Origin of the sequence: uncultured Fibrobacter sp. (assembly GCF_947305105.1) — a bacterium.
Classification (GTDB): Bacteria; Fibrobacterota; Fibrobacteria; order Fibrobacterales; family Fibrobacteraceae; genus Fibrobacter.
Map to the genome: position 1 here is coordinate 1 of NZ_CAMZCS010000014.1, position 57,671 is coordinate 57,671.

Sequence of the window (57,671 nt, forward strand, 5' to 3'; positions counted from 1 at the left end):
GTGCTAAAGCACTAAGTGGTCAAAGGTAGTCTCTATTTTCTAGCCTCTCGCCTCGTGCCTCATTTTTTTCTATCTTACCTTTTCGTGATTGATTTTGTGAAAATTGCGGGCCTTCTTGTCGGGTTTTGTGCCTGTGTCGCCTTTGCTGAGCCTTCTGCTGCCCCAGAAACGGGTGCTGCCGGTTGCTCTGATGGCGTTGTGGTCTCGTCCATTGAATTCAAGGGGCTTGAACATACGAAGCCGCGCGTCGTGGAACGCGAACTTTTGAACAAGGTGGGGGAGCCGTTCTCTGCCGAAAAGTTCGAAACCGAAAAACTCCGCCTGCAAGACCTCGACCTCTTCACCGAAATCACCGTAACCTGCACCCCCGCAGCCCCCCAGCCCACGAACCTCGAGCCTCGGGCCTCGAGCCTCACCTACTCCTTCAAGGAAATCTTCCGCTGGATTCCCTCTCCGGCAGGCAAGGAGACCGACCGCGACGGGCTTATGCTCGGTCTTGCTCTTGCGAATCTGAACGTACTTGGCGAAGATATCCGTGCTGAAATCCAGTACCGTACATCCACCGACCCGTTCCTAGACAATAACGAGTACGCTTTATATGTGAGTTCCCCTTACTTTTTCGGCCTCCCGCTCGGCTGGAATTTCGAGTTCCTGCGGACCGACAGCTATGACGATATCCGTGGTTACCAGGACGACAGCTGGCTTGTCGATCTAGACCTGGATTATGCGCTTCTTCCTCACTTGTCTCTCCTGGGTACGCTTGCGGGTAGAGTCTTGGAGAATGCGGCGTTCTTGCCTGAATTCGGTTTGGGCTTTGCGTTCGATTACCGCGACAGCAAGCTTGATACGCGCAAGGGTGTGTATTACGAATACATGCTGACTCACGTGGGTGGCACGGACGAAGACAAGGGGGCCGAGAGCATGGGTAGCGAGAACTACTGGGAACTCTTGACGGATGCCCGCGCCTATTTTACCATGAGCCGTTTCGTGACCGGTGCGACCGCCCTAGTGCGCTTCCGCCCGGGTGACGTGAAGTTTTACGACTACTATTACCACGGGGGGCCGAATACATTCCGCGGGCGTGGAGGTACCCCCATCGGTGGCAAAGAAGATGAGGCCGATTCTGTACGCCTTGGGGTGCACGAGGTCTTGCTCACGCTCGAAGAGCGCTTCGTGCTGATGGAACGCCATGCGGCAAGCGTACTGGGTGTCAATTTCTTCTATGGGGTGCAGCTTGTGGCCGGCTTGGACGGAAGCCTCCTGTGGGACAAGGGGCACCCCGGTTGGGATGATTACGAGGGGGCTGTCTATGGCGGCGTCCATCTGGTGATTCCGGCCCTTGACCGGATCCGTTTTGAGGTCGGTTATAGGCCCGATAGGGGAGAACCTGCTTTCTATTTCGGCTTGTTTGACAAGGTTATTTCGTCTCGCTGGCGCAGCCGCTGACGCTCCCTTGACCTTTTTGTAAAATTTTGTTAAATTTGTGTTGCTTTTTTAATATGGAAGATAAATCGGGCTCAATGTGGGCCCTTGGAGAATAAATGGCAATCAATTATCTAGATCTCCCCATTGGTCGCAAGTACCCCTACGAGGTGGAATGCGTGGTGGAAATCGGCAAGGATACAAGCCTCAAGTACGAATATGACGAGCGCCTGCACGTGTTCCGCCTGGACCGTTGCCTCTTGAGCTCCATGAGCTATCCTTGCACTTACGGCTTTATTCCGAGCACCAAGGCCGACGACGGCGACGCGCTCGACATGCTCATTTACAGCCCGGCTTCGATGATGACGGGCACTGTCTGCACCTGCCGCGTCATCGGTGCTCTCGACATGACCGACGGCGGCAAGAAGGACTACAAGGTGTTGGGCGTCCCGGTGTTCAACCCGCGCCCCATCAAGGACATCAGCGACGTAGACCAGATGTTCTTGCGCATCACCAAGAACTTCTTCCAGAACTACAAGGAACTGGAAGGCAAGGACGTGCAGATTGGCGAATGGCAAGACGCTGCGTTCGCCCGCGAAAAGGTGATTGCCGCCCATCGTGCCTATTTCCAGAACCAGGTGCAGATTCCCGATACATTCTATCAGGAACCCGAACACGGCGACCATCTCCCGCCCGAAGAACTGATTTAGGACGGATAGACTCTTTTTTGTGGGCTGTTTTCTGAGGAAAATAGCCCTTTTTTGTGCTTAAACATGTGATTTATTTTGCATCTGGCGAAAAAAAGTAACCTTGGCTATGTGAAAAGCTGTAAAAAGATGTATTTTTGTAAGCAACTAGTTACAATTCTATAGTAGGCTTGCCTACAGGAGTTAAGATGATTCTAAAACGCTTTTCCTTTATGCTGATGGGCTCCGCAGTTCTTTCTACGGCCCTGCTCCTTGGCGCTTGCGGCGACAGCTCTTCTTCGTCGGGCACCAATGAAGATGATGAACTGGGTGAGGTTCAAGTCAAGGCCAAGTCCTCCAGTAGTAGCAAGAAAAAGACTTCCAGTTCCAGTTCCGAAACATCGGCAAATGATGCTGAAGATCCATCCGATCTCAAGGAGTCCAAGACTCTGGAAGCTCCGTCGAATGTGACCCTTTCGAGACTTGCTCCGAGCGTTTGGGAACTGAGCTTCTCGTACGAAGGAAAGGACGCCGAAAGCTTTGTCGTGCAGCGCTATGCTCCTGGGAATAAGTCTTGGGAAGAATATGACAAAATCGATGCCGAAATGACTCATTTCCTTATCGATGGCGCGAAGAACGGCGGCTATTACTATCGCCTCGCCGCGAAGAACGAAGAGACTCGTTCTGCCTATACAAAGGAAGTGTTCGTTTCGGATGAAGTTGAATATGCCGATGGCATCAAGCTCACTCCTCCTACGGCAAAGCCGAACGTTTCTGAAGAAAACGTGTTGGAAATTGTGCTTACCGGGAACTACCCGAGCAAGGCCATCACGAAATCTATTTACAACAAGGACTCAAAGGGCAAGACCGTTGGTAGCGTTTCTTACGAGGCCCGTTTTGTGACGGGGACCGAGAAGAGCGTCGATACCGTGAAGGTGTCCGTGGATCAGTCCTCCATTTCTAAGACATTCAATAGTGTCGAAGAACAGTGCAATGCCTATGCCCAAATTCGCGTGGTTTGGACCGACAAAAACGGCGAGTCCGATTACGGTGAATGGTCTGACCCGATGGGCACGAAGGCCGGTACGAACACCAACCTCATCGATGAGGATAAACGCTGCGAGGCCAAGGCATCTTCTGGCGATGAAGGTGGCGAGGGCGGTGAAGGCTCCGGCTCCGAAAGCTCCGAGAAATCCAAGGTCGCGTTTGCTGTCCCGTCGAACTTGATGGTGAAGAACCAGGATGCAGGCACGTGGATGCTGGAATGGTCGTACAAGCCGGTTGAAGCTCGTCCTGAAAAGGGTTTTGTCATCCAGAAACTCGACCTTGAAAACAGCAAGTGGGAAGATTTCGATACTACCGGTGCCGGTGTCTACCGTGCGATGATTACTGGCCTTACCGACCCGTACAACTATTTCCGCGTTGCTGCTTTCGACGACGACGGCATGTCCGAGTTCTCTACGGATGTCCTGGTTTCGGTGAGTGAAGCGGATGTCGAGGTCACGGTGGTGAATCCGCCTGCAAACCTTGCGATTGCCCGTATTGCTCCGAGTGTGTGGGAACTCAGCTGGCAGTACGATATCGCCAGCGATAATCCGGATAGGAAGTTCATCATCCAGTCTTCTAAACTGAAAGACTTTGAATGGACTGATGTGGAAACCGATATTGAAGGTGATGTTCGCTATTACCGTATTCAGGGTCGCGACAAGATTGAAACTTATTACCGCATGGCCGTCATCGACAAGGAAGATACATCCGCCTTTACGGAAGCAGTCCAGCTGACTCCGGAAATCCCGTATCGCGAATACATGGCGCTCAACGTCCCTGTTCCGACGATGAAATTTATCAAGTATTACACCACTAATTACGAAGTGGACAAGGATACTTCTACGAAGAACGATGTCACATATGTCGATGGTACTGCGACATACACGATTACGGAGAACTTTATCAGCAAGTATATCGCCGAATCGGAATACACGGATACGATGTATTACGAGGCCCGTTGGTTCACTTCTCTGGAGCATTACAACGACTACAAGATCGGTGGATGCGATGGAAAGAAGACTTCTAATGGCTGCGACAGCTGCTACTGGGAAGAACAGTTCCCGTATCAGGAACCCTCCATTAAGAAGGGCTTCTATGAAAGCGATATCTATCTCCCTGGAAAGGATGGAGATAAGGATACGACGGTGTATACGTACTGCAAACTTTCTACTGGATACAGTCCGTCGGAACATTCCAAGATCTATGATCCTGCAACAGACAAGGACGAAAGAGAGGCTCTCATTGCGATAGAAGTTGCGATGTCCAAGTGCTTGCAGCATTATGTCCGTAACATTTGCGGTTACTATGTACAGATCCGTATTGTCTGGACCGACACGAATGGCGAGACGGACTGGAGCGAATGGACGCAGCCCTTCAGCGTAGCGGACATTAGCGGCGCTGACGATATCTGCGCTAGATAAGAACCGTATTGAAACGATTTAAAATGGCCTCCCTTCGGGGAGGCTTTGTTGTATGAGATAGTAGGAAGTAGACAGTAGGAAGTAAGCAGTGGTTGGTGGTTAGTATTTGTCATTCGCAGGCGCATGACTCGTCGGCTCAGCCATGCCGAAACGCAAGCGTTTTGGCGTGGCATTCGCCTTGGTTGTCATTGCGAGGGGTGAAAACCCCGAAGCAATCTCCATCAGAGAATCTAGAGGCTAGGATCTAGAGACTAGGGGAAATGAGGTCGGCACTTCGTGCCTTTGAGGTATGAGGAATGAGGTCAGTAAACAGTGGTTAGTGTTTGGTGGTTAGGGGGTGATTCCCAAGTTCGACTTTTATTGCTTACTAATTACTTGATAAACTCACTGCTCGTGTCTCGAGCCCCGGGCCTCGAGACTCTAAAACGTAAACCCGCCGAAGATGTTGTTGCTCAGGAAGGGGAGCACGCCGAGCAGCACGACGGCTGCGGAAAGCGCTATGATGATTGTCCTCTGTCGTTTGGTCAGGCGAAGCGGGGAGAGATGATCTTCGGGTTCGTCGATCCAAGCGCTCTTGATGAGTTGCAAGTAATAGTACAGCGCGATAACGTTGTTCAAAACGGCGAAACCGACGAGCATGTAGTGGCCCGTGGTGGCCCCGGCAAAGAACAGGTGGAACTTGCCGAAGAACCCTGCCAGAGGCGGAATACCGGCCAAGCTGAACATGGATATGGCGAGCGCAATGGCGAGGGCCGGGTTCTGCTGGCTGAGCCCGCGTAGAGAATAGAATGTTTCTTCGCGGTGGTGGCCGATGATGCCGAAAATGAAGAACGCGAGGTAGTTCGACACGGCGTAGATGAACAAGTAGTAGATGATTGCCGTGCGTGCCATTTCGATGGGCCCGAGGAGTGCAATCATGATATAGCCCGCCTGCGCGATGGAACTGTATGCCATGAAGCGGCGGAGGCGAGTCTGCTTGAGCGCACCCAGGTTACCGACAAAGAGCGTGGTACCGGCGAGCAATGCGATGAACGGTGCCATTTGCTCCTGAACGGGAGAGAGAGGCCCAAAGACGAGCACCACGAGGAAGGCAATTGCGGCTGTCTTGGAGGTTACCGAGAGAACGGCCGTGACCGGGGTCGGTGCGCCTTCGTAGACATCGGGGGCCCAAGTATAGAAGGGGAACAGCGTAAGCTTGAAACCGATGCCGCAGAACAGGAACAGGATGGCAACCCAGAGCAGGGGATTGGATGTTCCGGCCTCGACGGCGGTGCGGATTTCGTTGAAGTAGATGGAACCCGAGAAACCGTAGAGGTAACTGAACCCGAACAGTTCAAAGGCAGTCGCAACAGAACCCATCATGATATACTTGGTGGCCGCTTCGGAACCCATCTGGTCTTTCTTGTTCCAGGCGGTGAGCGCATACATCGGGATAGTGGCGATTTCGAGCCCGAGGAAGAACGTGAGCATGTCGCACGCCGAGACGATGGTGAATCCGCCGAAGGTGGCGAAGGCAATCGCGCCGGTGAATTCTGCAAACTGGTGCATTTGCGGTTTCCCGTCGGCTCCGTGCTCGAAGTAGTCCTTCGAAAGCCACATGCCGAGCATGGCCGAGAGCATGAGCACTTCGCGGATAAGCACGCCGAAGTCGTCGATTTTCCAGTTGCAGATAAAGAACTTGCCGATGTTATTCGTGAGCGGAATGAAGTTCAGCAAAACGAAAATGACAATGAAACCGATGTTCGCCAAGCGCCAAGGAATCGGCGATCTGTAGCTACAGAAAAGTCGGCTGCCGATGACGAGGAACGGGAACAGCAGCAGGAGCGCGTCGGGAATAATGAAGTTCGGTAGGATAAAGTTCATTTTTTAACCTCCAACCACGGTGGCCGTCGCTGCGGCAATTCTGTTGAATATTGGAGCGATGCTCGTGTCGAGCATGTCGGCTATCCAACCGGGGCAAACACCGATGAAGAGCAGGCAGAGTACCAGGAATGCGATGACAATTTTTTCGCGGATATCCGCATCGGTGAGCGATTCGTATTTTGAGGGCATGTTGCCGTGCAACATGCGGTTCGCCGTCTGCAAGATATAGACGGCTGTCGTCGTGATGCTCAAAATGGCGAGAACCGTCACGAAGCGCGTAATGGTGGAATCTTGCTGGAACGCGCCGATGAAGATGTTGCTCTCGGCGATGAACCCGCTGAATCCCGGCAGGCCGAGGCCTGCGAAGCCCGCGATGACGAACCCTACGCCGAGGAACGGGAGCTTGCGCATGATACCGCCCATCTGGGTGATGTCGCGGGTGTGCGTGCGTTCGTAAATCATGCCGATAGAGGCGAAGAAGAGCCCGGTGAGGAACCCGTGCGAAATCATCTGGAGGCTGGCGCCGCGCAGGCCCACTGGCGTAAGTGCTGCAAGGCCGAGGAATATGAGGCCGAGGTGGCTGATGGAGCTGTAGGCGGTGATGTACTTGAGGTCTTTGTGGCGGATGGCGATGAAGGGGCCAAGGACCACGTTGAAAATCAGGAGCGCAACGACGTAGGGAAGCCAGAATTTGGCTGCTTCGGGCATGAGGAACATGGCGACGCGCAGGCATCCGTAAGCGCCCATCTTCATCATGACGCCTGCCGCGAGCATGGAGACGGCTGTCGGGGCCGCGGAGTGACCGTCCGGGCTCCAGAAATGGAACGGGAACAGGGAACTCGAAACGGCGAATCCCATGAACATGAGGGGGAATGCCCACATCTGGAAATCCATCGGGAGCGAAACCCTGGAAAGTGCCATGATGCTCCAGGTGTCGAGGCCGGACTGGAAATAAATCCCGAACAATGTCGCAAGAATCATCGAGGAGCCGAAGGCGAGCGTCAACGTGAGCTTTTTACCGCCATAGTCCTTTTTCCCGGAACCGTAACCGGCAATCATCAGGTACATGCAGAGCGCTTCCATTTCGTAGAAGGCAAAGAACAGGACGAGGTCCATGCTCATGAACACTCCGTAGACGCTTGTCGCAAGGATCTGGATGAGGGCGAAGAAGATTTTCTGGTTGCCCTTGATGTTCCAGCTGACCAGCATCCCGGTCCAGACAATTGCCGAGGTGAGGAAAAGCAGCAGGATGTTCAGGCCGTCGGCTCCCACGGTGTAATGCGCGTTGATGCTACTGAGCCAAGGAATGTCGGTAAAGAAACGCAACAGGAGCGGGAATGCCTTGGGGTCGGCTGGCTCTGCGCCCATGGTGTAGACCCGGTAGGTCAGGTAACCGATGATTCCCATTACGATGGTGCCGGAAACCGTATGCAGAATCTTGATCAGCTTTATCTTTGAGCTGGGAATGGGCACGCTGATGAACACTGCGAGGAGTGGTATTGCCCAAATAACGTTAAAAAGTAGCGTATCCATAAAAACCTACAGCGGAAGTTGTCCAAAGATTCGCCAGAAAATGACGCCGACGATGAGGGTGCCGAGATAGAAGGGCATGTAGCCCGCCTGCGCGAAGCGTACCAGGTCTCCGAGCTTGTGAATGAACCATACCACGAAGGCGAGGATGCCTTCGATGATGTAGTCCTGGATAAACCTCGATACGCGGGCGACGCCTCCAAAGATGAATTGACGCACCACGGCGTAGTACATCTCGTCGAAATAGAACTTGTGGTAGACGATTTTGTAGAGGCGGGGCCTGTTGGTCTCGTCGAGAGCCTTGCTTATCTTGGCCTTGGGGCTGCAGTAGCATACCCAGGCGATGAAGAGGGCGAGGAGGGCTACGCCGACGGCGATGTAGGGGAGCCACGGGAGTTCTTCGAGCTGGACCAATTGCGGGACGTGCAGTGAACCCGGCTTGAAGTAGTGTTCGAAGAAGCCCTTGGCGATGTAACCGCCGAGGAAACTCGGGATGGCGAGCACGACGATGGGGAGCGTCATGGCGAAGTCTTCCTTGATACGGTGGCCGCGCACGAGATCGCTGCGGGCATCCCCGTGGAATGCGAGGAAGAACATGCGGAACATGTAGAACGTGGTGAGGCCGCTCGTGAGGAGAGCGAGGCCAAAGACGACGTAGTGGTGCCCCTGGAATGCGGCGAGGATGATTTCGTCCTTCGAGAAGAAGCCGGAGAACGGCGGAATTCCCGAAATCGCGAGCACGCAGATGAAGCAGCACCAGTAAGTGAAGGGCATCTTGCTCCAGAGCCCGCCCATCTTTTCGAGGTCGTTCGTGTGGACCACGTGGATGACGGAACCTGCAATGAGGAACAGGCTGCACTTGAAGAAGGCGTGCGTAAAGATGTGGAACGTGGAAGCTGTCCAGCCTGTAGCGACGATGACATCGCCCATGCTGCAGACGCCGAGCGCAAACATCATGTAGCCTAGCTGCGAGAGCGTGGAGTAGGCGAGGATGCGCTTGATGTCTTTTTGCGTGCAGGCGATGACTGCGGCAAATACCATGGTGAATGCGCCCACGACCATGATGAGGGTGAGCGTCCCCTTGCAGATAGCGAAGAAGGGGAAGAGGCGTGCAACGAGGTAGACGCCCGCGACGACCATGGTTGCGCTGTGGATGATGGAAGATACTGGTGTCGGGCCTTCCATGGCGTTCGGGAGCCAGATGTGCATCGGGAACATGGCGGACTTGCCCCAGCCGCCGATAAAGATGAGCACGGCTCCGAGAATGAGCGCATCGGCCTGCGAAATGGTCGTGATGCCGAGGTTGATGGTCGTGTGGTAGAATTCGTGCAAGCTCAAGTCGTTGATGACGGAGAAGTCGAACGAGCCGACGATGTAGCTTACGAGCACGATGCCGCACAGGAAGAAGCTATCGGCGAAGCGGGTGAGAATGAACGCCTGCTTGGATGCGCTGACCGCCGAGGGTTTGTGGTACCAGAAGCCGATGAGCAGGTAGCTGGAAACACCCACCAGTTCCCAGAAGATGAACATCTGGAAGAGGTTTGTTGCAGCGACGAGGCCGAGCATGGAGAAACTGAACAGCGAAAGGAGGCTGAAGAAACGCCCGGCCGAGGGGTCCTTGCGCATGTAGCCAATGCTGTAGATGTTCACCATGAAGCTGATGAAGGTGACGACGACCATCATCATCATGGAAAGCGGGTCGGTAAGTAGGCCGATGTTCGCGTTGAAACCGGCGAAGGGCAGGAAGGTGAATTCGTAAGGAATCACCTTCCCTGGCGCCATCCCTGACGTGAAGTAGTCGACGGCAACGAGGATGGCGCAGGCCGCCGCGATTCCGTTCCCGATGACCGCAATCGCGGCGGCGCCCTTCGCCGAGCGGTTCCCGACGAACAGGCCGTTGATCACGAAGACGAGCAGCGGCAGGAGGAAAATGAAGTAGCTGAGGGTAATTCCGTTAATCATGCAAATCCCTCAACTGGTCGGCGTCAAGGCTGTGGTGGCGACGGTACATGTTGACGATAATGGCAAGGGCGATTGCCATTTCGCATGCCGTGACCGCGATGACGAAAATGCTGAAAAGTGCGCCCGCAGTGGAATCTTTCGCGCTGAAGTAGGCGAAGGAGATAAAGTTGATGTTCGCCGCGTTCAGCATGAGCTCGATGGAAATGAGCATGCCGATGAGGTGACGCCTGCGCATGAGGCCCCATACACCGATTCCAAAGAGGAGGAACGCGAGAATTAGGCAGTTCATCAAAGTCATTCTTTTTCCTCCTTGCTCCTACGCGCAACAGTGATTGCGCAGATGAGCGTCATCAGGAGAAGGATACTTACAATTTCGAAGGGTATCACGAATCCGTCTGCACCGTAGCCGAGGAGGCGGAGTGCAAATTGCTCCAGCGAGGCGTAATTGTCCGGCGAGGCCACGGCGCTTTCTGTCAGTTCGTGGACGGGCAGGATGCACTTGACCATGACGAGCACGAACCCGATCGATATGGCGAAAGCCGTGAAGATGCGCGGGATCTTTGTCGTGAAAGCGTCCTCGCCGAGGTGGCTTGTCAAGAGAATCGTGAAGACGACGAAGATGACGACACCACCGACGTAGACCATCACCTGGGCGAGCGCGATGAATTCGGCGTGGAGCAACAGGTAGAGAATGGCGGTTGTCACGAAGGAGAAAATCAGGAACACGGCGCTCTGCAAGATATTCTTCACGGCGACGGTCATGACTGCCGTTACGAGGATGATGAACGCTACGACGTAAAAGGCGATATCCGTGCCACCCAACGGGAATGTCAGCGGAAAATCGGGAATTGCGAGGTTCGGGAACATTAGCCTTGACCCTCCTTCTTGTTCAAAATCATTTCGAGCGAGGACGGGTCGGTTGTCGCGACCTCGAAGGCCGGGCTCATGACGATGGCGCCAAACGGGCACGCCTCGACGCAAAGGCCACACTGGGTGCAGCTTGCAAAGTGGTAAACGTAGCGGCCCAGCACCTTCTTGCCCGCGATGTTCTTTGTCGGGAGCACGTTGATGCTTGCGTTGGGGCAGGCGCGCTCGCACATGCCGCAGGCCGTGCAGTGGTTGTTGCCCTCTTCGTCCTCGACCATCTCGAGCCTACCACGGTAACGCTCGTGCATCCGAAGCGTCTTCTTGTTTTCGGGGTACTGCTCGGTGACAATTTTCCACGGACTGAGGAAATACTTGAGCGAAACGGAAAGGCCGCATATCAGGCTCCAGGGGCCCGTGATGCAGCGCTTCAAGTAGCGCTTGAAATATTGAACTAACGTAATATTCTCTTGCATAACTTCCTACTGTCTACTTCCTACTTCCTACTAACCACTAATTACTATATACGCTGCGCCTGCACCCAGGAGCAACAAGTTTACTGGCAGCAGGAACTTCCATTCGAAATCCATCAGCTGGTCCACGCGCGGGCGTACGAATGTCCAGCGAACCATCATGTAGCACCAGATCATGAAAAACACTTTGGCAAAGAACCAGACGACTCCGGGAACCATGGTGAGGTAGTTGTCCACAGCGGCAACTCCGATGCAGGGCGCATGGAAACCGCCGAGGAAGCAAGTCGTTGCCAATGCCGAGTTCGTGACGAGCGCGATGTATTCGGCGAGGTAGAACATGGCGAATGGTGTGCCGTTGTATTCCGTGTGGTAGCCGCCGGTGAGTTCCTGTTCCGCTTCGGCGATGTCGAAGGGGGCGCGGTTCATTTCGGCTGTACTCGAAATAAAGAAGAGGATGAATCCGATAAAGCCGAGGACCGGAATCTTGAAGATGAACCAGTCTGCTATGGTGCCGGCCTGGCTCTGCGTGATGCTCATTAGGTTCGTGGAACCCGAAATCATCACGACGAACAGGAGAATCATCGCGAACGAAATTTCGTAGCTGATCATCTGGGCGCCGCTACGGAGCGCACCCAGGAGCGAGTACTTGTTGTTGCTGCTCCAGCCGCCGAGCAAGATGCCCAGCACGCCGAAACCGTTCACGGCGATAATGAGCGGAATGCCCATGGAAACATCCGAGACCACGAGGTTCTTGTCGAAGGGGATGAGCGCTGCCACCATGAAGGGCGCGATGAGCACGATGAGCGGGGCGAGGTAGAACATGAGTTTGTCCGCACCGCTCGGGGCGTAGACTTCCTTGAAGAGCATCTTGATGACGTCGGCAATGGTCTGGAGAGTACCGTGCCAGCCGAGGCGCATCGGGCCAAGACGGCATTGCACGTGGGCGCAGACCTTGCGTTCCATGTAAATGAGGATGGGCGCAGAACCGATGTTCACGGCGCAGACCGCGATAATGCAGATGACGGCATTGACGAGGAAGGCGACGATGCTGTCGAGCGTTTGCGACTGGAGCTGTTCCGGCAGGTAGGCCGAAAGTTTCGGGACCCACTCGCGGACGAAATCGCCTATAGGATGTGTAACGGAGGGAACGTACATAAGTTACCTGTCAATTTCGGGAATCACGGGGTCTAGGGTTGCCATGATGGTCACGAGGTCGGATATCTTGTGGCCCTGGACCATCTTGTTGAGTGCTGCGATGTGCGGGAAACTCGGACCGCGGGTATGGATGCGGTAAGGCTTCTCGCCGGTGGTCGCTGCCACGACGTAGGTGGCGTAAAGTCCCTTCGCCGTCTCGATTTCGCTGTAGTAGCGGCCGACGGGGAGGCGAACCGGTTTTTCCTTGCTGCGCCACGCGCCTTCCTTCGGGAACTTGTCGATACATTGCCTCAGGATTTTCATGGACTCGTGGATTTCGGCGATGCGGATTTTGTAGCGGTCGTAGCAGTCTCCGTTGTGGAACACCGGAATGTCGAAGTCGAGCTGGTCGTAAATGCTGTAGGGGTTCGCGCGGCGCACGTCGAACTCGACGCCACTGGCGCGGAGCACGGGGCCGGAGCAACCATAGGCGATGGCGTCTTCTTTGCTCAGGATTCCAATGCCGACACTGCGTTCCAGCACGATGATATTCTTGGAGAGGAAGCGTTCGTAGTCGCGCATCGCTCCTTCGAGGTGGTCGAGGAATGCCTTGACGCGCGGCAAGAACGTGTCGGGCACGTCGTAGCGGCTTCCGCCCGGCCTGAAGAAGTTCGTGGTGAGGCGCGAGCCTGTGACTTCTTCGAGAATGTCGTGAATCATCTCGCGTTCCTTGAAACCGAACAGCAAGCAGGTTTGCCCGCCAAGGTCGCCGCCGAAGCAGCCGTAGAACACGAGGTGCGATGCGATGCGGCCCAGTTCCTGGAGCATCACGCGGATGTATTCGCCCTTCTCGGGGACTCCCACGTTCATGCCCTTTTCGAGAGCAATGACGACGCCCAAGTTATTTTGTATGGCTGTGAGGTAGTCCTGCCTGTCGGACATTGCGATGTACTGCAGGTAGCTCATGGATTCGGCCTGCTTCTCCATACCGCGGTGGATGTAGCCGAAATGCGGCACAAGCTCCACGATGGTTTCGCCGTCCATGCGCAGCGCCAAGCGGAGTGCCCCGTGGGTACTCGGGTGCTGCGGGCCCATGTTGATGAAAAATTCTTCGGTATTGGTTTCGCGCTGGATGCGGAATCCCGGAGGGAGTGTTGCACTCATACGGGCCTCCTTATCATCTGCGGGTGGGTAAAGTCCTTGCGCAGCGGGTAGCCTACGAAGTCCTTGTCGAGGAAGATGCGGCGCTGGTCGGGGTGGCCTTCGAAGTTGATGCCGAACATGTCGTAAATCTCGCGCTCCTTGACCTCGGCTCCCGGATAAAGGTTGCTGATAGTGGGGACGCTTGCGAGCAGCGACGTGGGGCGGGCTTCTTCGGCAATGGCGAAGTCCTTCTTGAGCTGGACGCACAGGAACAACTTGTGCCCGATTTCCATGCTCCTGAGCATCGTGACTAAATCAAAGTGGTCGTCGTAGTCGATGGCTGTCTCGTCAATCAAGAAATCCATCTTGAACTCGGGATCGTTCTTCACGAATTCAACCATCGGCAAGTAGTCTTCGAAATCCACGATGACTTCGAGCGGATGGTCGGCAGGAATCTGCGCCACGACTTCTTCAATCGGGGAGTCGCTGTGCGTGTGCACGGTAACTTTCGGGAACTTCGCACGGAGCTTGGCAAAAAGTTCGGACTGGGTCAGCCCGCCCTTGTGCGTGGGCGTGCGCGGCACTTCGGGGAGTTCTTCCTTCTTGATGCGGATGGGCTTGAAGGAACTCTTGTAGTCGGGGTGCTCTTCCTTGAACTTGGCGCGGGCCTCGGCCATTTCCTCGTCCTTCATCTCTTCGAGAGCGGCCCAGGTCTTGGCGGCTTCGCGGTAGCGGTCCATGGTGGACACGTCCTTCGGGCGGCCCACATGCCACGGATGGCGGCAGGTTTCCTTCAGGATTTTTTCGCGCAACGTGAGAAGCCCATGGAACAGCGCTTCGGGGCGCGGCGGGCAACCGGGGACGAACACATCGACCGGGATGAGGTTCTGTGCGCCGCGGACAACAGCGTAGTTGTCGTAGATGAACGGGCCACCGCTGATAGTGCATGCGCCCATGGCAATGGCGTACTTGGGGCCGGGAATCTGTTCCCAGAGCATCTGGATGGCGGGAGCCATGCGGCGAGTAATCGTACCTGCCAAAATGAAAAGGTCGGCCTGGCGGGGAGAGGCGCGGAAAACTTCGGAACCGAAACGCGCGATGTCGTAACGGGCCATGGAGCTGCTCATCATCTCGATGGCGCAGCAACTCGTACCGTAGGTGAGGGGCCAGATGGAATTGGCTCGGGCCCAGTTCACGACGTAGTCGACAAGGTTGACTATGTATTTGCCGCCGGGAATCGGGTCAAGGATTTTCGGGGTGTAGTTGATTATTCCCATTTGAGAATTCCTTTTTTCCAGGCGTAGGCGAGGCCTGAAACAAGAATCGCTATGAATACGATCAGGTCGACGATGACGACCATGGGAGAAAGTGCGGTGTGGCCCGCCATAATTTCTTTGAAGTTCGCCAGAACGGGGAACAAGAAGAGCGCTTCGATGTCGAATACGAGGAACAGCAGGGCGAACAAGTAGTAACCCACCTTGAACTGGATTCTCGCGTTGCCGATAGTCTCCATGCCGCATTCGTAAGGGGCCATCTTGTTCTTGGTGTTCCTGGTGCGGTAGCCGAGCAAAAGCCCGGTGATGGTCGCCGCTGCCGCGATGAACGCACCCAGGAAGAGGAAGATTGATAGGATTATATATTCAGACATGGCTAGTTACTCATACCTCACAGTTCAAAACTCACAACTCACAACTGATAACTCGCAACTGATAACTGATAACTCATAACTCACAACTCTAATAGAAATTCTGCAATTCCTGCACGGTTCCGAACAAGGTGTTCCCTATCTGGAATCGTTCCATGACATGCTTCATCAGTTCCTTGAACTCGTCGAGGGTGGCGGCATTCATGGCGTTCAATTTCTGTTGGATGCTCGTGACGAACCCGGAGCCGACTGGCTTCGCCTTCATGTCTTGCATGGAGGTGCTCCACTGCTGCAACATGCGGTCGGTCTCGATTCTCGAGATGATGTAGCGGGTTGTCGAGAGGAGTTCCTGCAAGAAGTGGACCAGGAAGATCTCCTCTTGCAAAATACCCCAGCGTTTGTCTTTGGAGTAGAGCGTCGCATTGTCGGCCTTGCCGTAGAACACTGCCGCTTGGGCGTATTCGAGGCACGTCATGAGCAGGCGCTCATAATGCTTGATTTCTTTTGTCAGGTGCTGGAACCACCCGGAATAAGTGCCCGGGGCCGACGGATCCCCGCCGGGGGTAAGGGCACGGAACGCGTAGTAGACCTCCTCGTAATAGCGGTTACGCATGCGGCAGTTGAATGCGCGGTTCTTGAGTGTGTAATCGCTATGGTGGAGTGTCGTTATCATGCGTTCTCAACCTCTCTTACGCCTGAAATCAGGTGAATCTTGCTGATGATCGTATCGACCTGTTCCTTGCGGAATGCCTTGAACACGAGGCGTATCCTTCCGGAATACTTGGCACTGACGACCGACATCCTGTCTAGGAATACGTTTGCGTTCTTGAGTTCCTGCAATATATCCAAGGTAATATTCTTTCGGTTGTCTGTCTCGATGGTGAGGTGCGCCGTGAACGGTTTTGTGGTGTCTTCGCTCCATTTTACGGCGATTTGCTGGCTGGCCGGCAGTTCCTTGAGCGACTGGCAGTGGATTTTGTGGACCTCGATGCCTATCTGCGGACGGAGGACGCCGACGATATCGTCGCCAGGGACCGGAGCGCAGCAATCGGCAAAGTGGATGAGCAAACTCGTTTCCTGCCCAATCTGCAGGGGCATGTCGTCGCCGCGGTCCCGGTTAAACGTCGGGAAGAATCGCAGCGCGCTGACTTCCTTGGGAGCGATGTCGCCATGGCTCAAGAAGCGCTGGATGTCGGCAAGAGGGAGTTCGCCCTGGCCGATGCGCTCGAAGAGGTCTTCTTTGGACTGGACACCGAAGTAGCGCTTGATTTCTTCTTCGGGCGGGATATGCTGCTTGCTGATTTTCTTGAGGCGGAGTTCGCGGGTCCAGATTTCCTTGCCCAGGCTGCGGGCCTGCTGGATAATGCTTGTGCGCATCCAGCGGCGGAGTTCCTGCTTGGCCTTGACCGTTTTCACCAGGTCAAGCCATTCCGGGCTGGGCTCCTGGTTCTGGCTCTTGAGCACCTGGATGGTGGCTCCGTTCGGGATAACTTTGTCGAGGCTCACCACCTCGTCGTTGATACGGGCGCCGATACAGTGCAACCCGAGCTCGCTGTGGATGGCGAACGCGAAGTCGAGTACGCACGAACCGTTCGGCAATTCGATGGAGTTGCCTTTGGGCGTGAACACGGTGATGCCTTCCGGCTTCAGGTCCACCTTCAAGAAGTCCAGGTATTCCTTGCTGTCCGAAATTTCCGACTGCAACTTCACCATGTGGTCGAGCCAGGCGAGTTCTTCGCCTTCGTGCTGCGTTTCCAGCTTGTAGGCCCAGTGCGCGGCGAATCCCTTCTCGGCGGTGAGGTCCATGTCCTTGGTACGGATTTGCACCTCGACCATCTTGTTCTCGGGACCGATGACCGTGGTGTGGATGCTCTGGTACAGGTTAGGCTTCGGGGTGGCGATATAGTCCTTGAAGCGGCTCTGCATGGGCGTCCAGAGGTTGTGGACGTAACCCAGGGCCAGGTAGCATTCCGGGATGGTGTCGACGATGATGCGGATGGCGAAGATGTCGAAGATATCTTCGAATTGGCAGTCGCGGTTCACCATCTTGTTATGGATGCTGTAAATGTTCTTGGTGCGCCCTTGGATGGTGCAGTCAAAATCTTCCAGGGCCATCTTGATTTGCAGAGGCCCGATAACGGACTGGATATATTTTTCGCGGCTTTCCTTGTTCTCGATGAGTGCGTCGACGATTTTCTGGTATTCGTCTGGGTTCACGTACTTGAACGAGAGGTCTTCCAGCTCGTTCTTCAGGTTGTAGAGGCCGAACCTGTGGGTGAGCGGGACGTAGATATCGAGTGTTTCCTGGGCAATAGAGCGGCGCTTCTCGGGCTTCATGTACCGCATGGTGCGCATGTTGTGGATGCGGTCCGCGATTTTGATCATGATGACCCGCGGGTCCTTGGCCATGGCAGTGATGAGCTTGCGGTAGGTCTCCGCCTTCTGGGCGGTCTTGCTTGCTTGCTGCGCTTCCGTAATCTTCGTGACGGCATCCACCATGAACGCCGTTTCTTCTCCAAATTTTTCCGAGATTTCTTTCAGCGTATGCGGGGTGTCTTCTACAACGTCGTGGAGGAGCCCGGCCAAGACGGTGGGCTGGTCCTGCTTCAGGTCGGCGAGAATCTTTGCGACTTCGTACGGGTGTTCCGTGTAGGGCATGCCGCTCTTGCGGTACTGGCCCTCATGGGCATCGGCAATGAAGGCCACTGCAGTCTCCAGAATCCCGCGGTCCAGCTTGGGATTCTTGCGTATGAGCATGTCGACGATATGCTCTTGGTTCGTTGTCAGACTGAGTTGTTTCATTACCCCCCAATTTATTTAAAAAATGGGCAATCCATTTGCTTTGTTTTCTAAAAAAACGAAAAAATAAGATATTCTGTAGATTCGGTTCGCAGAATCCATTGCCTATGGAAAACTGATGCTTGCGGTTCTATACATTAATTGAAAAAAGGAACCTTGCGGTTCCTTATGCTAAAACTTTTTTTGGAATATTTTGCTAGTCTTCCTTGTAATCGTTGTTACCATGGGCGTAGCCTTCTTCTGTATTGGTGGAAGGCTTGTAGCATTTATTTTCTAGGGTGTGACCGGCCTTGAAGCATTCCTGTCGACTCCAGCAGCATCCATGGCTGTTTTTGCCTGTATCGTCGCATATGCAAGCGATTCCGTCATTATTTCCATCCAGGTCTACGAGCTTTCCATTGCTACAGGCAACGATGTATCCACCTTCGTGATAACTGTTGTTGATGCAGGTCTGGAGGGAATTGTGGCAAACTCCGAAGTAGGTTCCCAGGGCGTCGCACGATACGCGGCGTGTCTCGTTAGTAAGGTCGAATTCGAAATCTTCCACGCGTTCTTTAGGATCGGAGACTGGTTCGTGATTCATCCAGTTGTACCCGTGGACGGTTTTTGCTACCATCTTTTTGCTAGGAATCAAGACTTTCCATTTCTGTTTCGTTTCAAAATCCCTGAACGGCGGGTAGTCGGGGTCTTCGTTCTTGAGAATTTGCTTGCAACGTTCTTCGTCGTAGCAAGGATTTGGATTGGAGGGCGCGACGCCCATTGGCTCACCCCAGCATGGATCACAATCAGAACATTGGTTTATGTCGCATTCGTTCTCCATTATCTGTGGATCGGTGCCTTCTCTACAAGCGACGGGACATTTGTAATTGTCCTTGTCGAGCGGGTCGAACTTGTTATGGAGCCTTTCCCATTGCCCGTCGACGCACCTGTACATGATGGCGTTGTTGTTGATGTCGTTGTCGCACCTCAGTTCGTCGTTCAGGCACTCGCCGCAGATGGCCTTGTCGGTACGGCACGACTTGTTGCCGCATATGGAAACGGCCTTCTTGGCTTCGCCGGCGACGCACTCGTAGACGGTTCCCTTTTGTTCGTTATCGTTGGTGCAGGTGTGTTCGTAGTTCGTGCACGCACCGCAACCGTTGTCGCGCGGGTCGCAGGAATTTCCGTCACAGCTCTCGGTTTTCTTCTTTCCGTTTTCACAGTGGGTGACGGTCGCCTTGAAGTTCTTGTCTTCGGTACAGGTCTGCACGTCGTTGATGCATTCGCCGCAATCCGTCTCTTCTTCGTTACAGGATACCGTACCGCACGAGCGGTTCACGAGGACTCCCTTCACGCATTCCTTGACAACGCCGATGCTTGCGGGGCTGTTGGAGCACGTGCTCTTGTAGCTGTCGTCGCATTCGCTTTCGACTTCGGCTCCCGTATTCGCGCATTCCTTGGTCACTGTATTGCAGAGAACGCCTTCGTCACAGGTGTTGCTCTTGCAAGAGCATTTTCCGTCTTTCGCCTTGCCGCCAGACGCCTTGCACAAGTCGGCGAAGGAGTTGAGAGTCGACGAAGTGGTGTCCTTGGATTCTTTTGTCGATGATGAGTCTTTGGTTTCTTTCGTCGAAGAGGTATCTTCGGTGCGCTTGGTCTGGTTCCCGCAAATTCCTGAAAGAACGTTACAGACGGCACCCACGTCGCAGAGCTCGCCCTTACAGATACACACGCCGTCTTTTTCTTTACCGCCGGACCCCTTGCACAAGTCTATGAACTTGGTGAGAGTTTCTTTGGACATGGAGGAGGAACTCTTTTTAGAGGAACTGCTCACATCCTTGTCACTGTCCGTGGAATCGGGACGAATTCCCAGATCGACCCATTCGTGGTCGAGGCAAAGGAAGTCGGAGTGCTTGTCCTTCACGTAGACCGTATCTCCTTCGTTGGTGTCGGTGCAGGCGCCCAACTCGAAAATCGAGGGAACTTCCGTGACAACCTTCTTTGGGGTTACCTTTTCGCTGCTGTCGTCGTCACCGCAGCCGGTAATGAGGACGGCTCCGAGGAGTGCCGAACCTAGAAGGGATAGGAATGTTTTTTTCATTGCAATCTCCGCCAAAAAAAAACTTACAATTTTATTCCAAATATACCCAGATTCATCAATGTTGTCAATTTTGGGGCTGTTTTGAGCGCCAATTCCCTGTTATTTTCCGCCCAATTCCCGCGGGTGGAACATTCTGTGTTCCTGCTTGATGAATTCCTTGTCGATGTGTGTATAAATTTGCGTGGTGCTGATGTCTGCATGGCCCAGCAGTTCCTGCAGGACGCGCAGGTCCATGCCCGCCTCTAGGCAGTGCGTGGCAAAACTGTGCCGGAAGGTGTGCGGCGAAACTTGTTTGGAAAGGTGTGCCGTGTGTTGTTGCACGATTTTCCAGGCACCCATGCGGGTCATCGGTTTGCCATGGGAATTTAAAATTATGTTGTCTGTTGTCGGGTGGGTGAGGGGGCGTCCATCTTCTATCCAGGCGCGCAGATTTTCTTTCGCCTTGCTGCCGAGCGGTACCAGGCGTTGCTTGTTGCCTTTGCCGATGGGGGTGAGCCATTCGTTTTCTAGGTCCAGGTGCGAGAGCTTGATTCCCAAGGTCTCCGATATGCGGAGTCCCGCGCTGTACATGAGTTCAAACAGGGCCGTGTCGCGGAGCGGGTTCTTGCCGTTTGCCGCACTCTCGAATACGCTGTCGATTTCTTCGCGGGTGAGGTACTGGGGCAAATAATGGCCCAGCTTGGGGCGTTCGAGCATCGATTCGGTGCTGTAGTCGTACTCGCCTTCCTTCTGCATGTACTTGAGGAACCCGCGCAGGCTCGAAAAGTGTCGCGCGATGGATGTGGGGGAGTATTCCTCCTGCCCGGCGGTGAACGTCAGGAATTCGTCCAGTTTTTCCGGGGTCAAATCCTTCAAGTCCAAACTGGATTCGTCGAGCCATTCGATAAAATGCCTCAAATCTTCCTGATAGCTCTGGATGGTGGCAGGCGAAAGGTTCCGCTCCACTCCCAAGAAGGCCAGGTAGGCGTCCATGCGGTTCGAATTGAGGCTCATCTTATTCCTTGAATTTTAGTCCTTGACGCAGCGGATTGCCGTGAAGTGCCTGCGGTACTGCGAAATTTCCTTGGTAATCGCCTTGGGTTTACCTTGGCCTGTAGAATAATAATACATGACCGTATCTGCAGGGTTGTGAACGGCGAGGCACGCCTCCTGGTCGATAGACAGGGTCTGCTGATTTTGCCTGCCGTAGCTGAAGACATCGGCTTGCGTGTAGCAACCGTTAGGAACGATCCCGAAGCCGTACTTGTCCATGCCGTGATTTTTGGTTATTGTTTTTCCTACAGAATTGATGTATTCCCATCCGTAAACGGCTTTAAGGTCGATGCCCGCGGAATCGCCGACAAAGTCCAGCAGGTCGTCCCAGTCGCCTAGGGTCGGCACGTGCCATCCGCTAGGGCAAAGGGCCTCGGTGGAGTCAGAGACCAAGGGGTACCTATAGTAGCGCCCGTACTTGGCGCAGGAATCCATGTAACAATAGCTTTTTGCGGAATCGGCAGCCTCGTAGCGCAGGCTTTCTGCCATCCAGGTGACTCCGTTCATCTCGACGGTCTTGTATTCCTGCCCGTCGCGGTCGTCGGTCAGTGTCCCGTATTCGCCGGTGTAGCCGTAGGCGACGGCGGTGTCGTTGACGCAGCGGACATTGAGGTAATAGGCTATCGAGGTAGACCCGACATACAGGGTATCTTTAAGGATGCTTTCGCTTTTGGAAGAGGTGAGGGTGTATGCCATGCTGTCCTTCTTAATGTCGCTGCTCCAATAGTTTTCACTTCCGCTACGATTGACACCTATGGCACTGCGGTCGAAGAAACCGTAGAACGAGGAATCGTTCCTTGCGTATCCGGACAGGGGCATCGAGAATCCAAATTCGTCTTTCCCGCCATAATAATTGGAAAGCAGGTGCTCGGCCTTGGTATCGAGCCCCCCGAAATAGACAAGCGTGTCGAAGTCGGCCTTCGACGGCAGGTGCCATCCGTCGGGGCATGCGGTCTTTGCCTCGTCGAAGGTATAGTACCGCCCGAAGGTGCTGCAATAGTCGGAATAACGGTGGTCCTGGTAACAGAAGCTGTTTTCCGTTTCGTAGTTCAAGTTCTGCGACATCCACTTCTGCGGGCCGATAACAGTGGTCTTGTAGGTCTGGCCGTCGCGCGGGTCGGTGAACTTGCCGTAATTGAAGGAGGGATTCAAAAGCGAGTCCGTCATGTCGGGGGCGGAGCGGCTCTTGACGCAATAGTACTGCTGGGCGGTGCTTTCGCGGAGGGTCCTGTCGGAATATGCCGCGTCGGAAGACTGGAGGAACGTGATTCCGTCTATCATGACGTCTTGAGCGGATTGGATGTTCAAGCCGTATGCGTTGAGGCCGTTTCTGTAATTCCAGCCGGTCTTGGACTTGAGCATGATTCCCGCGAAGCACTTGCCTCCGATGCTCTCGAAAAGTTCCGCCCAATCTTCCTCATCGGGGGTGTGCCAGCCGAAGGGGCAATAGTATTCCGTCCAGGATTCTATCTTGACGGGCGTCTTGACCCATTCTTGGTTCCCGATCTTGACGGATTTCTTCCCGCCGACATCGCCGTATTCGCATTTGTCCTTGCCGTCGACATTGCACGGCTTGACCTTGGGAGCCCATGCGGAATCCTTGCAGGTTTCGTCGTTGGATTTCACCGAGGCCTTGTCGTTCAAGTCGGGCCATGGGGTGGGGGCGTCACCCTTGATGCAGCGCAGTTGCGCGACCCTGGAATCTTTAAGCTTATCCTCCGAAGTACTGACATAGGTGACGTTGAACGGAGTGGTGCGTTCGGTTTCTGCCATGGCTATGCCCGTGTACAATTTCCCTGAGTTGCGGGTATTGTACGGTGTCCAGAAATAAAAATCGGTATTGACCGAAAATCCGTAGGCATCGGTTCCGCAGAGGTCGACCTTGGCGAAACAGTTGTCCTTGCTCATCAGGTTCCTGGCGCCGTCGGAATACTTGTAGTCAGAGAACTTGCGGCCTCCCGTGTTCGAGAACAGGGTCGCCCAGTCACTTCTTGTCGGGATTCTCCATCCGTCAGGGCATATTCCCTGGACTAGCGTATCGCAAATGTTAGAAAGGGAGCAACCATTCGAAAGGGTGTCCATTATAGTTGTCCAGGTGTACTTTCTCCCGTACTTTTTGCAGTCGGTATCGGTGGAGTCATAGCATTCGCTGCCAGATTCCGTTTTGTAGTTCAGGTTCTCGGCCATCCAAGTCTGTTCGCCGATCGTGACGGTCTTGTAGGTCTTGCCGTCGCGCTTGTTGGTGAATTTCCCCTTGACGACGGAGGAGGGGTCAACTACATAGTTGCCGGAGCTGCTAGACTTCTTGCTGCTGCTCGATTTCTTGCTCGAAGAGGAATCGTCTTCAGGATCAGAATCATCATCCGGTTCCTCGCTGCTCGAAGACGACTTTTTCTTTGAGTCGGATGAGTTTTTCTTGCTCGACGAAGAGTCGCTTTCCGAATCGGACGAGACGGAGGAACTGGAAGACATTTCCTCGTCGTCGGATTTTGCGTCGGTGGAGCTTTCACCGCTACAGCATAGGAGGAAAAACGGAAGAACCAATGCGAGGTAAGGTGCTATTCTCATAATATTCTCCTTGCTTTTAAATGAATATAGAATTTTTTTGAATTTTTTTATAAAAAACCCTTGACAAGTCTTTTCTGCTTTTCTATAATTGTGCGCGTCCGAGCGACAATGGATGATTAGCTCAGTTGGTAGAGCAGCTGACTCTTAATCAGCGGGTCGCAGGTTCGACCCCTGCATCATCCACTAAGTGCCGATTCCGAGAAGGAATCGGCACTTTTTTTTCAAGATATTCTATTTCCTAAATAAAAAAGCCTGCCGCCGAGTTCAATCGGAGGCAGGCTTTTTTGTGCCAGCAAGGAATGGCTGGCTCTGCAAATGGGTTAGATGAACAATTTCAGGCCGATGGACAGGTCAACTGCCCTGAAGCTCCAGTATTCGTCCTTGCCATCGTCACGGATGTACAGATCGTCATAGATATCGGAAATACCGATGTTCATGCGCGTGTAAATGCCGAAGTGGCTGGTTGCATTGACGCCCATACCCATGATGAAGTCCCAAGACATCGGTGCGCAGTGGTCTTCGTGGAGGTCCTGGTCTACTCGCTTATTTCCGTTGATGGAAATCTGGAGGTTGTTGTACAGGGGAACTTCGATTTCGGTACCGATGAAGAAGTTGACAACGCCAGAACGGGTGGCATTGATGTTCATCTGGAGAGGGAAACCGAGCGAATAAGCTACGATCTTGTCTTTACGCGCTTCCCTTTCGTATGTAGTCCGGTTTGTCTGCGAGAAGGAATTGGATTCTTTTCTATAGATGAACTGGGAACCGATTTCGAAGCTGAAGATATATTCGCTTATGGGAATGGTCACGAATGCGCCACCGTTCCAAGTCAGGCCTTCGTCGAGGTCGTCGTTGTCTTCGCCTTCGAATTCGCTGGTACCGATGGATGCCTGGATACCGTAGTGCATGGTCTGCCTGGGATGGACCCTCGGTGCCGGTGCAGGTGCTGGAGCCGGAGCCTGCTGGACCGGCGCTACTGCGACGGGCTGCGGCTGCGGCATTACGACCGGTTGAGGCTGAGTCGGCTGTTGGGCTTCAGTTGTGTTGGCATAGTAGAAAATTACGGGGACCGATTCGCCGTTTTGTGCGGCTTGTTCCGCTGCGGGCGCTGCCGTGGGCTCGTTTGGTGCTGGAGCTACAACGGGAGCGGGTGCCGGTTGTTCGGTTGCGGCTGGTGCTGGAACGGGAGCGGGTGCTGCGACAGGAGCTGCTTCTGCAGCGGGAGCTGCAACAGGGGCGGCTTCTACAGCGGGTGCTTCTTGGGGAGTGTCTTGAGCGACGGCAAAGGTTGCAAGGCAGAAAAGCGAAGAAACGGCAAGGATAATTTTTTTATTCATGAACTACTCCTTAATATGTTCCCAATTAAACTATTTAATTTTTTCCAATAAAGAAAGAAAACGTGGATATTTTCTTCAAGTTTTTTGATTTTTTTAGAAAAAGATATGTTTTTTTGTTATTTTTTTGTATAATGGGATGTAAAGTTTTGCATATGTATCGCAAATCAAGGATTGCAAAGAAATGAAAATTATTTTGCCAGTCGCTGGTAATGGCATAAGACTCCGTCCCTATACTGAGGATCTTCCGAAGTGTTTGTTGCCTGTGGCGGGAAAGACTATTATTGATTGGATTGTCGAAGATTCTTTGAGCTTGAACCCTTCTGAAACGTTTTTCATCACGGGTTACAAAGCCGAGAAAATGGATGAATATTTACAGGGCAAGCCGGAATGGGGTAAAGTTCGTACTGTCCGTCAGGAAAATCCGCAGGGTTTGGGCGAGGCGATAAGCCTTGCGCTGCCGTTTGTGGACGACGAAGAACCGCTGCTGATTATCTTGGGGGATACGCTTTTTGAAGCCGACCTTTCCATTCTTGCAAATGCCGAAGAAAATATCCTTTATACTTACAAGGTCGAGGATCCGTCGCGTTTTGGTGTTGCTGTGACATCTTCTGATGGTCAAATTGAACGTCTTGTAGAAAAACCGCAAGAATTCGTGAGTGACGAGGCTATTGTCGGCATCTACTACATCAAGAACGTGAAGGCGTTGAAAGATTCTCTTAAATATTTGATGGACAACAATATACGTACCAAGAACGAATTCCAGCTGACCGATGCGCTCGAAAGAATGATCGAACAGGGGTATAAGTTCAAGACGGCTCCTGTGTTCCGCTGGTTGGATTGCGGCTTGATGGAAACGTTATTGCATACGAATGCGCACATGCTCAGCCGTAATGACAATAGCGCCGAGTTCGTTGCCAAGGGAATGAAGGTCGTTTCTCCGTGCTATATTGGCAAGAATGTCAAGATTTACGGCTGCAAGATTGGCCCGTATGTTACCATTGGGGACGATTGCGAACTTTCGGGTGTCGAAATCAGCAATTCTGTCGTCTGGAGCGGTGTAAAGATTACGAACGGTAAAATCTGCAATTCTATTGTTCATAAATAAATCTTTACATCTCTTTGAGATTTGCTCAACGCTTTTTTCTTGTTTAGCGGCGCATTCTGATGTGCCGCTTTTTTTGCGTTATATATTCCAGCCTAGGGAAACCATTCATTTCTAATAGGAGTATCTTAAAATGAATTGTAAAAAAATTGCCTTGGCCGTGTCCCTCGCGGCTGTATTCTGTTTCATAGGCTGTGGCGACGATTCCTCTAACTCGCCGTCGGCGGCTGGGGGCGATGGAACCGTTCTTTCCAGCGATTCCAATGGTGGCGAAGGTGGTGAAGTGACCTCCAACGACTCCAAGGATGGAAAGGAAAAATCTGCTAAGTCCACGGATTCGAAGGATTCCAAGGACGAAAAGGCCTCGGATGACAAGGAAAAGAAAGATTCCGGCGAATCCAAGGATTCTTCTAGCACTTCCAATGATTCTGGAGACAGCGGCAGCACAACTCCTTCCAGCGACTCCAAGGGCGACGTAACGTCCAATCCTTCGAGCGGAGGCATGATGTCTTTCGATTCGACGGCCTTTGCCAGCATGTTCTCTTGCTCCGAGGAAGGCGCGACCCAGAACCAGATGGGCTACGTCAGTGTTTGCACGAACGGCCAGTGGGTTTATGATTCCACGGCGACCGCCGAAGCCAACAAGTGCACCGAGGAAGGTGCCACGAAAACGGATTCCACGTCGACGATGGGTTTCACGATGGCCATGACTTACGTCTGCAAGGACGGTAAGTGGTCTATGAATATGGGTTCTGGCGTTTCGGGGACCCCGTGCGATGTGGAAGATTCCACCAAGGAAGAGAACGGGAAGTCCTACATCTGCAAGGAAGGCAAGTGGGAACGCGATAAGGCTGCTGAAGCCGAAAAGAACAAGTGCGACAAGGAAGACTCCACCAAGATCGAGAACGGGAAGTCCTACATCTGCAAGGAAGGCCAGTGGGCCCGCGACAGGGAAGCTGATGCCGAAAGGAACAAGTGCGACGAGGAAGGCGCCACGAAGGACAGCACTTCGATGGGCATGTCAATGAAGTACGTATGCACGGACGGCCAGTGGAAAATGGACATGTCCAGCTTTACGGGTGGCGGATTCAACATGGGTGACAGCACTGGTACCGGCTTTAACTTCGGTGGCCGCCGCGACAGCACGGGTGGTTTCAATATCGGTGGGGGCACCAAGCCCGTAGTCCCGGATTCCACCGCAACTGAATAGTAGTTTGTCCTGAAAAACAACAAGCAAAGACCCCGGCAATAGCTGGGGCCTTTTTGGTAAATGAGGCTCGAGGCTCGGGGCACGAGCGGTGAGCAATGAGCAGTGAGTCTTTGAGAGACTAGAGAATAGAGGCTAGTGAAAAGAATCACGCACTTCGTGCGTCAATATAAGACGGCGAAGCCGTGATATTTCTCCCTAGCCCCTAGATTCTAGATCCTAATCCCTAACCACTTCCTACTGTCTACTTCCTACTGTCTACTGTCTACTTCCTCACGCTTTAATAATCGTATCCTTAGCGAGGACCACGATTCCCGATTCGGTTACGTGGAAGAGCTTTTTGTCGCGCTCCAGGTCGTAGCCGATCTGGAAGCCGGCGGGGATGTGCAGTCCTTTTTCGATAATTGCCTTGCGCACCTTGGCGCCCGGTCCGATGGTCACGTTCGGGAAGAGGATGGATTCCTCGACGAGCGCATCCTTCTGGATGGTGACGCCCGGGCTGAGGATGCTCTTGACGACCGTGCCGCCGCCGATGATGCAGCCTGCGGAAACGATGGAGTCGATGGCCGCTCCCTGGTGGGCGTCGCTGTCGCCGGCAAAGAAGCGGGCGGGCGGCTGGTTCCAGTTGAACGTGCGGATGGGCCAGTAGTTGTTATAAAGGTCGAACGGCGGGTTCTCGGAGCAGAGGTCCATGTTCGCCTCGAAGAAGGCGTCGAGCGTTCCCACGTCGCGCCAGTAACCCTTGGTGGAGGCTTGTTCGCCGCGCACGATGTTCGTGTTGAAGTCGTACACGTAAACGGGGAACTCGTTGTACAGGTTCGGGATGATGTGCTTGCCGAAGTCCGTGGCGCCGTTCTGCGCGCCCTTCAGGAGCTCGCGCACCAGGAACTTGCTCGTAAAGATGTAGTTGCCCATGCTGGCGAGGCAGTAGCCCGGATTGCCCGGCATTTCCTTGGGGTTCTTGGGCTTTTCTTCGAAGCCGATCATGCGTCCGTCCTGGTCGACTTCGATGATGCCGAATTCGCGGGCTTCCGCGACGGGGACGGGGATGGCCGCGATGGTCAGGAGAGCCGCCCTGCTCAGATGGAAGTCAATCATCTGGTTGATGTCCATCTTGTAGATGTGGTCGCCGCCGAAAATGGCCACGAGGTCCGGTCGTTCGTCCGTGATGAGGTTGATGTTCTGGAAGATGGCGTCGGCAGTCCCCTTGTACCAGTCGTCGCCGGTGCGCATCTGCGCGGGCACGAGGTCCACGTACTGGTCGAGGCTCGCGTTCAGGTTCCATGCAGCGGAGATGTGCTTGTTCAGCGAGTCGCTTTTGAACTGCGTAAGGACCTTGATTTTGAAAATGCCGGAATTGATGAAATTATTGAGGACGAAATCGATGATGCGGTAGGTCCCGCCGAAGTGGACCGCCGGCTTGGCACGGTCGCGGGTGAGGGGTTGGAGACGGCTGCCTTGGCCGCCTGCCATGATCATGCACAGGATGTTTTTTTGGTGTTCTCTATAATAGGACCAGCTCATAATGCCTCTGGATGGTTTCCTTGCTCATTGTTACGTGTGAAATTTACCTTTTTTTGGGGGCAAAAGGAGGCCGGTCGGCCCTAAAAATGCTATTTTTGCTCCGTTCGAAATTTCTCGAAACTAACGTTAAACCCAATAGGAGCTCATAATGAGTCTTACCCTTAACGATATCAAGCACCCGAGGATCAGTACCTGGGTGAATGAAATGATTGCCATGTGCGAACCGGACAACGTTGTTGTCGTTGACGGTACCAAGGAAGAATACGATGCCCTCATGCAGAAGTGCGTCAAGGCTGGCCTTGCCACTCCGCTCAAGAAGAAGGAAAACTGCTTCTTGTTCCGCTCTCTGCCGTCTGACGTGGCCCGTGTTGAATCCCGCACGTTCATCTCTTCCGTGAAGGAAGAAGATGCCGGTCCGACCAACCACTGGATCGACCCGTCTGAACTCAAGCAGACGATGAGAAAGCTTTACAAGGGTTGTATGCACGGCCGTACCATGTACGTGATCCCGTTCTGCATGGGCCCGCTCGGCTCCCCGATTTCCAAGAACGGTATCGAAGTCACGGACTCCGAATACGTCGTTCTCAACATGGACATCATGACTCGCGCCGGCAAGAAGGTCTTGGACATCTTCAACGCCGACCCGAACGCTGACTTCGTTCCGTGCCTCCACTCTGTGGGTAAGCCGCTCCGCGAATGCGAAAGCGACAACGGTGTCTGGCCCTGCGCTGACGTCGAATACAAGTACATCACCCAGTTCCCGGAAGAACGCCTCATCTGGTCGTACGGTTCGGGCTACGGTGGAAACGCCCTCCTCGGCAAGAAGTGCTTCGCTCTCCGTATCGCTACCGTTCTCGCTCGCGACGAAGGCTGGCTCGCCGAACACATGCTCATCCTCAAGCTCACGAACCCGAAGGGCGAAGTCAAGTACGTTACTGGCGCCTTCCCGTCTGCTTGCGGTAAGACGAACCTCGCCATGCTCATCCCGACTATCCCGGGCTGGAAGGTCGAAACCATCGGTGACGACATTGCATGGATGAAGTTTGGCAAGGATGGCCGTCTCTACGCCATCAACCCGGAAGCCGGTTTCTTCGGCGTTGCTCCGGGCACCTCTGCCGAATCCAACAAGAACGCTCTTATCTCTGCCGAAAAGAACACCATCTACACCAACTGCGCCCTCACTGAAGACGGCGACATCTGGTGGGAAGGCATCGGCTACCCGGCACAGGGCAAGCTCGTTGACTGGAAGGGCAAGACCCGCGACGCTCTCCCGAAGGACAAGGCTCCCAAGGGCGAAGAAATGGCTCACCCGAACGCTCGCTTCACCGCTCCGGCCAACCAGTGCCCCTGCATTGCTCCGGAATGGGAAGATCCTGCCGGCGTGCCTATCTCTGCAATCCTCTTCGGTGGCCGTCGTCCTTCTACGATTCCTCTGGTTCACCAGTCCCTCAGCTGGAACCACGGCGTGTTCCTCGGCTCCATCGTGGGTTCTGAAATCACCGCTGCTTCCACCATCAACGCAGCCGAAGTCGGTAAGATCCGTCGCGACCCGTTCGCCATCCTCCCGTTCTGCGGCTACAACATGGGTGACTACTTCAAGCACTGGATCGAAATCGGCAAGAAGTCCACTGAAGACAAGCTTCCGAAGATCTTCTACGTGAACTGGTTCCGCAAGGATGCCAACAACGAGAAGCTCCCGGGTGGCTTCATGTGGCCGGGTTACGGCGACAACAGCCGCGTGCTCGCTTGGATCTTCGACCGCTGCAACGGTGTCGATAACGCCAAGGAAACTCCGATCGGTTACATGCCGAAGGACGGCGCCATCAATACTGAAGGCCTCGCCGACTACTACAAGGAAACTCTCCCGGAAATCACGAAGGTTGACGTGGAAGGCTGGAAGAAGGAACTCGCCGACGTTAAGGAAAACCACTATCCGAAGTTCGGCGCTCACCTCCCGAAGGAACTCTCCGAAATCATCGACATGATCCAGGATCGCCTGAACAAAGCCTAATTGTTCCCTTTAGGAACTTTAAAATCCTCGCTACCGCAATGGTGGCGGGGATTTTTTTGTCCGTTATTTTGTCCTTTTTTCTTTTTGCTGCATGGAAGCATTAGTGAAAAACTGCTAAATTTCGGGAAAAGAAGGATTCGGTTTAAGATGAAGATTCTTGTGACTGGTGCTGCCGGGTTTATCGCCTCGAAGATCATGGCGATGCTTGCGCTGCGTGGCGACGAAGTGGTCGGGCTGGATAATATCAACGACTACTACGACGTGCGCCTCAAGTACGGCCGTCTCTGGGAAAACGGTTTCCGTACCGAAAGCGGGGACGCTCTGGCCGAGATGCCTTTCGGGAAAATGCTCGAAAGCTCGGTGCTTCCCGGTGCCCGTTTTGTCCGCATGGATATTGCCGACAAGGCTTCTATTGACAAACTTTTTGCCGAAGAAAAATTCGACAAGGTCGTTCACCTTGCCGCGCAGGCGGGCGTCCGCTATTCCATCACGAATCCCTACGCCTACATGCAAAGCAATATGGTGGGCTTCCTGAACATTTTGGAGGCATGCCGCCATAACCAGGTGAAGCACTTGCTCTTTGCGTCGTCCAGTTCCGTGTATGGACTCAATAGCAAGGTCCCCTACAGCGAAGACGACAAGGTCGACAATCCGGTGAGCCTTTATGCGGCAAGCAAGAAGAGCAACGAACTGATGGCGCACGCTTATTCCAAACTCTACGGCATTCCGGTGACTGGCTTGCGCTATTTCACCGTGTACGGCCCGTGGGGGAGGCCCGATATGAGCCCCATGCTCTTTGCCCGCGCGATTTCGAAGGGGGAACCCATCAAGGTGTTCAACAACGGCGACATGATCCGCGATTTCACCTACATCGACGACATTGCCGAAGGCAGCGTGCATGCGCTCGACCACATGCCGGTTGCTGCCGCCTGCGAGAACGGGGTCCCGTACAAACTCTACAATATCGGGTGCAGCCATCCGGTCAAACTCATGGACTTCATTGCCGAAATCGAGGCCGCCTACGGCGAATCCGCCAAGAAGGATTTCTTGCCGATGCAGCCGGGCGACGTTTACCAGACAAACGCCGACACGACAAAACTTGAGACGGAATGCGGGTACAAACCCCACTGGAGCCTGCACGACGGTATCGCCGAATTCATGAAGTGGTACAAGAGCGAAAGGAATCCTCTTAGGGGAATTTGATTTCTTGGATGAATTGGAGTCCAAGGACGTGCTCATTTATTTCTACATTTTGGCTATGCGTTTCCGCAAGAACATTTCCTATTTTCTTTGTTTGTTTGCTCTTGCCTTGATGGTCGTGGGACTTTCGGGTTGTTACAGTTTTACGGCGTCGACATTGCCGAGCCATATCAAGACGGTCCAGATACACGAGGTTGAAGATAAGACGCTGGACCCGGTGCTCGCGAATAACATCCATTCGGCCATTGTCGAAATGTTCAGGAAAAATGCAGGTGGTGTGCGCCTTGTGAACGACGATGCCAATGCCGATTTCGCGATAACGCTCCTGAGTTACACGAACAAGCCCGAGAACTACAATAGCAACAGCGATGTGGAAACTTATCGCGTGACCATCCGAGTGAGCGTGAAGTTCTACGATAACGTTAAGGAACGCATCATTTACGAAAGCAATTCGCTTTCGGCAGACGGAACCTACGATATTCAGAAAAACGAGACCGAAGACCGTCATGGTCAGGCCCGCGCTATCGAAAAACTGCAAGATTTGATTATCGCCAATGCCTTGGCTAAATGGTGACGCGTAACTATCAATTGATTTTATCTACAAAACTATGCGCAAATTCAGAGTTGTCCTTGTTGAACCGGAACACCCGCACAATGTGGGCTTTGTTGCCCGCGCCATGCACTGCTACGCCCTCGACGAACTGTATATCGTCTACCCGAGGCGTGACAAGGTAATTGAGAATTCCTACCATACGGCTCCCAACAGCCACGAGGTCTTGGACAAGGCGACTATCGTGCATAAGTTCGAGGAAGCCATCGGGGACTGTGCCTGTGCTGTAGCGTTCAGCCGCCGTATTTACGGGTCTGCCATCAAGCACACGATGATGCCCGGGCTTGCGGAACTGTTGCCCGAAAACGGGACCATTGCGCTTGTGTTTGGCCGCGAATCCTGTGGGTTAGAGACCGAAGAAGTGAACGCTTGCACGTACCAGTGCGAAATCCCGGTGCCGGGCCTCATGAGCCTCAATTTGGCTCAGGCGGTAACGGTGGGGCTCTACGAACTTTGCCGCAGCGGTGCGCTTGCGAATGGCGAAGGGCGCGCGAAGCGCGGGACCAAGGGAGCCTGCGAAACGGCCCCGGCGACGATTGACCAGATAGACAGTTTCAAGAAGTTCCTGGACCGCTATCTGACTGGGCAGTATCACGACCAGTCTTGGCGCGACAATTTTTTGAATACGCTGTTGCAGCGTCTGCATCCCACACGCAACGAGCTTTCCGCTTTGTTCGGGCTCATCCGTAACCTCGCGAAAAAGCCTGCCCGTTTGGAACAGGCCGCCGACAAGGCCGCCAAAGCCGCTGCTGAAACTAAATAAGTTATGGAAGTCGAATTCAACATTGCAGGCAGAATCCTTTCGGCGGGTGGCACGCGCGTCATAACGCTTGCCGAAATACTCGCTTCGCCTTTGGTTGCCGGGATTTCGTGCGCCGCCGACCTCACTGAAGATGTTCTCGCAGCTTACTGCAAGGCCGAATCCGAAAAATCCCAGTGCAAAGTATATTTGTGGAAAGACCGCGAAGAGTACGGCAATGCGAACGTGTTCAACGGCGGCTCCGATTACGAAGTCGTGAACGAGATTTGCTTCTTGTGCATCTACGACTGCGGAAACGAAATGGCCCGTGAAACCACGGACCACTGGAACGAAAAGATTGACGCTGTTATTTGACGCAGTTACCCAGCCCAGTGTTTTAATTGCGAAAGGTGCGAGTCGAAGAACTTGCGCCTTTCTGCATCTGGCGTATTTTCGGGGTTCGGCATGTGCGAAAGCATAAAGTCCAGTAGAGTGTCCTTGCTTGTGTAGGTGAACTTGCCGTCTACGTAGCACCACTTGCAGTAATCTTCGTTGAAGTTTCCGTCGACTTCGCGGCTGATGATCGCGTCGTCGCCGAGCGGCATGCCGCAGCACTGGCAAAAGAGCTGGCGCGGGGCGCCGAGCAGCGTGTTTATGGAAACATTGAATTCCTTCGACAAAACCTTGAGCATTTCGGTGTTCGGCTGCGTCTCGCCGGTTTCCCAACGGCTCACGGCTTGCCGGGTCACACCGACGCGTTCAGCCATCTGGTCTTGGGTGAGGTTATGTTTTTCGCGGATGTTCTTGAGAATTTCGTAGGTCTGCATTTAAACTCCTTTTGTTTACGGTTCAAATATACCTATGGCTTCGCAGAAAAACAAGAAACAGGCTGTTGCGTTGTGTAAAAAGAATGAGGCGCGAGGTTCGAGGCGCGAGGCTCGGGGTACGAGGTTCTAGTTCGGGCTATGTTTTTTTATTTTTTTATATAGGTTTTAATAGATTTGAAACGGAGTATATACTTTTCTATGTGCAAAGCAAAGTTTTCTTATACAGTTGTTATCGCAATAACAGCTTTTTGCGGTGCTATGATGTTTACGGGGTGCGGTGACGACAGCAGTAGTTCCGCTCCGGCCGATGAACCGGGGAACACGAGCAGCAGTTCGGTCATTTCTGTCGATTCGCAAGCCTCGTCTTCTAGCGTTCTAGGTGCCGAGTCTGTCGGGGAGTCTTCGAGCAGTGTCGAATCGTCTAGCGTTCAAGCCGCTGAATCCACCGAGGTGTCTTCGAGTAGTGCAGGATCCTCCAGCGAGCAGACTGCAGAATCTGCCGAACAGTGCTACAGAAGTGGTATGGCGACGATTACGCTTAGGAACATCGAAAATGTCAATTACAGTTGCCCGAACGGAAATACAATGTACGATCAAGACACTTGGATATATTATACATGCGAAGGCAGCCGTGTTGTCAAAATTCAAATGCCGCCTTGCAGCGGTGGCGATGTCTCCGGTGGCAACATGATTATTAATTTGTAACAATTCTTGCTCGTTTTTTTGCAGATTGTTTTGACGAATTGTCTGCAATGTGATATTTTTTTATCATAGACAAACTCGGTGACATTGCGTTTTTCTATTTGCATTGAATAAAGAGGTCATTTTTATGTGCAAAATAAAGATTTCTTATAGCGCCTTTATCGCAATAGTTGCTTTTTGCGGTGCCACAATCTTTACGGGATGCGGTGACGACAACAGTGCATCTGCAAATGACGATAGTTTGTCCTCGTCGGTGGAAAATTCGTCATGTTCCTCTCAAGGGAAATCTAGTTCTTCCAAGGATTCGGAAAAAGTTGATGCTGGTGATTCCTCCAATGAAAACAAAAAGGCTAAGTCGTCCAGTTCCGTTAAAGGCGATAATAAGTCCAGTTCTTCAAAAGAGAAAACCCTTGAAGAAAAACTTGGAAAATGCGAAGACAAGGGCCAGTTTGTAGTCCGTCACGTACAGGATGATGATGGAAACTGGTATTCCTGTTATCGTAGCGAGTGGTTGGAAGGAATGCTCGAAGTAGAAGACCCGGAATGGGGCGAAGAACCTGATGACCAATCCAGCAGTTCAGCTGCGCATGAAGGCGATGTCCTTGTCGATAGCCGTGACGGAGAATCCTATAGGACGGTTTATATTGGCTATCAACACTGGATGGCTGAAAATTTAAGATATCGTGCGGATGAATCTGATACGGCTAAGGCCGGAAAATACGGCCGCTATTATTCTTGGACAACGGCGATGGATACTGCAGAATCTCCTTGTGCTTTTGAATTGTGCAAGTTTAGCCGAGTCCAGAGACAAGGTATCTGTCCGGACGGTTGGCATCTTCCTTCTGCTGATGAATGGGAAATTTTTATCGATGAATTAAGAAAACTCGATTCGGACCCATTCAAAGTTGTTATCGATGAAAAAGACTGGGGCGAATCCGGTAATAATTTGACGGGATTTACCGCTTTGCCTACAGGGTATTATTCTGGAGGGACCCGCTATAGATCCTTTCAAGCGCATTTTTGGAGCTCAAGCGTTCCTCGCGCTGGTTCAGTTTATCCGGAATATGCCAGTCATCTAAAAATTACTGAGGACAACATTGGTATAAATTCGATAGAAAAATATGTTGAAATGCCTGTTCGTTGTATAGAAAATTCAGAGGAGTCGGAATTGCTGGATTACCTGATCCAGAAGGAATATAGCGGTGCATATGGAGAATTGCTGGACCCGCGCGACGGAAAGAAGTACAAAACGGTTGTTCTGGAAAATAGGGAGTGGATGGCGGAGAACCTCGATTACGAAACTCCTGCGAGTGTCTGTGGTGGTGCTGCAGATAGCTGTGCTAAATATGGACGACTTTATCCTGACTCTGAATACCGTAGTGTTTGCCCTGATGGTTGGCGTGTTCCCAATGATTCTGATTTCTTGGCTTTACGGCTTTTTAGTGGATTCGGCTATGTGATGGGACATTATATGAAATCGACTTCGGGCTGGGTGGTGAGCGATTCCGTCAAAGAAGTGTATGATGGTAATGGGGCCAATGTATGGGGATTGAATATTCTTCCGCAAGGTGTTTATTCGGATTCGTTGTCGTATCAAAATGTTTATGAATATTCTGGATTCCGTATAGATTACGGAGAGAAAAACTATGTTTTCTATGTTGAAGCAAAGAAAAAAAATGGCAGGATCCGTGAACGTGATGGTTATTACTTTCCAGTCCGTTGTGTAAAGGAATGATTTTATCATATGTCGAAGACAATCAAAATTCAATACCTCGACGATTCCATCCCGAAACTCACTTACGTTGGCGGCAAGTCCGACTGGATTGACCTCGCGGCGGCGGAGACCGTGGTGCTCAAGGCGGGCGAGTTCAAGCTCATCCACCTGGGTGTCGCGATGAAGTTGCCCGAGGGCTACGAGGCGCATATCGCCCCGCGCAGTTCCACGTTCAAGAATTTCGGCATTCTGCAGGCGAACTCGGTGGGCGTTGTCGATTCCAGCTACTGCGGCGCGAACGACTGGTGGAAAATGCCGGTGTACGCCACCCGTGACGTGACCATCGAGAAGGGAAGCCGCATCGCGCAGTTCCGCATCATGGAAATCCAGCCGACGCTCACCTTCGAAGAAGGCTCGCTCGACGGCGCCGACCGCGGCGGCTTCGGCAGCACGGGTATCTAATTTTCACCCTATAGACAATCTGTTCCTTTTACAAATTTGTCCATAAGTTCAACGTCGTTGACGCGTTTGTATTGTTTTTGTAACTTTATTGTATCTTTTCATTTGGACGTTTTTTTGCGTCTAAAACAATAAAAGGAATAGAATATGGGAAAAAGTCAACAATTGTGGTTTGCCCGCTGGGGCTTGGCCTTAATTACGGTGTTATTTATGGCGGCAACGCCGTTTGCTCAGGATTCCGCTTCTGTCGTTCCTGAACTCGCCATCACCGAGCAGCCCGCCGCTATTTCCATTGCAGAAAAGGACAAGCCGGTTACGATCACTTTCGCAGCCCAGAAGGGTGAAGAAACTGTCTCGTACCAGTGGTTCAAGTCTGCCGACGGCTCTACGGAAAACGCAGAAGCCATCGAAGGGGCCAACGAAGGCTCGTTCAGCACGGACGTGTTTACCGAACAGGAAATCCGTTACTATTTCTGCGTCGCGACGGTTGGCGAAGAAACCGTGACCTCGGATGTCGCGGCCGTGGCCTACACGGGACTCCCGGTGCTGTACGTGAATACGCCAAAGGGTGTTGAAATCACGTCAAAAGAGGACTGGACCAAGAAAACGTTCTTGACCTTGAGAGACGCCGGAAAAGCTGATTGGAATTTTGAAGATGTGCAGACAAGCATCCGTGGTCGTGGCAACTCGACTTGGGAACAGGATAAAAAGCCTTATGCTCTTAAATTGAATGACAAACGGGAAATCATGGGCATGTCCAAGCACAAACGCTGGGTTTTGATTGCCAATTATCTGGACAACAGTTTCCTGAAGAACCACATGGCCTTCTTCTTGAGCAAAAATCTCAAAATGGATTACACGGTCAAAGGAAAGTATGTGAACCTTGTGTTCAACGGTGTTTACCGAGGCCTTTACTGGCTGGGTGAAGCAATCAAGGTCGACAAGGCTCGCGTGAACATCTACGATGGCGAAGACGGAATGACCGACAATCAGGACAAGGACCTTTTGATCGAGATGGACAACCATTACGATGAAATCGTCAAGTTTACGAGCTCGATTCGAGAAATGCCCTACATGGTCAAGAACGACGATTATTTCTACGACGAAGATAATGATAACAACATGACCAGCGGAGGCTATGCCCGTATCAAGCGTTTCCAGGACAAGATCAAGGCTCTGGAAAAACTGCTTTATCCGGACTACGTGGACGGAATGAACACCAATGATTGCGCTGCTCCCGATGAAGCATACACGAAAGTCATCGATGTTAAATCCTGGGCCAAGTTCTGGCTCATCAACGAAATCATGGACAATACGGAATTGAATGAACCCAAGAGTGCGTATTTCTCCTATGTGCACAAGGATGAGGGTGATGTATTCAAAGCAGGCCCCGCATGGGATTTCGATGCCGGTGCGTCGACAGACAACGCTCCCGTCAAACTGGATACCAGCATCTATTACAACGCATTGTTCAAGTCCCCGCTGTTTATCTCGGCATTGGAAGAAGTTTGGGAAGAATACAAATCCATGATTGACGCAAGCAAGATCAATGCCGAAATTGACCTCATGCGCGATACCTTGAAGGTCGCAGCAAAGGTCGATAGCCTGAGGTGGGGTGTCCATTTGGACCTCTCCGGAATCGAGCGTCCCGATTATGACGCCTATGTGGATTTCCTCAAGTCTTCCTTGGACAACAAGTTTGCCGTCGTCAGTGACTATATATCGGCTCTGCCCCAGAAAGAGACCATATCTCCGAAATTGGCTCTTGCTACCGATACGTTCGAATATAACGGTGCCGAGAACAAGCCCGCCGTCTTGATTACAGATGAAGGGAACGAACTTGTCGAAGGGGAAGACTATGTCATAACTTACGCAGACAATATTGATGCCGGAACCGCAAGGGCAATTTTCAATGGTATTGGGAATTATGCGGGCTGGCAGGAACTTCCGTTCACGATTACTCCGAAGCCGGCCACTGTGTACGTTATAGATACACTAAAGATGTATGGCGAAAGCGACCCTGAATTACCTTATCGTGTTGAAGGCCTTGTCGAACGCGATGGAGTCATGGAAACCGTGGTAAATCTGGAATTGTTCCGTGCTCCGGGCGATACCGTGGGCATATACGGCATTAGCACCGCATGGAGCATGATTCCCAACAGCAACTACGACTTGAAAGCAATACCCGGCTGGTTTAGAATCGTTCCGGATAGTACGGAAATTCTCGTTACTGTCACCGGACATAAGGATTCCTTGGTGTATGACGGCACAGAACAATCCGTAAGCGGTTTCGACATGGTCTCCAACCGGGAAGCCTATTCCGTTGATTTTGTCAAGTACACAGGCGATTCCACCGTCACCGGAACCAATGCCGGGACCTACGCGATGGGTCTTGCCGACAGCAACTTTGCAAACACCTCCAAGAACTACTCGAACGTATCGTTTGTTATCGACGACGGAAAACTCGAAGTCCTCCCGAAGCCGGTCTCCTTGACCATTGCTAACGCCTCCAAGACCTACGGAGAAGAAGACCCTGAATTCACCTATACGACCGAAGGCCTCCTCACGTTCAATGAAGTCGAGGACTCCCTGAAGAACGTGACGCTCACGCGCGAAGAAGGAACGGATGCGGGCGAATACGCCATCACGGCTAATGTCGATGCCGATTCCAATGCCAACTATGCTGTGAAGGTCAATAACGGCGTGTTTACGATCAATCCGGACACGACGAAGGTTGTCGTCACTATCAAGGGCCATGTGGATACTTTGACATTCAACGGCAAGAATCAGTCTGTACACGGCTTTGATTTTGCCTCCAGCAATGAGGCCTATACATTGGATTTTGTCAACTTCACTGGTGATTCGGTTGCAACTGGAAAGGATGCAAAACAGTTTACGATGGAACTTGCCGATACAAATTTCAAGAATGTATCTGTCAATTATTCCAACGTGGAGTTCAATGTTAAAAATGGAAATCTCGTGATTCTCCCGAAGCCGGTTACCCTGACTGTTGCGAACGTATCCAAAACATACGGAGATAAGGACCCGGAACTCACGTATACCGTAGAAGGGCTTGTTAAGATTGATACGGTTCAAGATGAGTTGAAAGACGTGACGCTGAAGCGCAAGTCGGGTGAGGATGTTGGTGAATATTCCATTACCGCTTCTGTAAAGGGCAAGTCCAATCCGAACTATATCGTTTCTACGACCAAGGGCGTGTTCAAGATTAACCCGGATACGACGAAGATTGTCGTCACCATCAAGGGCCATGTGGATACGGTGGAATACGATGGCAAGAAGCATACTGTACACGGCTTTGACTTCTCTTCGGACTGCAGCTCCTATTCGATTGATCTTGTCTCCTTTGGGGGCGATTCCGTTGTGTCTGGGACCAAGGTCAAAACCTATTCGATGGGGCTGACTTCCGATCAATTCAAGAATTCTTCGGCAAATTATTCTAATGTGGTGTTCAAGGTCAAAGACGGAAATCTCGTCATCGTGAAACCGAAAGAACAGGATGGCCTGATCGCTTCTCCATCTAGAGCGACGCTTTTGAGGTTGACGACAATGGACCGCCGCATTCAGGTGAACAGCACCATGATGGGCAAGCCTTATGCCGTCTTTGACATGCAGGGTGTTGTCGTGCAGTCCGGCCGTGTGGATGCGGCAAGCTTCGAAATTCCTGTTTCGAAGTCGGGTGTCTACATGGTCCGTGTGGGTTCCTTGGCCCAGCGCGTGAACGTCAAGTAATTCTCTTTCAAAACATCTTTAACCAAAGACGGGGCCTGCGTAAAAAGCGCAGGTCCTGTTTTATGTAGCGGAACATGTAGAGCCAAACATGGATGTCGTGAAAAAAACTATTTTGTGGAAGATGATGAACCTTATTAAAAAAATGTTGTTTGCCGCCAGCATCGCCCTGTCGTTGTCTGGCTGTCTCATAGAATCCCTGGATGACGAATCCGATTATTGCGATACGCATGAATGCCTGCCTTCTACCGAAATCCGCCATCGTCCGACCTCGTTTGCGATTGAATTGCGGGCTGACGATTCTTCCCAGGTCGCGAAGCTTTACACGGTTGACTGCAAATACCTTCCTGGTGAAGATTCCTCAAAGTTCAGCACCTTCTGTGTCGATAGCGTCAAGTATGGCGATAGCGACGAACTGCACTATCTGCCGCAAAAAAGCAAGCACGAGGAAGACACCGGAGACCTGGAAGTTGCCGTAAACGGCACCCTGCGGCCACAATTCGCAGATATCCCGATGGATGATGATGGACACTTGCGATTTACCCTTGTCGACCACAATAACGAGGAAAAACCGTTTGATCTAGACCTGTCGGATTATATCGGTATCTACGAGCTCCATGGGGATACTTTTGATTTTGTATTTCCGCCTTATACCAAATTTACAGCATACAGTTACGACAGCACTTTTGACATAAGCCAATTGCCCAAATCCTTTACTACAACTAAGGAAGACGACTGTTTCTATTACACGGTTTCCCTTGACGATATGGGTCATGAGGATAGATTTACGTTGAGCAGGTCCTGCTACAAGATGGAGCTTTCCGATGCAAACGGGTCTCTTTCGCTTTCCAATTTATATTCCCTTCCCCGAATGAAGGAATCCGTAAGAGATTCGCTACCTCAGGCGGATAGGGAAGAAATGCGGCACTTGCGGACAATCCGTCATCCATGGCATACAGAAACCCGCCTCGATAAACAGGGCCCCGATGGCGAAGACGATTTTACCATATTTGTGATTTACGGCGGATATCGGTAGTTGCCGTAATCCCAATTTTACGTAGTTTTTGGCCGCTTTGGCTATCTTGACCTTTGCTGTGTTTTTTGTAGCTATACGGGTCGGCTCGACAGAATTGAATAAACGTGTGCAAATGTGCAGTGTTTGGCGCGGGCTTTGTACTCTTTCTTTGCCATCGGTGATTTGCGTTTGAGCCCCTTTTGCTGATGATACTTATGGAATGGCTGTATGCGTATGCCATGGGGGTGTATTTTTTATCACTTTCGTGTGTGCAAGTTGTTGATTTTTACTAGATTATGAAACTGAGTACCAAGGATTAGAGATGTCTTCTATAAATTTTGCAACACGTGAAATTAGCTGTAAGGTGGTTTATTACGGACCTGGTTTGAGCGGCAAGACGACAAACTTGCAAGTCATTCACCAGAAAATGCCACAGGACAAGCGCACCGACATGGTTTCGCTTGCGACAGAAGGCGACCGTACCCTGTTTTTCGACTTCCTTCCTTTGAATCTTGGCGACATTAAGGGCTTTAAAACTCGTTTTCAGCTGTATACGGTTCCCGGTCAGGTTTATTACAACAGTACGCGAAAGCTTGTTCTTCGCGGTGTCGATGGTATCGTTTTTGTGGCTGACTCCCAGCGTTCCCGCCAGGCGGAAAACATCGAGAGTTTACAGAACCTGAGGCAGAATCTTCAGGATTACGGGATGGACTTGGACGATCTTCCGTTCGTGCTCCAGTACAACAAGCGCGACATGGAAAACGTTTTTACACTGGACGAGATGAATGCGGAATTGAATCCGAACAAGGTCCCGTTCTTCCCGGCTACAGCCCACAACGGCAAAGGGGTCGTGACAACGCTCAAGACCATTGCCATGCTTGTGATCGAGAAGTTTAACGTGAAGCAGGGATTCCTCCGCAAGGCCGCCGAAAGCGTGAACAACACGGGCGTCCACAGCGTTTCCCTGACCAAGGATGGCGTATCTGTCGCTAATGAACAGCATCAACAGCAGCCGCAGCAACAACAACCGCCGCGTGCGCCTGCGGCGCCTCCTGCTGCGGCCCCGCATCAGGAACGCCAGGCATCTCCGTTCCGGATGCCGTCGTTCGCTGCAAAGCCGCCAAGTGGCAATGTTTCGTCTAGCGGTGCCAGTTCGGGGTCGGGCCTGTTCCAGAAGGGGGCCACATCGTCCCCGTTCGGACGTCCACGCGCAGTCGCTCCGTCCCGCATGCCTACATTCGGTCGTGAACTTTCCAAGCCCAACCAGGATGTGTCGGACGACGATATCGAATTGCGCCCGTACATTCCCAAGAAGAAGTAGGCGGCAACAAGTTTATTTGAGGCAAATAGGTTTATCATGAGTGATTTTACGATTTATTCGGAAGATGCCGGCAAGGTTCGCCGTCTTATGCTTGCTTACCAGGCAAGCGTCAAGGCTGAATACATTGTTCTTTGCCATCGTGACGGTTCCATTATTGCCGAAGTGGGTTCTATCGGGACCGATGCGACTCCGCTTGCCGTTCTCAGCACGGCTTCGTTTGACTCTGCTCGCCAGATTGGCATGATGCTCGGTGGCGAAAATTTCCAGTCTGTTTCGTATGGCGGCGAAAACCGCTCCATCTATATTGCTCCGGTGGACCAGGCTTTGCTCTTGGTGCAAATTTTCCCGGGTTCCCGCCTTCCGAACCGTATTGAAGATTTTAACCGCATGCTTGTCGAAAAACTTGTCGACGCGGTTCCCGCGTTTACCCAGAATACCAGCAGGCTGGTTCGATAGGAGTGTCTGTGGCAGGGCTTCCGCCACTACGTTATCTTAGAAAGACGACAATCATTGTCATTGTCGTTTTTTTGGCTTTCTTGGTACACCGTGTGGTGAATTCCCTGATGGAAAACGAGGTTGTTCAGGATGTCGATGAAGCTGAACTTTCACTTGTTCAGAGCGTCATCTGTCGCCATATCGTGAGCGGCTCCCCGTTTGGCCAAGACAGCGTTTTCGAAGAAAATATCCGACTCTATTTCTATACTGCAATCCCCAATATCAAGGATTACAAGGACGACACGTTGCTCACGGTCTGGTATCGCGGACTCGATACCGTGCAGACCGTCCCTTGCAGTTTGACGGGTGACGTGTGCTTTTCCATGATAGCGCCGTCGCTGCTCCAGCCTGGCGAGTGGAGCGTCGATTTGGTCGACAAGCAGAGGCTGCTTTCCAGCCGCCAATTCCGTATTGAACCTGCCGAAAGGTAATAGGTAGCCCTCATGCGTTTTTCCGTGAGCTTGGCTTTGCTTGCCGCGGGTTGTGCGTTTGCCTTGGATGTCGATTCTCTCCCCGTATGGAACCCGGATTACCTTGTTCGTGGTAACGCTCCGTTGTACCCTACGGATACGACGGATATTTCGCATTCTAAATTGGTGACTCACGGTTACAAGACGATGCAGGTAACTGTGGGTGATGGCGGTACGCAGGTGGATCAGGAAATGCGGCTGAGTATTCAGGGCAACTTGACCGACAGCGTCTATGTCGATGCGCTCCTCTCGGATGTCGACCGCAAGGCGGGGGAGCAGACGACCGCGACATTGCAAGAAGTGGACCAGATTTATTTTAGGGTGGAATCTCCGCATTTTTTGCTGCACCTAGGTGATTTTACCTGGCACGACGAATCGATGGGTTTGTTCGGGTTCGAACGTTCTACGCTCGGTGCAATGGTTGGTGCGCGGGCGGGGTATTCCGAGGTGCGCGGCGCCGTGGGTACCGACGAGGTGGAACGTTACTCTGTGACATTCAATGGGGTGCGTGGCCAGCGAGAAGGCTATTCCATTGGCACGGGGGGTAACTACCTTTCTGTGGTGCCTGGGTCGGAGAAGGTCTGGTTGAACGGCATTGAACTGGAACGAGGCAAAGATTATGTTGTCAACTATGCGGGTGGCTTGCTCGATTTCAAAGGGACGCTTGTTCCCGGCAACGACGACGAAATCCGCGTAGATTACGATGCTTACGACGATGATAATGTTTATACAATGTATGCGGCCAAGGCGAAATACCGTCACCCGAACATCCACATGGATGTTTCTGGGTTCAGGCTGGAAAACGACGTGAAGCGCCTGAGGCATAATAGCTGGACCGATGACGATTACCGCTTGCTGAAAAATGACGATGGCGGGGAACTGGAACGCGATGATTCGCTGGGCCACCTCGCTAGGCCCACCCAGACCGATAGGATGGGGGCGAGGCTCCGCTTGCAGGCGGATCATCGCTTCTATGCCGACCTCGAAACGGCCTTGGGCCGGAAGGATTCCAATATAGTGTCCGACAAGGTGGATGGCCCGGAAGGGCGCGCTTTCCGCTGGTACGTGACTTCGGACTCTTCTTATGGATTGCGCAAGTTCCCGCTCTCAATTTCGGTGTACGGGAACTATATCGGCGAGGAATTCGGCAGTTCTGAGTTTGTCGGGACCGACCGGGATTGGAATTCGTATAAACTTATTGACGAGTGGGATTTGGACAGTAACGGCATTTCAGGGAATTTGAGACACGATGAACTTGCCTTGCGTATGAGGCTTTGGGATAATTTGTTCTCTACGGTGAAATGGGGCTACCGCCGTGCCGATGGCGAAGAGTGGAATTCTTCGAGAACGGCTGTGGGCTTGACTCACTCGGATAGGGCGATCCATAGCGAACTGGAACTGATTCGCGTCGCTTCGGTGCAAGAGTTGGAACGCACTCGTTACCAGGCGACCGCCAATGCGGAGTTCAGGCAAGGCTTTGTCCGGCCTTTTGGCGAGATGGATTTCCGCTATACGGAAAGCGATTCTATTGCACGGAAGGGTGACCCCTTGTACGAGGTGGGGTATGGAAGGTCGTTGGGCGGGATTGCCTTGGTGGACGACGGCTGGAATATTCGCGAAGCGCTGGGGACAAAACTTGCAAAGAAACGCGAGCGGGCCGAAAGGGAAAGCGAGTGGGAAGATTCCCTCGTGACCTATGTGTGGCAGCAGTCTGCCGACGCGAACTGGAAGTATTTCCAATTGACGCACATGTTGCAGTACGAATATTCTAAGCTTGCAGAAGAAGGCGATCAAGATGCGTGGGTGGGCGAACTCAATGCGAATTTCGGGAACCGGAACGAATGTGTTTACGGCAACGTGGCGTACAAACTGGGCATGACAGAGGAACAGACTTACGTGTCGGTGTACAAGGCTGTAGCTCCGGGTACGGGCGACGTGCGTTACGATAGCCTCACGGGCGTGTTTATCGAGGGCGTAGATAATGGCGATTTTGTGTACGAGGGCAAGGGCCGCAATGATTCTGTGGGGGCTGTCCTTGCGTCCAATTCGGCATTCAGTGCCGATCTTGAACTAAAACCGGCGCAGGCGTTTGGGGTAAAGCATGGTATCTTGCGCGATATTGTCTTGGGCGGTTCGTTCAGTTCAGAAGGCGAGGATACGACTGGCAAACATCTCTATTTCCCTCCCGTGACGAGTTCTGCGCTCCGTGAAATTTCGTCGGGTACGCTTTCTTGGGAAGGGCGGCTTGAATGGTCTCATCCGAGGGGATTTTCGGCATCGTATTCGCCGGGTGCAGATTACGAAAAAATGCTTTCGTCCTATTCGTATTTCCGTGAATCGTTCCGCCATGAAGCGACTCTCGGGATGCAGGTGAAGGAGAACCACTATGTCGGGGCTTCGGGCCAGCTGGAAACGGTTGACTTGACGGCGCTCCAGGTGTTGGAATGGAAAACTCGCGATGGCTCGTTGCGCTACCGATACAGTTTCCTTGACGGCTTCCATGTGGAGCCCGGTGCGCGCCTCCGTTATGGCGATGGGCACGACGAAGTGGGCTATGAGTTCGATGCTTTGTTAAGGGAGGGCTCGCTCCGTGTCGGTTACGAACGCGAAGAGAAGGTCAATGCCTTTGTTCAGTTTGCGGCTGTCCAGATGGAAAGTGGCGGCGACATGATCCCTTACCAGATGATGTCCGGTTACGGCGAGGGGCGCACATACCGATTAGAAGCGTCGCTTTCGCTTGATTTGAACAAGAATATCTCTGTGGCGTGCCACTATGTGTTGCGTTTTGGTAATGCCGAAGAAAATATTTTCCAGAAATTGAGCAGCGAGGCGCGCGCTTATTTCTAGGGTGAAGAGGATTTGATGGTCGATGTGAACGAAAAACTCCAGGTGCAAGCGGCTCGGGTTCGCCATTCTCGGGCAGGGTGGAATTTGTCTGCCCTGTTGTTTGCTGTGCTGTTCCTGGTTGTTTTTTCGCATGCCGGTGAAGGCTGCCGCATTTCCCGTATTGAATGGCGAGGGAATCCCATTGACTTCGACAAGGCCCAGATGGAAAGTGTTGTCGGCAAGCCGTGCGATGCTTGGCTTGTCGCGCGGAAAAAACTGGTCGACTATTACGAGAATCATGGTTTTATTGCCGTGAAATTGGAAGGTTCCGTTGATAGTGCGGGCGTTTTGTCGTTGGATTTCGAACGGGGGATGGGCTGGGTCTGGGCCCCTGCCGAAAACTTGGATTCCAGCGGGACGAAACCCGAGGTGTTCCGGAAATTGAGCGGCCTTGAGGCGGGCGAGCCGGTATCCCTTTCGGATTTGGAACGTTCGGAGCGGAAACTGGCCCGTTTGGGTTATTTCGAGATGACTTCACCGACGCGCCTGTTCCGTGACCCAGTCCGCAACAGGATTTTCCCCGTGTACAGTATGCGCAAGGCATCGGTTTCGCAGGCAGAAGGGGTGCTGACCTATTCCAGCGAAGACAACGTATGGGAAGGCTTGATTGACGTGAACCTCTACAATATCGCTGGTACGGCGCGAGACTTGATTTTGGAAGGCTATACAGGCGACGATGCCCGACACATGTTCGGCAGCTACAAGGAACCCTGGATTTTAGGGACGAACTGGAACTTGATTGTTCGCGGACGGTTTGACGAGGAAATTTTTGATGACGAAGATGATGCCGAAAGGGAAATCGTCGGTGAACTGGGCGTGACGCGCGAAATCGGTTTTGATTTCACTATTGGTGTATTCCTTGGCATCAGCGAAGACGGCAAACTTTCTTCGCTTGAAATGTCGTATGTGTCGCTCGATCGGTTTGTATTGCCGCGCAACGGTTGGCGTATGGATGGCTCCCTCACGTGGAAGATGGACCGCCCTGATTCCTTGGACAATTTCCTTGATGCGCACGCCCGCGTGGTGACGTACATGCCGTTGTACGGGAACTTCATAACCCGTTTCACGGGGGCTGCGGGCGGAGTGTTCCCCACCGATGCGGCCGTCAAGCGGATGGACCTTTTCTCGTTGGGAGGCTTGGATTCTTTCAAGGGGATGCAGTACCACATGCTGCGCAGTCGCAGTTACGGATTTTCTGAAATGGCTGTCCTTTGGCAGGATGGTTACGACTTGAGTATCGAAGTTTTCTACCAGCCTGGCCTTTACCGGCGTATGGCTCCGGGGCATGGCTGGGCACGCGAACAGGGCTACGGCCTCGGCTTTACGCAGTACCGTGGCAACTGGAGCGTGAACATCTATTACGCATTGAGGAATGGCGAGAATTATCTCGATGGAATCATCGGGTTCGGCGTCAAGACGTTGTTCTAGCGATGAGGCTCCAGGCTCGGGGCCCGAGCAGTGAGCTGTGAGCAATGAGCGCTGAGGCTAGAGACTAGAGGTTAGAGGCTAGTGAAAAGAATCACGCACTTCGTGCGTCAATATAAGACGGCGAAGCCGTGATATTTCTCCCTAGCCCCTAGATCCTAACCCCTAACCACCAACCACTAACCACCAACCACTAACCACTAATCACTTCCCACTTCCTACTTCCTACTTCCTACTTCCTACTTTATCTCTCGTCTCTCGTCTGTAGGACCGAAGGTCCGTTCTCTCGTCTAAATAGGCGTCTTACTCTTTTCCCCAGCAATCTCCCTCACGAGCTTTGGTACAAGGTAACCGGGGAGCCTGGTCCGGATTTCGGCGATGAGTTCCCGTGCGCGGTCGTCGTCCACCTCGAAGTGCGCGACCCCGTTCGCGTGGTCCAACTGGTGCAGGTAGTAGGGGAGGACTCCTTGCGTAAACAGCTTGTGGCTCAGCTTTTCGAGCGTCGCCGCATTGTCGTTCACGCCCTTCAGCAGCACGCTCTGGTTGAGCAGTGTCCAGCCGCTGAAACGCAGGTGCCCGAATACCATCTGTGATTCCTCGTCGAGTTCGTCGGGATGGTCCACATGCGAAACAAGCACGCATTCGAAGCGGGCGGGCAGTTCGCGGAGGAGTTCGAAGTGCTGCATGGCAATGTCGGGGCGGATTACGGGGAGCCGCGTATGGATGCGAAGCGTTGTCACGGAGCCGTGTACGGCGATAGTTTCTACGAGGTCGCGGAATTCGCCCGGGCCGAGCGTGAGCGGGTCGCCTCCCGAGAGGATGACTTCCCAGATGTCCGTGTGCGTGTCGAGCCAGTTGCCCACATGCCCCGCGATGTCGGGAATGTTCTGGAACGGATAGTTCTTGCGGAAGCAGAAACGGCAGCGCATACCGCAGGTGGCGGTCGATACAACGAGGGCGCGCTTGTCGTATTTCTGGATGACGCAGTCGGACTTGCCTGCGGGGAGGTCGCCCACGGGGTCGTCAACGAATCCGGGAACCTTCTCGCGCTCTGCCATGAGCGGGAGAACTTCGCGCATCAGCGCTTCGGGCTCGGCGGATTTCTTGATGAGGTCGGCGTAGTGCCTAGAGCAGATAAACGGGAATTTCGGGTCGGAATCTAGCGTGGCGGGGGCGAGGACCTCGGTGATGCTGGCCGCTTGGTCGGCGCCCAAATAGTCGAAAAATTCGGAAATTTGAGTAAAAACTTTAACAGATGTTTCCATTATATTGCTAAATTTAGAATCAAAATCAACAAGAGGATAATATGGGTACTGTAAGCACCAACGAATTCCGCAAGAAGCTCAAAATTATGGTCGACGGCCAGCCGTACGAAATCATCGAGAACCAGTTTGTGAAGCCGGGCAAGGGCCAGGCTTTCAACCGCGTCCGCATCAAGAACCTGGTGACTGGCCGCACTCTCGAACGTACCTGGAAGAGCGGCGATACTGTCGAAGAAGCCGACGTGACCTACACTGAGATGACGTATTTGTACAACGACGGTTCCACCTGGTACTTCCTGGACAACGATTCCCAGGAAACCATGGAAATCCCGAAGGAATCCCTGAACGGCTGCGAAGTGTGGCTCCTTGACGGCGCTACCGTCGAAGTCACCTGGTGGAAGGACCCGAAGAGCGGTTCTACCTTGCCGATCGAAGTCATCCCGCCGACATTTGTCGACCTGATGATCGTGGAAGCTCCTCCGGCAGTGCAGGGCAACACCAGCGGTAACGTGATGCGCGAAGCCATCCTCGAAACCGGCGCCAAGGTGATGATCCCGCTGTTCATCGAGAACAACACCAAGATTCGCGTGGACACCCGCGACGGTTCTTACCTCGAACGCGCTAAGTAATATTACTTGCAAAATGTCATTCAAAATGCTCCTGGCTTTGGCCGGGGGCTTTTTTACGTTTAAAATAGTTGCAAGCTATGCGACAGCGAAAGGCTTGATTTCTTCGAGTTCTTTCGAAAGCCCTATCTTGAGATTTCGGATGTCGATGTCGTCTTGCAGGGAGATGAAATAGTCGTCGGATACGCCAAGAAACTTGGCAAGTCTCAGGGAGGTGTCGACGGTAATTCGCCTGCGGTCGTGAAGGATGTCCTGAATCCTGGAAACGGGAACGTTGATTGCCTGGGCGACCTTGTAGGCGGAAAGTCCCATGGGCGTGAAAAACTCTTCGTTCAGAATCTCTCCGATTGTCGGTGTTTTGATGTATTTTTTCATAAAAACTCCTAGTGGTAATCAACAATTTCAACGTTGTAAAACTGTCCTTCGTTCATTGTAAAGCAAATACGCCATTGGTCGTTAATTCGGATAGAATATTGCCCTTCTCTATCTGCAAAACTATGTATCATATAATATACCTATTTCACGTGTATATGTCAAGCGGGTATGTTTTTAGAAAACCTTTAAGGTGTCCCTATCTTTAAGACGGATAAAGGGGATAAAATGAGCCGAAAAATTTTGTTTATGCGCACTTTTTTACATTGCAGAAACATTAGATGTTATATTTAGTGCGGATAATAGGAGGAATATGTCGAATTTGTTCTCTAGGTCGTCTTTGCGTGCTAACATAGTGACTGTGGCAATGGCTGCTTTCTTTCTCGCGGCTTGCGGTGGCGATGGCAATAAAGCCAATGAACCGGACCCTTCTGCCGAGGCCGATTTTGTAGTGGATACTTTCGGCGATCTTTCTGTTTGCACCGGCAACCGCGAAGGCGCGACCGCCTACGTGAAAGACGAAGATCACGATTACATCTGCACTAACGGTGATTGGGCCATCGACACCAACGCCGATACTCGCAAAAAATCAAGCAGCAGCAAAGACAAAGCGAAATCATCCTCCTCGCGTCATTCCGAGGACTCTTCCTCTTCGCGTCATTGCGAGGACTGTAAGGACGAAGCAATCTCCAGCAGCAGTTCGGCGAAATCTTCATCAAGTTCAGTCACTTTGGCCACGCCCTGCAAAACCGAAACGGAAGACAACTGCGAATACGGCGAGTTGGTGGATGCTCGCGATGGTCAGACATACAAGACGGTGAAAATTGGTGATCAATGGTGGATGGCCGAAAATCTGAATTATAAAGTAGACAGCAGCTGGTGTGGCGGTGGACGCGTTGAAAATGAAGGAGACTGCTCCAAGTACGGTCGTCTCTACACTTGGGCTGCCGCAGTTGGTAGGTCTGAAGATGATTGTGGCTATGGCCATATTTGCAGCCTTTTCGGCAAGGTGCATGGCGTGTGTCCTGAAGGCTGGCTTTTGCCCGATACCACGGAATGGAGCAAACTGTTTACCGCAGTGGGCGGAGAAAGCGTTGCTGGCAAGATGCTCAAGGCGCAGACTGGCTGGGGCTGGAATAATTACAATGATTCAAGTGGTAACGGTACGGACGCCTACGGTTTCTCTGCGCTCCCTGCTGGTGGCAGATACAATGATGGCAACTTCATCAATGAAGGTCTCGACGCTAAGTTCTGGAGTGCCACTGAGGACAATAGCGACCGCGCCTACTACATGAGCCTGTTCTACCACAGCGATCATGCGTACTTGAACAACAGCCTCAAGCGCTTCGCATTCTCGGTTCGTTGCCTGAAGGACGATCCCTAACCCCTTCAAAATCCACGCATTGACAATCTATCTATAAAACAAGGGCGCTTCGGGCGCCTTTTTTGTGCTGGTGCGTATAAATTGCTTGGTTTTGTAGGTCTTATATGGTCTGAGGTGGGGAAAAACATGATTTTTTTATTATATTTCGTTTAAAATAAAAAAAATGAGGAAATATGACGAATTTATTCTCTAAACAGTCTCCCTGGAGCTGCGCAGCAGCGGCAGGGGTCTTTGCACTTCTGTTTACCGCCTGTGGCGATGAGGTTACCGAAGTGACCGAGGTTAACCAGGTAGTCGGGATGCAGGTGCTGGAGGCGGGCGACGCCTTGCCCAAGTGCACCGCAGACAACGAGGGTGCGATGGTGTATTCCGTGGATTCTGCTGCAGCATACTACTGTGTTAACAGAAATTGGACCTCGATGAAGGGTAAAGACGGAAAAGACGGCGCCGATGGAAAGAATGGAAAAGATGGGAAGAATGGTACAAATGGGAAAGACGGTGCCAAGGGTGACCCGGGCGTAAAAGGTGATTCTGGTGCAACGGGTAATAATGGCCTTTCTGCTTATGAAATCGCCAAAGCCGACGGCTATACGGGAACTGAAGAAGAATGGATTACTTCGCTAAAAGGTGACCCAGGAGCCAAGGGCGACACGGGCGTGGCGGGTACCAGTTGCTCCGCCGAAGAAGATTCTGTCGGAGTAAAGATTACTTGTACCGACGGCAAGTCGTTTACGCTGAGCAATGGAGCTGATGGTAGTGATGGCAAGAATTGCGAAATTGCGCGTGATACGAATGGAGTTATCACCCTGACGTGTGGCGAAGATACAACGATGCTTTATAAAGCGATGTGCGGAACCAAACCTTACGATCCTGCAAAACAACTCTGTGACTTCCGAGACATGCAACTCTACAGGGTAGTGACCATCGGCGAACAGACCTGGATGGCGGAGAACCTGAACTATAAAACAGAAAATAGCTACTGTTACGGGGAGACCGCAAGCGATCCCAAGACAGAAAACTGCACCAAGTACGGTCGTCTCTACACTTGGGCTGCTGCGATTGATTCAGTCAAGCTTTATAAGGATAAGGCCCTAGACTGCGGTTATGGTAAGACTTGTTCTCTGCCTGATACGGTGTACGGTATTTGTCCGCCGGGATGGCACTTGCCTGATTCCACGGAATGGAGCAAGCTGTTTACCGCAGTGGGCGAAATAAGCGAGGCTGGCACGAAGCTCAAGTCGCAGACTGGCTGGAATGATTACAATGGTACAAGTGGCAACGGTACGGACGCCTACGGTTTCTCTGCGTTCCCTGCTGGTATCAGAAACGGCATTGGCTTCTATAAAGAGGGTCTCTGCGCTTACTTCTGGAGTGCCGCTGAGAAGAAAGATAGCTACAACGCCTACCACATGGGTCTGGACTACAACTATGAGACTGCGTACTTGAACCGCATCAATGAGGACTTCGCACTCTCGGTTCGTTGCCTCAAGGATTAACAAGCGCCAGGACTAGCTATTAACGCAAAACATTCTTGAACACCCGGGCGATTTCGCCCGGGTTATCTTTTAACATGGTCAGTGCGAGACTCTAAAAGCCAAGCCGAATGTATGGCTTGTGTGGGATACAGTTTCACTGTAAATGGTCTTTTTCGTATGATTGTACAGGTTGCCTTGTTTGCTCTCAAGTTTGCCGATGGTATAGTTTAAAGCGAATCCGTAATTCCATAACCTGCTGAGCCGCCATTCTTTGCCAAATTCAAATTTGCAGTAGATATCTACAGGTGCAATCACTGTCGATGAGTCTTTGTACACTTGGTTGTGGTCGTGTTCGGTCATTTGGATGATGTCAACGACAAAGCCTGCATTGATTCCTATGAAACTGCCGTACAAAGGATTCCCTTTGTCTTGAATGGGGTAGAATTCTCCGCCTCCACCAAAAAGGATTCTGAAAATGTCGTTATTGTTTTCCTTGAAAGAATAATTTTCGTCCTGTTGTCCGATATTTTTTTCTTCGTCTTTTTCTTCGTACGATCCTATGCCATACCCTAATCCGGCTACTCCGTAAAAGGAAACAATGTTGTTAAAGGATTTGCCGCAACGGAGATCTAAAAGAGACAGGACTCCAGAAAATTCTTCCGTTGATTTTGAATCGTCGATAGACGATTCCACGTTGAATATGTTTGTCTCTGTTGTGTAGAAAAGTCCTAGGTTCGCAGAAAGGTAGAGCCCAAGGTGTTCTTGAAAGATTGGCTCGTTTTGGTTAGTTTCGTATTGTGCTAATGCACTTGTTACGACTAACAGCAATGTCGAAACAATTCTTTTCATGAGGGCTCCAGTCAAAGAATCTTTTAGTGCGTAATTCTAACCGCCAAACCGACGGTGTGACTGGATTGGGATATTTCTTCTGAGAAATTGGCATAGGAATCATTTTCATCCATGAAACCGATGGCGTAATTCAATGTGACGCCAAAACTCCAGCGTCTGCTGAACCACCAATCCTTGCCGACTTCAAAGCGGAAAAAGAAATTTCCGATATCGGCGCAATCTATTTCGTCTTTATCGATATAATCAAAAGAATGGTCGGTATGGTAAATGTTGTCTATTGCTACACCGGCACTGAGCCCTAGGAATAGGCCATAAAGGGAATTATCCATGTCTTGGATTGGGTAGAATTCTACGCCTAAGCCATAAATAAATCTATAGTCTTCATTGTGGCTTTCCGCCTCTTCAAAAGAAAACTCATTGAATTTTTCGCCGGTGTTTTTTTGCTCGTCTTCGTAGGAACCTGTCCCGTAGCTAAATCCGCCAGTTGCGTAAATAGATACTAGGTTTGCTATGGATATGCCGAGTCGGATTTCGTTGTGTGTTATGAGTCCTGAAAAATTATTCGTTTCCTCGTATGTGTATTTTTCGTATATGTCGGTCGTGGCCTTCGTTGTAGATGTATAAATGAATCCGAGGGCTTTATTGAAGTAGAAACCTCTATGGGCATGATAATATGGATCGCTGCTGGGGGATGTTTCGTATTGGGCGAACACGCAAGATGCGATAAACAGGAGCGAAACGATAATCCTTTTCATTTTAAGGCTTTTCCCTTTGCTGGGCTAGATGCGTATGGAATATGTTAAAATGACAAAATGCCTGTTGCTAATTTAGTGCGATAGCCGGAGCGTCAGGCCGATTGCGTGATTCTTGTAGGTATCCCTTTCGTTGTCGTATTCACTTGTTGCATCGCCGGCTGTATAATTCAACGCGACTCCGTAACTCCAGCGTCTGCTGAACCACCAATCCTTGCCGACTTCAAATCGTGCGAAATAGTAGACGAAATCATGATGGTCTAAAGCCATGTCGATTGAAAGGCCGATGGTGAGCCCGATGAAAATGCCATAGACTGGATTCAACTTGTCTCGGATGGGATAAAATTCTGCACCGCCTCCAAAAAGGAATTTCAACAGTCTTTCATCACAATCGATTTTTTCGTTAAGGGTGGTGTCTTCGGCATAATCGGAGACATATTCATAATGTCCGCTTCCAGTGCCGACGCCTAGAGCTCCATATATGGATATTAAGTTAGCGATTGAAGCTCCGAGTCGAATTTCCTCGTAAGGGAGCAGATAACCGTTAATCTTTGAGTCTTCCATGTTCTTGCTTGTGGTAAAACCGTAATGGTGACGAAGGTAGGTATAGGCAATCGATAAACCATTCGAAAAATAGAACCCCCTGTGTTGGTGATAGTACAAATCAGGTTGCTCGATCAAGTAAGACGATGCGGGGAGGGCTTGATAATTTTGAGCCTGTCCAATTTGATTTTGTGCGAAGATGCTGGCTGCAATCAGCAGTATTGTTGTAATTGTTTTTTTCATGAGGAACCCTGACAATGAAATGTTTAGTGTGCAATCCTGAACGCCAGGCCGAACGTGTTGCTTGAAATGGTCTCTACGTTCGTCTGGCCTTCGTATTGCCCGACATCTGATTCTGAATCTCCGAGGGTATAGCTGATTGCAACGCCGATGCACCAGCTCCTGCTAATCCACCACTCCTTACCGACCTCCAGTCGTATAAGGGCGTTGATCAGGGTTGTTGTTTTTGTCTTTTCATCGTCTTCTTTTTCGAGATGGGTGATTTTGTCAAACATCATGCCCAGGGAAGGTCCGAAGAAAAGCCCGGAGAATATACTATTGTCGTCCCTGATGGGGTAAAATTCTCCGCCTATACCAAAAGCGTACCGTGTGTCCGAACTTGCATTGTCTTCGAAGTATTTGTTTTCATAATCTTTATCGGAATTGCTTTCGGGATCTTTGACGGAATATTTGGTTTCTTCGCTGTATGAGCCCGACGCATAGCCCACTCCAAGGAGGGCGTAAATAGAGGCGAAGTTCGCAATGGATATGCCAATCCGCGATTCGCTGTAAAAAAGTGGGCCGGAAAAAAGAAGTATTTCTTTTTCGGAACCGAAGGATCTGTTATACTTGGTTGTCTGGTCAATAGAGGTGTAAGCAAACGCAAGGTTTTGCGAAAAATAAAAGCCCCTGTGTTCTCCTGGATATGTCGCTGCACTGATTTGCGTAGATGCGCAGAGTGCTGCTAAGAGTATCGCAGAAAAGACTTTTTTCATTTGTATTTCCTTCTTGGAACCGGAATGCGGATAAAATATATATATAAATGATAAATAGCGTATCAATAAAAAAGAAATGAGACGCCCTCTACGGCTTCAATCGGTTCCTAGTGCGCAATCCGGATGGCTAGGCCGAAGGTGTGGCTTGTTGTGGTTTGCTCCTCTTTTCTGGAACCGCTGTAATCGTTGTTAGGGGATTCCGTGTGCATAAATCCGCCGAAGGTGTAGTTGAACGATGCACCAACTCTCCAGCGCGTGCAGAACCACCAGTCGTAACCGGCTTCAACTCGGCCAAAGAAGTTGTGGAAGGTCTCGTCGGAGTTCTGGAAGTGATATTCGGAGGTGATTTCCGCCGCTTCAAAAGCAAAGCCCCCGCAAAGTCCGAAAAATAGGCCGTAAAGCAGGCTTTCCTTGTCTTGAAGCGGGTAAAAATCGGCCCCTAGGCCGAGAAGCATTCTCATGGTTGTTGCGGATGCTTCCTCCGTCCTTTCATAATCGTCTTCTTTATTGCGATACGTGTCTTCAATGTCGCCTGTACCGAGGCCGAATGCAAAAGTTCCGTAAATACCGGCAACGTTGAGGTAGTAAGCGCCAAGCCTGGCTTCGATAAGGGGAGGTATCCAACCTTTGAATGAAATATCGTCGGTCCCTTCGTCTCCCCAGTTCTCTCTTTCGTAATGCTTGCTTAAGGATTCATAGGCGAAGGTGAATACGGTCGCGAAATATATTCCGTCGTGTGCGTGATAGTAGTAGTCCGTTTTGTCGACGGTACTTTTTGTCTCGTTGCCGGTTTGATCAAGTTGTGCAAAAGTGAACGATGCAAATAAAAGCGTTGCCGCTATGATTCTGGTGTAGATAGATTTTTTCATATTCTTGTTAGTGTGCGATCCTGAACGTTATGCCGAAATTGCCAACAGCATCGTAGAAAAGAATTTTTTCATCTGTATTTCCTT

At 51.9% G+C, this 57,671-nt stretch carries 47 protein-coding genes, 1 tRNA gene and 3 pseudogenes; 24 read left to right on the forward strand and 27 right to left on the reverse strand.

All coding sequences use genetic code 11. The features are described 5' to 3' along the window. Window positions 1-84 precede the first annotated feature (84 nt). From Q0Y46_RS08070 to Q0Y46_RS08080, 3 genes are all read left to right on the forward strand, one after another. The gene (locus Q0Y46_RS08070; RefSeq protein WP_295682219.1) at window positions 85-1,446 is read left to right on the forward strand and encodes a BamA/TamA family outer membrane protein; all 1,362 of its coding nucleotides are present in this window, start codon (window positions 85-87) and stop codon (window positions 1,444-1,446) included. Between the two features lie 95 nt (window positions 1,447-1,541). Then, on the forward strand, window positions 1,542-2,132 hold the full coding sequence (locus Q0Y46_RS08075; RefSeq protein WP_295682221.1) for an inorganic diphosphatase: 591 nt from the start codon (window positions 1,542-1,544) through the stop codon (window positions 2,130-2,132). A 185-nt stretch (window positions 2,133-2,317) separates the two neighbouring features. Beyond that, on the forward strand, window positions 2,318-4,576 hold the full coding sequence (locus tag Q0Y46_RS08080) for a fibronectin type III domain-containing protein (protein ID WP_297946497.1): 2,259 nt from the start codon (window positions 2,318-2,320) through the stop codon (window positions 4,574-4,576). A gap of 420 nt (window positions 4,577-4,996) precedes the next feature. Here Q0Y46_RS08080 and Q0Y46_RS08085 read toward each other — a convergent pair whose 3' ends face one another. The 16 genes and pseudogenes from Q0Y46_RS08085 to Q0Y46_RS08155 all read right to left on the reverse strand — a co-directional run bounded on the left by Q0Y46_RS08085 (window position 4,997) and on the right by Q0Y46_RS08155 (window position 23,669). Next, window positions 4,997-6,439 (reverse strand): NADH-quinone oxidoreductase subunit N, encoded by a 1,443-nt coding sequence (locus Q0Y46_RS08085; RefSeq protein ID WP_297946500.1) that lies wholly within the window; start codon window positions 6,437-6,439, stop codon window positions 4,997-4,999. A 3-nt stretch (window positions 6,440-6,442) separates the two neighbouring features. Next, complete coding sequence (locus Q0Y46_RS08090) at window positions 6,443-7,972, reverse strand: NADH-quinone oxidoreductase subunit M (RefSeq protein WP_295682230.1); 1,530 nt, start codon at window positions 7,970-7,972, stop codon at window positions 6,443-6,445. Window positions 7,973-7,978: 6 nt separating this feature from the next. Continuing rightward, window positions 7,979-9,931, reverse strand: coding sequence for an NADH-quinone oxidoreductase subunit L (nuoL, locus tag Q0Y46_RS08095; protein ID WP_295682232.1), 1,953 nt, complete (start codon window positions 9,929-9,931; stop codon window positions 7,979-7,981). Next, window positions 9,924-10,229, reverse strand: a complete 306-nt coding sequence (nuoK, locus tag Q0Y46_RS08100; protein ID WP_173843533.1) for an NADH-quinone oxidoreductase subunit NuoK — start codon at window positions 10,227-10,229, stop codon at window positions 9,924-9,926. Before nuoK ends, nuoL begins: the two co-directional genes overlap by 8 nt. Then, window positions 10,226-10,798 carry an NADH-quinone oxidoreductase subunit J gene (locus Q0Y46_RS08105; RefSeq protein ID WP_297946503.1) on the reverse strand — a complete coding sequence of 191 codons (573 nt, stop codon included), beginning with the start codon at window positions 10,796-10,798 and terminating at the stop codon, window positions 10,226-10,228. Before Q0Y46_RS08105 ends, nuoK begins: the two co-directional genes overlap by 4 nt. After that, window positions 10,798-11,271, reverse strand: coding sequence for a 4Fe-4S binding protein (locus tag Q0Y46_RS08110; RefSeq protein ID WP_295682240.1), 474 nt, complete (start codon window positions 11,269-11,271; stop codon window positions 10,798-10,800). Before Q0Y46_RS08110 ends, Q0Y46_RS08105 begins: the two co-directional genes overlap by 1 nt. A gap of 30 nt (window positions 11,272-11,301) precedes the next feature. Continuing rightward, window positions 11,302-12,423 carry a complex I subunit 1 family protein gene (locus Q0Y46_RS08115; RefSeq protein WP_295682243.1) on the reverse strand — a complete coding sequence of 374 codons (1,122 nt, stop codon included), beginning with the start codon at window positions 12,421-12,423 and terminating at the stop codon, window positions 11,302-11,304. A 3-nt stretch (window positions 12,424-12,426) separates the two neighbouring features. Further along, on the reverse strand, window positions 12,427-13,566 hold the full coding sequence (locus Q0Y46_RS08120) for an NADH-quinone oxidoreductase subunit D (RefSeq protein ID WP_173843530.1): 1,140 nt from the start codon (window positions 13,564-13,566) through the stop codon (window positions 12,427-12,429). Beyond that, the gene (locus tag Q0Y46_RS14910; RefSeq protein ID WP_366522503.1) at window positions 13,563-14,285 is read right to left on the reverse strand and encodes an NADH-quinone oxidoreductase subunit C; all 723 of its coding nucleotides are present in this window, start codon (window positions 14,283-14,285) and stop codon (window positions 13,563-13,565) included. The genes Q0Y46_RS08120 and Q0Y46_RS14910 overlap by 4 nt, the downstream gene beginning before the upstream one ends. Window positions 14,286-14,339: 54 nt before the next feature. Next, window positions 14,340-14,822, reverse strand: a pseudogene (locus Q0Y46_RS14915) (NADH-quinone oxidoreductase subunit B family protein); the annotation flags it as partial. After that, complete coding sequence (locus tag Q0Y46_RS08130) at window positions 14,813-15,193, reverse strand: NADH-quinone oxidoreductase subunit A (RefSeq protein ID WP_173843528.1); 381 nt, start codon at window positions 15,191-15,193, stop codon at window positions 14,813-14,815. The pseudogene Q0Y46_RS14915 and the gene Q0Y46_RS08130, both read right to left, overlap by 10 nt. 88 nt (window positions 15,194-15,281) lie before the next feature. Further along, window positions 15,282-15,863 (reverse strand): hypothetical protein, encoded by a 582-nt coding sequence (locus Q0Y46_RS08135; protein WP_173843527.1) that lies wholly within the window; start codon window positions 15,861-15,863, stop codon window positions 15,282-15,284. Next, a complete protein-coding gene (locus tag Q0Y46_RS08140) occupies window positions 15,860-17,992 on the reverse strand; it encodes a bifunctional (p)ppGpp synthetase/guanosine-3',5'-bis(diphosphate) 3'-pyrophosphohydrolase (RefSeq protein WP_173843526.1) in 2,133 nt (710 codons plus the stop codon). The genes Q0Y46_RS08135 and Q0Y46_RS08140 overlap by 4 nt, the downstream gene beginning before the upstream one ends. Before the next feature lie 193 nt (window positions 17,993-18,185). Then, complete coding sequence (locus tag Q0Y46_RS08145; protein ID WP_297946511.1) at window positions 18,186-20,069, reverse strand: hypothetical protein; 1,884 nt, start codon at window positions 20,067-20,069, stop codon at window positions 18,186-18,188. Window positions 20,070-20,168: 99 nt separating this feature from the next. After that, entirely contained in the window at window positions 20,169-21,062 is an 894-nt protein-coding gene (locus Q0Y46_RS08150; RefSeq protein WP_297946514.1) for a tyrosine recombinase, read from the reverse strand. A gap of 15 nt (window positions 21,063-21,077) precedes the next feature. Then, on the reverse strand, window positions 21,078-23,669 hold the full coding sequence (locus tag Q0Y46_RS08155) for an FISUMP domain-containing protein (protein WP_297946517.1): 2,592 nt from the start codon (window positions 23,667-23,669) through the stop codon (window positions 21,078-21,080). A 110-nt stretch (window positions 23,670-23,779) separates the two neighbouring features. On the opposite strand from Q0Y46_RS08155, the gene Q0Y46_RS08160 reads away from it, so the two are divergent. Next, window positions 23,780-23,852, forward strand: a tRNA-Lys gene (locus tag Q0Y46_RS08160). A 137-nt stretch (window positions 23,853-23,989) separates the two neighbouring features. Here Q0Y46_RS08160 and Q0Y46_RS08165 read toward each other — a convergent pair. After that, window positions 23,990-25,006, reverse strand: a complete 1,017-nt coding sequence (locus tag Q0Y46_RS08165) for an outer membrane beta-barrel protein (RefSeq protein WP_295682259.1) — start codon at window positions 25,004-25,006, stop codon at window positions 23,990-23,992. A 181-nt stretch (window positions 25,007-25,187) separates the two neighbouring features. On the opposite strand from Q0Y46_RS08165, the gene Q0Y46_RS08170 reads away from it, so the two are divergent. Continuing rightward, the gene (locus tag Q0Y46_RS08170) at window positions 25,188-26,111 is read left to right on the forward strand and encodes a sugar phosphate nucleotidyltransferase (protein ID WP_295682261.1); all 924 of its coding nucleotides are present in this window, start codon (window positions 25,188-25,190) and stop codon (window positions 26,109-26,111) included. A 130-nt stretch (window positions 26,112-26,241) separates the two neighbouring features. Next, a complete protein-coding gene (locus tag Q0Y46_RS08175; RefSeq protein ID WP_295682264.1) occupies window positions 26,242-27,318 on the forward strand; it encodes a hypothetical protein in 1,077 nt (358 codons plus the stop codon). Between the two features lie 270 nt (window positions 27,319-27,588). On the opposite strand, the gene glgC is transcribed toward Q0Y46_RS08175, so the two are convergent. Continuing rightward, window positions 27,589-28,839 (reverse strand): glucose-1-phosphate adenylyltransferase, encoded by a 1,251-nt coding sequence (gene glgC / locus Q0Y46_RS08180; RefSeq protein WP_295682266.1) that lies wholly within the window; start codon window positions 28,837-28,839, stop codon window positions 27,589-27,591. Between the two features lie 148 nt (window positions 28,840-28,987). Between glgC and Q0Y46_RS08185 the strand changes: the two genes are divergently transcribed. From Q0Y46_RS08185 to Q0Y46_RS08205, 5 genes are all read left to right on the forward strand, one after another. Beyond that, window positions 28,988-30,850, forward strand: a complete 1,863-nt coding sequence (locus Q0Y46_RS08185) for a phosphoenolpyruvate carboxykinase (GTP) (RefSeq protein ID WP_297946521.1) — start codon at window positions 28,988-28,990, stop codon at window positions 30,848-30,850. 147 nt (window positions 30,851-30,997) lie between these two features. After that, window positions 30,998-32,053 carry an NAD-dependent epimerase/dehydratase family protein gene (locus Q0Y46_RS08190; protein ID WP_295682273.1) on the forward strand — a complete coding sequence of 352 codons (1,056 nt, stop codon included), beginning with the start codon at window positions 30,998-31,000 and terminating at the stop codon, window positions 32,051-32,053. A 4-nt stretch (window positions 32,054-32,057) separates the two neighbouring features. Next, on the forward strand, window positions 32,058-32,624 hold the full coding sequence (locus tag Q0Y46_RS08195) for an LptE family protein (RefSeq protein ID WP_297946524.1): 567 nt from the start codon (window positions 32,058-32,060) through the stop codon (window positions 32,622-32,624). 34 nt (window positions 32,625-32,658) lie between these two features. Next, window positions 32,659-33,423 (forward strand): RNA methyltransferase, encoded by a 765-nt coding sequence (locus Q0Y46_RS08200; protein ID WP_295682277.1) that lies wholly within the window; start codon window positions 32,659-32,661, stop codon window positions 33,421-33,423. Between the two features lie 3 nt (window positions 33,424-33,426). Beyond that, window positions 33,427-33,774: a hypothetical protein gene (locus Q0Y46_RS08205; protein ID WP_297946526.1), complete on the forward strand. Its 348-nt coding sequence runs from the start codon at window positions 33,427-33,429 to the stop codon at window positions 33,772-33,774. A gap of 5 nt (window positions 33,775-33,779) precedes the next feature. On the opposite strand, the gene Q0Y46_RS08210 is transcribed toward Q0Y46_RS08205, so the two are convergent. After that, entirely contained in the window at window positions 33,780-34,226 is a 447-nt protein-coding gene (locus tag Q0Y46_RS08210; RefSeq protein WP_295682283.1) for a zinc ribbon domain-containing protein, read from the reverse strand. Between the two features lie 258 nt (window positions 34,227-34,484). Between Q0Y46_RS08210 and Q0Y46_RS08215 the strand changes: the two genes are divergently transcribed. The 10 genes and pseudogenes from Q0Y46_RS08215 to Q0Y46_RS08260 all read left to right on the forward strand — a co-directional run bounded on the left by Q0Y46_RS08215 (window position 34,485) and on the right by Q0Y46_RS08260 (window position 48,463). Then, window positions 34,485-34,931: a hypothetical protein gene (locus Q0Y46_RS08215; RefSeq protein WP_297946529.1), complete on the forward strand. Its 447-nt coding sequence runs from the start codon at window positions 34,485-34,487 to the stop codon at window positions 34,929-34,931. Window positions 34,932-35,055: 124 nt separating this feature from the next. Continuing rightward, on the forward strand, window positions 35,056-36,663 hold the full coding sequence (locus Q0Y46_RS08220) for an FISUMP domain-containing protein (protein ID WP_297946532.1): 1,608 nt from the start codon (window positions 35,056-35,058) through the stop codon (window positions 36,661-36,663). A 9-nt stretch (window positions 36,664-36,672) separates the two neighbouring features. Then, window positions 36,673-37,104 carry a dUTP diphosphatase gene (locus Q0Y46_RS08225; protein ID WP_297946535.1) on the forward strand — a complete coding sequence of 144 codons (432 nt, stop codon included), beginning with the start codon at window positions 36,673-36,675 and terminating at the stop codon, window positions 37,102-37,104. Window positions 37,105-37,248: 144 nt separating this feature from the next. Then, entirely contained in the window at window positions 37,249-40,851 is a 3,603-nt protein-coding gene (locus tag Q0Y46_RS08230) for an MBG domain-containing protein (protein ID WP_297946538.1), read from the forward strand. Window positions 40,852-40,972: 121 nt separating this feature from the next. Next, a complete protein-coding gene (locus Q0Y46_RS08235; RefSeq protein WP_297946542.1) occupies window positions 40,973-41,884 on the forward strand; it encodes a hypothetical protein in 912 nt (303 codons plus the stop codon). 301 nt (window positions 41,885-42,185) lie between these two features. Further along, window positions 42,186-42,773: pseudogene (locus Q0Y46_RS14920) on the forward strand (GTPase domain-containing protein); the annotation flags it as partial. Window positions 42,774-43,220: 447 nt separating this feature from the next. After that, window positions 43,221-43,640 carry a roadblock/LC7 domain-containing protein gene (locus tag Q0Y46_RS08245; RefSeq protein WP_295682303.1) on the forward strand — a complete coding sequence of 140 codons (420 nt, stop codon included), beginning with the start codon at window positions 43,221-43,223 and terminating at the stop codon, window positions 43,638-43,640. A gap of 8 nt (window positions 43,641-43,648) precedes the next feature. Continuing rightward, window positions 43,649-44,110, forward strand: a complete 462-nt coding sequence (locus tag Q0Y46_RS08250) for a hypothetical protein (protein WP_295682305.1) — start codon at window positions 43,649-43,651, stop codon at window positions 44,108-44,110. 12 nt (window positions 44,111-44,122) lie between these two features. After that, window positions 44,123-46,996 (forward strand): hypothetical protein, encoded by a 2,874-nt coding sequence (locus Q0Y46_RS08255; RefSeq protein WP_297946549.1) that lies wholly within the window; start codon window positions 44,123-44,125, stop codon window positions 46,994-46,996. A gap of 15 nt (window positions 46,997-47,011) precedes the next feature. Continuing rightward, the gene (locus tag Q0Y46_RS08260; protein WP_295682309.1) at window positions 47,012-48,463 is read left to right on the forward strand and encodes a BamA/TamA family outer membrane protein; all 1,452 of its coding nucleotides are present in this window, start codon (window positions 47,012-47,014) and stop codon (window positions 48,461-48,463) included. A gap of 287 nt (window positions 48,464-48,750) precedes the next feature. On the opposite strand, the gene Q0Y46_RS08265 is transcribed toward Q0Y46_RS08260, so the two are convergent. Continuing rightward, window positions 48,751-49,725: a KamA family radical SAM protein gene (locus tag Q0Y46_RS08265; protein ID WP_297946551.1), complete on the reverse strand. Its 975-nt coding sequence runs from the start codon at window positions 49,723-49,725 to the stop codon at window positions 48,751-48,753. A 41-nt stretch (window positions 49,726-49,766) separates the two neighbouring features. Here Q0Y46_RS08265 and efp point away from each other — a divergent pair, with 41 nt between their 5' ends. Continuing rightward, window positions 49,767-50,351 carry an elongation factor P gene (gene efp / locus Q0Y46_RS08270; protein ID WP_073189735.1) on the forward strand — a complete coding sequence of 195 codons (585 nt, stop codon included), beginning with the start codon at window positions 49,767-49,769 and terminating at the stop codon, window positions 50,349-50,351. 75 nt (window positions 50,352-50,426) lie between these two features. Here the strand turns inward: efp and Q0Y46_RS08275 are convergent, their stop codons facing one another. After that, a complete protein-coding gene (locus tag Q0Y46_RS08275) occupies window positions 50,427-50,723 on the reverse strand; it encodes a HigA family addiction module antitoxin (protein ID WP_297946554.1) in 297 nt (98 codons plus the stop codon). A gap of 8 nt (window positions 50,724-50,731) precedes the next feature. Beyond that, a pseudogene (locus Q0Y46_RS14925) lies at window positions 50,732-50,836 on the reverse strand (type II toxin-antitoxin system RelE/ParE family toxin); the annotation flags it as partial. A 197-nt stretch (window positions 50,837-51,033) separates the two neighbouring features. Between Q0Y46_RS14925 and Q0Y46_RS08280 the strand changes: the two are divergent. Next, window positions 51,034-52,104 carry a fibrobacter succinogenes major paralogous domain-containing protein gene (locus tag Q0Y46_RS08280; RefSeq protein WP_297946556.1) on the forward strand — a complete coding sequence of 357 codons (1,071 nt, stop codon included), beginning with the start codon at window positions 51,034-51,036 and terminating at the stop codon, window positions 52,102-52,104. Between the two features lie 173 nt (window positions 52,105-52,277). Next, window positions 52,278-53,600 (forward strand): FISUMP domain-containing protein, encoded by a 1,323-nt coding sequence (locus tag Q0Y46_RS08285; protein ID WP_297946558.1) that lies wholly within the window; start codon window positions 52,278-52,280, stop codon window positions 53,598-53,600. A 78-nt stretch (window positions 53,601-53,678) separates the two neighbouring features. Here Q0Y46_RS08285 and Q0Y46_RS08290 read toward each other — a convergent pair whose 3' ends face one another. From Q0Y46_RS08290 to Q0Y46_RS08310, 5 genes are all read right to left on the reverse strand, one after another. After that, entirely contained in the window at window positions 53,679-54,428 is a 750-nt protein-coding gene (locus tag Q0Y46_RS08290; protein ID WP_297946560.1) for a hypothetical protein, read from the reverse strand. 23 nt (window positions 54,429-54,451) lie between these two features. After that, window positions 54,452-55,183, reverse strand: a complete 732-nt coding sequence (locus Q0Y46_RS08295; protein WP_295682333.1) for a hypothetical protein — start codon at window positions 55,181-55,183, stop codon at window positions 54,452-54,454. A gap of 72 nt (window positions 55,184-55,255) precedes the next feature. After that, window positions 55,256-55,744, reverse strand: a complete 489-nt coding sequence (locus Q0Y46_RS08300; protein WP_297946562.1) for a hypothetical protein — start codon at window positions 55,742-55,744, stop codon at window positions 55,256-55,258. Between the two features lie 245 nt (window positions 55,745-55,989). Beyond that, window positions 55,990-56,718: a hypothetical protein gene (locus tag Q0Y46_RS08305; RefSeq protein WP_297946564.1), complete on the reverse strand. Its 729-nt coding sequence runs from the start codon at window positions 56,716-56,718 to the stop codon at window positions 55,990-55,992. Between the two features lie 107 nt (window positions 56,719-56,825). After that, window positions 56,826-57,587 carry a hypothetical protein gene (locus Q0Y46_RS08310; RefSeq protein ID WP_297946566.1) on the reverse strand — a complete coding sequence of 254 codons (762 nt, stop codon included), beginning with the start codon at window positions 57,585-57,587 and terminating at the stop codon, window positions 56,826-56,828. Window positions 57,588-57,671 lie beyond the last annotated feature (84 nt).

Bases quoted from the DNA above. Each gene is read 5' to 3' on its own strand.
- Q0Y46_RS08075 (WP_295682221.1), top strand. From the start codon at position 1,542: ATGGCAATCAATTATCTAGATCTCCCCATTGGTCGCAAGTACCCCTAC.
- Q0Y46_RS08080 (WP_297946497.1), top strand. From the start codon at position 2,318: ATGATTCTAAAACGCTTTTCCTTTATGCTGATGGGCTCCGCAGTTCTT.
- Q0Y46_RS08085 (WP_297946500.1), bottom strand. From the start codon at position 6,439: ATGAACTTTATCCTACCGAACTTCATTATTCCCGACGCGCTCCTGCTG.
- Q0Y46_RS08090 (WP_295682230.1), bottom strand. From the start codon at position 7,972: ATGGATACGCTACTTTTTAACGTTATTTGGGCAATACCACTCCTCGCA.
- nuoL (WP_295682232.1), bottom strand. From the start codon at position 9,931: ATGATTAACGGAATTACCCTCAGCTACTTCATTTTCCTCCTGCCGCTG.
- nuoK (WP_173843533.1), bottom strand. From the start codon at position 10,229: ATGACTTTGATGAACTGCCTAATTCTCGCGTTCCTCCTCTTTGGAATC.
- Q0Y46_RS08105 (WP_297946503.1), bottom strand. From the start codon at position 10,798: ATGTTCCCGAACCTCGCAATTCCCGATTTTCCGCTGACATTCCCGTTG.
- Q0Y46_RS08110 (WP_295682240.1), bottom strand. From the start codon at position 11,271: ATGCAAGAGAATATTACGTTAGTTCAATATTTCAAGCGCTACTTGAAG.
- Q0Y46_RS08115 (WP_295682243.1), bottom strand. From the start codon at position 12,423: ATGTACGTTCCCTCCGTTACACATCCTATAGGCGATTTCGTCCGCGAG.
- Q0Y46_RS08120 (WP_173843530.1), bottom strand. From the start codon at position 13,566: ATGAGTGCAACACTCCCTCCGGGATTCCGCATCCAGCGCGAAACCAAT.
- Q0Y46_RS14910 (WP_366522503.1), bottom strand. From the start codon at position 14,285: ATGGACCGCTACCGCGAAGCCGCCAAGACCTGGGCCGCTCTCGAAGAG.
- Q0Y46_RS08130 (WP_173843528.1), bottom strand. From the start codon at position 15,193: ATGTCTGAATATATAATCCTATCAATCTTCCTCTTCCTGGGTGCGTTC.
- Q0Y46_RS08135 (WP_173843527.1), bottom strand. From the start codon at position 15,863: ATGATAACGACACTCCACCATAGCGATTACACACTCAAGAACCGCGCA.
- Q0Y46_RS08140 (WP_173843526.1), bottom strand. From the start codon at position 17,992: ATGAAACAACTCAGTCTGACAACGAACCAAGAGCATATCGTCGACATG.
- Q0Y46_RS08145 (WP_297946511.1), bottom strand. From the start codon at position 20,069: ATGAAAAAAACATTCCTATCCCTTCTAGGTTCGGCACTCCTCGGAGCC.
- Q0Y46_RS08150 (WP_297946514.1), bottom strand. From the start codon at position 21,062: ATGAGCCTCAATTCGAACCGCATGGACGCCTACCTGGCCTTCTTGGGA.
- Q0Y46_RS08155 (WP_297946517.1), bottom strand. From the start codon at position 23,669: ATGAGAATAGCACCTTACCTCGCATTGGTTCTTCCGTTTTTCCTCCTA.
- Q0Y46_RS08165 (WP_295682259.1), bottom strand. From the start codon at position 25,006: ATGAATAAAAAAATTATCCTTGCCGTTTCTTCGCTTTTCTGCCTTGCA.
- Q0Y46_RS08170 (WP_295682261.1), top strand. From the start codon at position 25,188: ATGAAAATTATTTTGCCAGTCGCTGGTAATGGCATAAGACTCCGTCCC.
- Q0Y46_RS08175 (WP_295682264.1), top strand. From the start codon at position 26,242: ATGAATTGTAAAAAAATTGCCTTGGCCGTGTCCCTCGCGGCTGTATTC.
- glgC (WP_295682266.1), bottom strand. From the start codon at position 28,839: ATGAGCTGGTCCTATTATAGAGAACACCAAAAAAACATCCTGTGCATG.
- Q0Y46_RS08185 (WP_297946521.1), top strand. From the start codon at position 28,988: ATGAGTCTTACCCTTAACGATATCAAGCACCCGAGGATCAGTACCTGG.
- Q0Y46_RS08190 (WP_295682273.1), top strand. From the start codon at position 30,998: ATGAAGATTCTTGTGACTGGTGCTGCCGGGTTTATCGCCTCGAAGATC.
- Q0Y46_RS08200 (WP_295682277.1), top strand. From the start codon at position 32,659: ATGCGCAAATTCAGAGTTGTCCTTGTTGAACCGGAACACCCGCACAAT.
- Q0Y46_RS08205 (WP_297946526.1), top strand. From the start codon at position 33,427: ATGGAAGTCGAATTCAACATTGCAGGCAGAATCCTTTCGGCGGGTGGC.
- Q0Y46_RS08210 (WP_295682283.1), bottom strand. From the start codon at position 34,226: ATGCAGACCTACGAAATTCTCAAGAACATCCGCGAAAAACATAACCTC.
- Q0Y46_RS08215 (WP_297946529.1), top strand. From the start codon at position 34,485: ATGATGTTTACGGGGTGCGGTGACGACAGCAGTAGTTCCGCTCCGGCC.
- Q0Y46_RS08220 (WP_297946532.1), top strand. From the start codon at position 35,056: ATGTGCAAAATAAAGATTTCTTATAGCGCCTTTATCGCAATAGTTGCT.
- Q0Y46_RS08225 (WP_297946535.1), top strand. From the start codon at position 36,673: ATGTCGAAGACAATCAAAATTCAATACCTCGACGATTCCATCCCGAAA.
- Q0Y46_RS08230 (WP_297946538.1), top strand. From the start codon at position 37,249: ATGGGAAAAAGTCAACAATTGTGGTTTGCCCGCTGGGGCTTGGCCTTA.
- Q0Y46_RS08235 (WP_297946542.1), top strand. From the start codon at position 40,973: ATGATGAACCTTATTAAAAAAATGTTGTTTGCCGCCAGCATCGCCCTG.
- Q0Y46_RS08245 (WP_295682303.1), top strand. From the start codon at position 43,221: ATGAGTGATTTTACGATTTATTCGGAAGATGCCGGCAAGGTTCGCCGT.
- Q0Y46_RS08255 (WP_297946549.1), top strand. From the start codon at position 44,123: ATGCGTTTTTCCGTGAGCTTGGCTTTGCTTGCCGCGGGTTGTGCGTTT.
- Q0Y46_RS08260 (WP_295682309.1), top strand. From the start codon at position 47,012: ATGGTCGATGTGAACGAAAAACTCCAGGTGCAAGCGGCTCGGGTTCGC.
- Q0Y46_RS08265 (WP_297946551.1), bottom strand. From the start codon at position 49,725: ATGGAAACATCTGTTAAAGTTTTTACTCAAATTTCCGAATTTTTCGAC.
- efp (WP_073189735.1), top strand. From the start codon at position 49,767: ATGGGTACTGTAAGCACCAACGAATTCCGCAAGAAGCTCAAAATTATG.
- Q0Y46_RS08275 (WP_297946554.1), bottom strand. From the start codon at position 50,723: ATGAAAAAATACATCAAAACACCGACAATCGGAGAGATTCTGAACGAA.
- Q0Y46_RS08280 (WP_297946556.1), top strand. From the start codon at position 51,034: ATGTCGAATTTGTTCTCTAGGTCGTCTTTGCGTGCTAACATAGTGACT.
- Q0Y46_RS08285 (WP_297946558.1), top strand. From the start codon at position 52,278: ATGACGAATTTATTCTCTAAACAGTCTCCCTGGAGCTGCGCAGCAGCG.
- Q0Y46_RS08290 (WP_297946560.1), bottom strand. From the start codon at position 54,428: ATGAAAAGAATTGTTTCGACATTGCTGTTAGTCGTAACAAGTGCATTA.
- Q0Y46_RS08295 (WP_295682333.1), bottom strand. From the start codon at position 55,183: ATGAAAAGGATTATCGTTTCGCTCCTGTTTATCGCATCTTGCGTGTTC.
- Q0Y46_RS08300 (WP_297946562.1), bottom strand. From the start codon at position 55,744: ATGGAAGACTCAAAGATTAACGGTTATCTGCTCCCTTACGAGGAAATT.
- Q0Y46_RS08305 (WP_297946564.1), bottom strand. From the start codon at position 56,718: ATGAAAAAAGTCTTTTCTGCGATACTCTTAGCAGCACTCTGCGCATCT.
- Q0Y46_RS08310 (WP_297946566.1), bottom strand. From the start codon at position 57,587: ATGAAAAAATCTATCTACACCAGAATCATAGCGGCAACGCTTTTATTT.